The sequence below is a fragment of the Pleurocapsa minor HA4230-MV1 genome, from assembly GCA_019359095.1.
Lineage (GTDB): Bacteria > Cyanobacteriota > Cyanobacteriia > Cyanobacteriales > Xenococcaceae > Waterburya > Waterburya minor.
Genome location: JAHHHZ010000011.1, coordinates 57,672 through 115,342, shown reverse-complemented (window position 1 = coordinate 115,342; position 57,671 = coordinate 57,672). Strand labels below are relative to the sequence as shown.

Genomic DNA, 57,671 nt, shown 5'->3' with positions numbered 1-57,671 from the left:
CTTGAGGACGACGCAGCTTGCGCATGGCTTTACTTTGAATCTGACGCACTCTCTCGCGGGAAAGACTAAACATACCCCCCACTTCTTCTAGGGTGTAGGGTTGGCTGGTCGATAAGCCATAACGTAGACAAATTACGTCTTTTTCTCTTTGAGTTAAAACATCATCCAAAACATCAGTAATATCCTGACGCATCATTGTTTCACTCATCCGTTCTTCAGGAAGCTGGAGTTCACTGTCTTCTAGCAGATCGACTAACTCTGTATCTTCCGCCTTACCTACACGATGGTTTAAAGATAGAGATTGACGACGTAATTCTAATAATTGACGCAGTTGAGGAGGGGATATTTTTAACTCTTGAGCCAATTCATCTTCGCTGGGATTACGTTGCAGTCTTTGTTTTAGGTTGCGCTGGGCTTTTTTCAGCTTGTTTAACTTCTCGACAATATGAATCGGTAAGCGAATGGTACGAGCATCATTGGCAATTGTACGAGTAATCGCCTGACGAATCCACCAGTAAGCATAGGTAGAGAACTTATAGCCCTTATTGGGATCGAACTTTTCCGTGGCTCGATTTAGTCCAATTGCGCCTTCTTGAATTAAGTCTAAGAAAGGAACACCTCGGTTGAGATATCGTTTGGCGATGGAAACTACTAAACGCAAATTGGAGCGGATCATTTTACGTTTTGCTACTTTTCCTCGATACAGCAGCAGATCTAACTGTCTGGGGGACTCTAATCCCATCTCTGCCGACAATTCCTCTTTAGTAGGCTGTTCCTGATTTTTTTCCCGCAGCTTTTGCCTAACTTTTTCAACTCGTAACATTAATTTGACATCATTTGCCAAGATAATTTCTTCTTCTGCCGTCAAAAGAGGATAACGAGCCATCTCTTTGAAAAACGCGCCAATATTATCTTCTAAAGGGAGCTTACGCCGACTACCTGCACCAGAAACCTGATCCTCATCAGAGTATTCTGCTTCCACCAGCTTTAAGTCGTCGCTTAGATCATCAGTAGCTTCGTCTATGGTAATGTCTAAAATGTAGTCGTCTTTTTCTGTCAATTTGACTGTGTTCATGAACTTAATTTCCTCTTTTGCTAAAAAGATTTTTTAGTATTTAATGGAAAATTTATAATTGTTTTTAACTGAAAAAGCTAGTTTACATTTACTTTGCTTATATAGACCGAAGAAACCAATAGTTTGACGCTCAGAATTAAAATATAAAATGCCAAGCAATGTAAATTATTAACTAGAAAAATTATTTTTTCTAGATTCAAGCTTTACTTTGGTTATTAAGGTCTCACACTTCAGAGTTTTTATAGAAAAAGTATAGATTTTCTTAAGGTTTTTTTTCCTATAGATATAGTATTTTTGTAGATTGCTAAGACTGAAATGAATAGCTGTATTTAGCTTGTAATGTTGCTTAGAGCTTAGTTAGATGATTTAAACTGAATCCATTTATTAGTCTATTATTCGAGCAGAATTTCTTAATATACTGTCACAAAATCAGACAAAAAAATGTATTCCTCTTTACTTTGAATTGCTGTTTGTAATGGGGTGATGACCTCAAGGTACGTTTAATAATGTAATTTATTTGACATTTAGATTTTAGCTGCTGATTTATGACATTAATGTTATTTAACATACAAAAAAAAGCTGTTTTTACCAACATTTTATGGTCTGCAAGTCAATGAAACTATCTATCTACATAAAGTGGTTCTAAGATAGTATTCTTGTACGTATACTAAAATAAGGTTTCAATGCTAACTGGTACCGATCAGCATATGTCCTCAATCAATAGTAGCGATCGCCACGAACTTACTCTTAGTGGGAAACAAGACAAGGCGTGTCCTCATCTCTACGAAACAGCGATTTCAACCAACCTGTTAGTGGCTGAACCACAAGTAATTTATGAAATGAATCCTCAGCAGTGGGTTGAGGTTTTAGTCGATTCCCCAGGAGAAACCCAAGGATTATATACCTATAGTCTTCCCCCTGAGTTAATAGTACAGTCTGGCGATATTGTTAGCGTTCCTTTTGGTATGCAACTGATCGGGGGAATTGCGATCCGTCTTGTTACCTCACCTCCCGCAGATTTAGATCCCGCAAGAATTCGCCCTATAGAAGATGTAATTACTTCAGGGTTTTTTAAAGATAGCTATTGGCACCTGTTAGAAAAAATTGCTGACTACTATAGTACTGATTTAATGAGTGCGATTCGGGTAGCTCTACCTCCTGGTTTATTAGGGCGATCGCAAAGAAGAGTTAAATTAAGTTTCGATCTGCCTCCTGGTGCGGAAACTTTTTGTAGTGTAGTGGCAGGAAAAGTCCTCAGATTGTTACAAAGTCAAAAAGACGGCGATTATAGTGTTAATCATCTCAGAAATAAGGTAAAAGGGGCAAGTCGTGGTATTAGAGAACTTAGTAAAAGAGGTTGGGTAGAAAATTATCTTGAACCCCCCAAACGAGCCAAACCCAAGCTAAAAACTGCTGTTACCCTAGCAACCAGTATTTTATTGGAGGATCTAACCAGCAGACAGCAGGAAATATTACAGATGCTGAAAAACAGGGGTGGGGAATTATGGCTTAAAGACTTAATCGGTTTATGCAGTACCACTTCTAACACGGTTAAGAACTTAGAAGCCAAAGGTTATATTGTTCTGTCTGAACGAGAAATTTTGCGTCACGAACAGGGTGTTATGCAAGCAGCAGATCGACCCAAGGAACTTAGTCTGGCTCAAGCTAATGCTCTGGCTGTAATTAATGCTCAACAAGATTATGCTCAACTGCTTCTACACGGTGTAACGGGTTCGGGAAAAACCGAAGTTTATCTTCAGGCGATCGCACCTGTTTTAGCAGAAGGGAAATCGGCTTTAGTACTCGTACCTGAAATTGGTTTAACACCGCAGCTTACAGATCGCTTTCGCGCTCGATTTGGGACACAAGTGTGCGTTTATCACAGTAAATTATCGGCTAATGAACGCTACGATACTTGGCGACAAACAATTCAGGGAGAACCCCAGGTAATAATTGGCACGCGATCGGCAATCTTTGCTCCTCTGCCAAATCTGGGCTTAATTGTCCTGGATGAAGAACATGACTCCAGTTTTAAACAAGATCGTCCTGCTCCTACTTATCACGCCCGTAAGGTAGCTCAATGGCGAGCTGAGTTGGAAAATTGCCCTCTTGTTTTAGGTTCTGCCACTCCTTCATTAGAGAGTTTAACCGATGTTGTTGACGTAAGGGCGAACGGCGACGCGCTAGCTAATCCTTTAGGGCGTTCGCCCCTACAGAATGAAACTGGATTTTATTTATCCCTACCCGAAAGAATTGCTGCACGTCCATTACCGCAAGTATCAATTATCGATCTGCGTCAGGAATTGAGTCGCGGGAATAGATCTATTTTTAGCTTATCTCTGCAAAAAGCGATCGCCGAAATGAAATCCCAAGGACAACAGGGTATTTTATTTATCCCCAGGCGAGGACACAGTACTTTTGTTTCCTGTCGCAGTTGTGGCTATGTGATGGAATGCCCAGACTGTGATGTTTCTTTATCCTATCACCACACCCATGAAGGAGCAGCGAAACTCTTGCGCTGTCACTATTGCAATCATACTCAGATCCAGCCTAAAATCTGCCCAGAATGTAATTCTCCCTATCTCAAGTTTTTTGGTAGCGGGACACAGAAAGTTACTCAAGAATTAGCTAAATTATTTCCTGAACTCCGCACAATTCGCTATGATAGCGACACCACCAGGAACAAAGACGCACATCGTCAGTTAATCGATCGCTTTATTCACCAAGAAGCAGATATTTTAATCGGCACTCAAATGCTCACCAAAGGCTTAGATATTGCGGGGGTTACTCTTGTGGGTATTGTCGCAGCAGATGGCTTATTACATCGCAGTGATTATCGTGCAGCCGAAAGAGCTTTCCAGACTTTGACTCAGGTGGCAGGTAGAGCAGGCAGAGGAGATCTTCCAGGTAGAGTAATTCTGCAAACCTATTCCCCCGAACATCCTGTAATTCAAGCCGTTAAAACCCATAACTATGATGATTTCAGCAACACCGAGTTAGAGCAAAGAGCCGAACTAAACTATCCTCCCTATGGCAATCTCATCCTGATTAAACTGAGCAGTATTGATGAGAGAGAAGTAGAAAAAGCGGCTGAAACCTTGGCAGATATTCTAATTAACACCCTAAGCCCAGAATACGAGATTTTAGGCCCAGCACCAGCCAATATCATGCGGGTTGCTCGTCGTTATCGCTGGCAAATTTTACTCAAGTTTCCCGCCACGGCAAAAGATAATTTACCCGATCTCAATTTACTGCTGCGATCGCGTTTACCTAGAACCGTCAGCATGACTATCGATGTCGATCCCATTAATATTGAATAAAAAGTTGCGATAGATCTATTGAATTAGCGATCGCTTTTAATGCATTACCGAATATATAGAGAAAAGTTAATTAATTCTTCAATATTTATTTGAATAGTTTTACAAATATTTTCTAATGGTAAATCATTAGCATCGTGTCCAAAAGGATTTTCAATTTCAATCCCAATTTGTTCTATACCAAAAACCGTAAAGCTAATTACACTAACTATCGGTGCTGTCAACCATTGTAATTCAGTCACTAATTGAAATGGCAATGTTAGACAATAAATTAATAATAGTTGTTTGAGATGAATTGAATATGCAACTGGTATGGGCGTTTTTAAAATGCGTTCACATCCACCTAAAGTATCAACCATTGCATCTAATAATTGTAACATTGATGTTAGCTGATAGCTATTAATGCGCTCACGATAAAATTGTTGTTGAAGATAATCTTGAATTAAAAAGGCTACTTGTAATGGGGGATTATGGGCTTTTTGTAGCTTTTCATACCAAATAGTCGGTAGTAAATCTCTAGTTTTATCATTAATTGTTTGGTCTCTTAAATGTAATTTAGTTGCGATCGCAAAAACTATTAACAGATTTAATATCTCAATTTTTTCTTGTCTTTCCTCTACACTATTGTCCTGGACAGAAACTAAAATAGCACGAGCTAAATTACGAATAGCATTTACTAATGCTCCCCAAAGTTTACGACCTTCCCAAAAACGTTCGTAAGCAGTATTCGTCCGAAAGACTAATAATAAACCCAAAACAATACTCGGAACAACACTACTCAGAATTGGCAAACCAACATTTAAATAATAAAAGTGAAAAATAGATATAAATAAACCAAAAAATCCACAGAAAATAACCCTAGGGATAATCGCTGGAATGACGGAAGATTGCCATTGGAAAATAACTTTAAACCAATTTAATTCTTGCTGATGAACATTTTTATTTAAACTGGCTTTTTTAAACATTTTAAATTTTAGACAATTTTTTTCCCTATCTAAAATATTACTATCTGAATGTTACGTCTTGTTGAGTAGTTGCAATTCACCCATGGCTTGCTGTAGAGCTATAAAGTTGAAATGATTTACCCTAACTTTTATGTGTCAATTTCCAACACTTTAGTGGTAATGAGGCAGATTTCTTGAACCAATAAATTTTTATTACTGACTCTATTGTTCGCCGATCTTAGTTAGTTTATAAATAATTGCCAGCATTTTTAAGTAACAGTCGTTATGCGAGATTTAGCACAGATTCAACAGAGAGAATACGATGTAATTATTATCGGTGGTGGAATTAACGGAGCAGGTGTCGCCAGAGATGCTGCCATCAGGGGACTAAATACGATTCTGGTGGAGCAGAATGATTTTGCTAGCGGTAGCTCTAGCTGGTCTAGCCGTCTCATTCACGGTGGTTTGCGCTATTTAGAGTATTTTGAGTTTCCCTTGGTTAGAGAGTCTTTAAAAGAGCGAGAAGTGTTACTTCAGACCGCACCGCATTTGGTTGCTCCACTACAGCTTACTATTCCTATTTATCACGATCGCTCTCGTCCCTATAGTCAGATTTGGGCAGGAATGATCCTTTACGATCTTTTTAGCTACAATAAAACCCTCCCCACCCATCGGATGTTGCCCGAGAAGAAGTTTAAGCAGCTATTCCGCACCCTTGAGCCAGAAAACTTGGTAGGTGCTGCACAGTATTACGATGCTCAGGTAGCTTTAGCAGAGCGTCTTTGTTTAGAAAACATTATCTCGGCTCAAAATGCTGGAGCGATCGCCTTTAACTATCTGGAAGTAACGGAATTAGCGATCGCAGATGACCGCATTACTGATGTTGTTTGTCAAGACAAGCTCACGGGAGAAAATATTACCATCTCAGGTAGCAAAGATGCCATCATTATTAACACCGCAGGGCCCTGGATCGATCGGGTATGTCAGCGAGGTCGTAAAGGGGGAGATCGATTTTTTATTGGTAAGACAAATAAGAATGGTAGTACGAAAGGTAGTCATATTGTAGTTGATAAATTTCCTGGCGCACCCGAAACAACTCTCTACGTTGAGGCAAAATCTGATGGTCGTCCTTTCTTTATTATTCCTTGGCTGGGCAAGTATCTCATCGGCACTACCGATCTACCCTACAAAGATGATCTCGCTCAGATCAAAGCTGACAATGCTGAAATTGACTATTTATTGCAGGAAACTAATAATATCATTCCCAAGGCTAATTTAAGACGGGATGATGTTAAGTTCACCTATTCTGGTGTCCGTCCTTTACCTAACTCTGAGGGGAAAAAACCAGGGAGCATTACCCGTAAGCATATTATCTTCGATCACCGCCGAGAAGGCGTAGTTAATTTATGGTCGCTGATTGGTGGAAAATTAACTACCTATCGCCATGTTGGTGAACAAATAGTTGACAAGATTTTAAAGCGCCTGAAGCGATCGCCAATCTCCTGTCAAACTGCCTCTCTTCCTCTGCCTGGCTGCATTTTACCCAACGATCCACGAATTCAACAGACAATTGATGAATATCAATCTACTCTTGCAATTGAAACAATTTACTATTTATTTTCAGTTTATGGTGCGATCGCCATTGAGGTTTTGGCTTTAACTAAAGAAAATCCTGCTTTAAGAGAGTATATTAGCCCAGATTTACCCGATATTAAAGCTCAGATTGTTTATGCTGTAACTAATGAGTTCGCGCATACTCTAGTCGATATTTTGCGCCGTCGTACCACTTTAGCAATGAATGGTGATTACGGAATGAATCTGCTGCCTGTTGTTACTAAAACTCTGCAACAATACTGTGGCTGGGAGCAGTCACAATGCGATCGCGCCTGCGCTGATTATCGTTTTTATCTGGAACATAATTGCATCCCTGATTATCAGCTATAGCTCCAACCACCAGATTTTAACTTAAATCAATTAAATTAAACCAATTTAGGCTAATTCTTAAATCTACTTAAAAAAGATTGTCAACAAGTATTAATCACGATATATCTATAAGAAGGAAAAACTAAATAGTAATCACTCTCAATAAACTTTATTGTCCATGACTCACCCTGTAGATTTTCAACACCAGACAACACATAAGTTTAAAAGATTCCAAGAATTTGTTTTTGTGAGCGATTCGGCGCTGAAGCTAGCTCCAGATTTAAGCAATCAGTTGCAGTTAGATCCTGACAGTAGTTTTTTAGATCGAGTAAAAATAGGAGATTTTATTACTATCAAACAGATTCACGCGCCACAAAATATTATCCATCAGCTGCGGAATCTCAAGTTCAAGCCCGATCAAAAAGTGCAGCTAGTTAGCAAAACTAATACTGGTTCAGTAGTAGTAAATCTCAATAACACTCTAATTGGCATTGGCAAAGAAATTGCTCAAAGAGTTGTGGTGACTTTGGTGGGTGAAGCAAAGTAATGAATACAGCAATTAATATTCCCGAATTGTCGACTGGTTCAGTAGGTACTATTGTGGGCTATAGTCGCGTTTATGGTGGTTATGTGGGGAAACTAATATCTCAAGGATTAATCCCAGGAACTCCTTTTGTGGTGTTGAGCTTAAATCTGCCTCAAGGCGCAGTACAGATTATGATCGAGGAAAAAATTATCACTCTTTCTAAGCCAGAGGTAAATGCTCTAGTTGTGGAAACGTTAACAGAAGATGACAATGATGATCTCGATCCTATCTAAGTAAGTAGGAGGAATTAAATATAAAATCAAAACCAAGATATATTTTAGTGGTAATTAGTTATCTCTCCCTAATTCCCTAATTCCCTAATTCCCTACCAGACTATCTTCTAATTAATTTGACCCACCTACTTAATTAGAGGGATTGCTATACAGAAAGCCGAATTTTTTTGATTGCAGGAGCATTTACAGCAGTTTTTAATTGAGTAGACACATTAATTTATCGAAGTAATGGGTAATGGGTAATGGGTAATGGGTAATGGGTAATGGGTTCTATCCAACTGAATTTCGCTGTAAAAGATCAATTCAATCTAATTTCAAAGTTTCAGGTAAAGGTGTAACCGAACCGAGACTATATTTATTTTCCTTAATTAACCGATTAATTTGTTTAGCTCTTTTAGCTGGGGCGGGATGAGAAGCAAGAAAATCAAAATTACTTTTTTGCTCCTTACTTAGTCGATTAAAAAAGTCAGTTGACCCTGCTACTTGATTATAAGTTTTATCTAATAGCAGCAAGCCAAATTGGTCAGCTTGCTGTTCTTGTTTTTGTGAATATTGAGCTTGACTAATTGCCTTAATACTCGTGGCGATGATTGAATTAAAAATACTAGCATCACCCAAAAAATAAGAAATTGTTATTCTCAACACCAAAATATTACCTAAACCCCGCAGATGATCTCGATGAGCAAAGTGTCCCAATTCATGTCCTAAGATCATCATCAGTTCATTTTCCGAATCGACTTCTTTTAATAATCCTTGATAAATAATTACTTTGTTTCCAGGAATTGCGATCGCATTTACGGTATCTTCAGGTATATATAAAACTTGATATTGATTATTCTCCCGTTGTTGAGGTGGTAATTTACTCTCCAAGCGATCTAAAAGCTGATTAAGAGTTTTTTGTTGGGGAGAATCTACCGCTTGCTCTTCATACACAGGTGCGATTACTGAACCTAGTTTTTGTTCCAAACTTGGGGGAATAATACTAATCAAACTATTAACTAATAAATTGAATAATAAAATTCCCAAGATTACGGCAGCCAAAAACATACTAGCTATAACTAATATTTGACTATTGCTTTCTGATTCGTTTTTAGAACTTTGAGGAGAATGATAGGACACAATGTTTCTCGGATAAGTTTCTCTATTGATTAATTGTGTTTGAGGTAGCAGTGTAGGTTGGGTTGAGGCACGAAACCCAACGATTAAAAGATGTTGTTGGGTTTCACTATCGTTCTACCCAACCTACTAGCGCGTCCACTCTAACTTGTTGGGTTGAAATAATTAAAATCGGTAGTGAGAGGCACACCCTCCCCTACTTAAATGAACCCAGTGCTTTAGCCTAGACACGCTACTACCAAGTCTCTTATTACTTTTGAGAAATGATATTATTTAATCGCTCTTGGCAGGGCGGAAGGGATTTAAGAAATTAATTAAGGGAGATAAATTATGGGATTGAATCCATAAACGTCCTTCTCCTTTAAAGCGACAGACTAAACCTTCTCCACCAAAAATTCCTGTCTTTAAACTCTTAAAAGATAGTCCGCCGATGTTTTCCACGGAATACTTAAGAGTATCCTCAAAAGCCACAATATAACCAGTATCGACTACGTAATCGCCAGCGAGGGGGATTTCAATAATTGCGCCATAGGAACTAAACCAAAAATCACCTTCTCCTGTAGCTTTGAGCAGAAATAAAGACTCGCCACTAAAAAAACCTTTAAAACCTTGAAACTTAGTCTCAATTTGGACTTTGGGACTACAGGCAACAAAGCCAGAAGACTGAACCATCAGACTACAATGACTAGACACATAATAATGCTGAAGATCTCCAGGTACTCCAGGAGAAATATATAATTCTCCTTTTTTTCCTTCGGCAGTAAACTCATTAATAAATAAAGATTCACCTCCCAACATTCTGCCCACACCTTTCATCAATCCGCCCTTCATTTTCGACTTCATCTTTAAACAGGTGTCCATTGCTGCCATTGCCGAAGCTTCTACCATTACGGTTTCATTGGCTGGCACATCAAGTACTAAAGAAGCATAAGCAGGGTTATGTTCTATGCGATAAGAAATTTTATTACTCATGGATACTTAATCGTAATAGTTAAAATATATAGCGACACTTGCTTATCTGGGTGGAAGTTTAGAGCCAATAGTAGAACCAAATGACCCAGGATTATGAGTTTGACAGTAGACTTTACCTCTGCCTTTAAAACGACAGACAAATCCTTCCCCGCCTAAAAAAGAACCAATTAAACTGGAACTAGCTTTGGCAATACTAAAGTTTAAGCTTCTTTCAAACGCCACTATATGACCAGTATCGACAATATATTCACCATCAACATCAACTTCATAAATTGCGCCAAAAGAAGCCAGTAGAGCTAAGCCTCGACCAGAAAAAGTCAGCCAGAAAATAGACTCCCCCGAAAACAAAGACTTAAAACCCTGGAAACCCACATCCAGATCGACTTCAGAACTACAGGCTAAATAAGAAGTTGCTTGAACAACTAAATCCTGTCCCGTCAACTCGTAAATTAACAAGTCACCAATTAATTTAGGAGCTAACCAAATTGTATTCCCGTCTGTAGGCGAGCGAAAAACACTTAAAAAAAGAGATTCTCCAGCAACCATACGTTTCAAACCACCCATGACTCCGCCACCTTTTCCTTTACGGAGAGTGGTACTGGCATTAATACTGCCACTCATGGCAATCATCGCTCCAGCTTGGGCGACTAACTCTTCTCCTGAGTCTAATGATACGCGAGCGATCGCACTTTCGGGCTGATGTAATAATTCTATCTTCATGGTTTAACGCACCTTAGAACGTAAATAGCCGACTAACCCACCGATACTCCGAGACTGAAGGTAGATATTACCCCTGCCAGATAAACGATTGACAAAACCTTCTCCCGAAGTAAAAGAACCAACTAAACCATTGGCAAGTTTAATTCCCATTTCAATTCCTGGTTCGTATGCCACTAAATGACCCGTATCGACAATAAATTCGCCGTTAATTGCTTTTTTGGTAATACCACCATAAGCGCCAAAAAAGACTTTTCCTTTGCCACTTAATCTCAATTTAAATAGTCCTTCTCCAGCAAACCAACTGCTAAAACCAGCCCAGCGAACTCCCATTTTTACACCTGGAGTGCTAGCAATATATGCTCCTGGTTGAAAATACATATCTTTACCATGCAGCTCAATTTCTGCGATATCTCCCACCACAGATTGAGTCAAAACTAAGTTTACATATTGCTTAGTTTCATTGCTAAAAATATTAACAAATAGCGATTCGCCACCAAAAAACTTTTTCGCTAAAGCTGACAAAAAATCTCCAGAAAGCTCAGTTTTAATTGTGACTTGGCTGTCCATACTCGCCATTGCTCCTGCCTCGGCAATAATTTTTTCCCCTGGTTCAAGAGTCACAAAAATAGCTGAAAATGCTGGTTTATATTTTATTTCATATTTCATGATGTTTGCTTAGTGTATAAATGAACCTGATTAATTAAGCTCAAAGTTAGTTAACTTACACTACTAGCATTCCCCAATCTTGTTTAAAATCTTTATTTTTTTTTCGACTTAAATTAAGAATAAATATTAAGAATAAATAATTAAAATAATTGAAATTTAGTGAGCATTAGCAAGCAGATTAACTTTTAAAGATATCACTGTAAAATTACCAGGGCTATTTTATTCTCATATATCCAGAGAATAAATTCTCTGTCTAAGTACATTAAGTCCGTTTAAACGGACTTTAATTTTAAGCCAAGAAATTGATTTCTTGGTTCACTACAGTTAGAACGAAATAGCCCTGGTAAAATTACTTTAGTTTCCGTGCCTGTTTTTGCTTGTTGTAGACTTAGTTTACTCAATTGCGATCGCTTTAATTTTTAAATCACACTAAATCCGATTCTCAAAAATAACTTTGTGGTAAACAGTTTAATTTTGCTGAAACGTATATTACCCATTACCCATTACCTTTGCTCAACTTTTAAATGTTGTATACCAAAAGGATTTAGTATCATACCCAAATTCACCAACGCCCGAACTGCAAGTTTATCAGTTTTTACGAGCATCGCTGGCTTAGCCTATGACGAAAGTTAGAGGGAACTTATGTATTTAGTTGAGGTAGGAATCGAGACGTTTGTCAGATGTTTATTTCTGGTTAAATTTCTATTCTAAAAAAAGAAGGAAAGCAAACAAGCCTAACTTCACTTCAAACAAAAATTTATTAATTATGGAGAAAACAATGTCCAACATTAACAACAAAACCCAAGACCTATTTGCGCTTGACACTGTACAAGACCTTGATAATGAATCTGCTGCTGCCATTCAAGGTGGTGCTGCCGTGGAACTCTTCGCTGATTCCAATTTCAGAAAATCAATGGTGAAAACAGACGAAGGCAGTGCAAATGTCGGAGACGGTGTAAACGACCGTACAACCTCAATTATAATCAATAGTGGTAAATGGAGATTCTACACAGATTCTAATTTCAGGGGCGTTTCTACCACTTTGGGAGTAGGACGGCATGCAAATGTCGGTCTTGGTTCAATTCCTAACGATTCAATCACATCTTTCAGAAGGATCTCATAGTAAGGTATAGCTAGATAACGATAGTAGGGTGGTCATTACCCTACTTAACTTAACAAGGATTTACTGCTTAGGATGCAAAGGAACGATCGCGCTGATTAATTAAGGTGCGATCGCTTTGATACCTAGCTACTTACAGCCGTTTTTATTTGAAAAGAGAAATAAAAGATAAACTAAACCCTTGTCATGTCTTTGAAGCTAATTTTTAAATAATCATCTTCCATTTTTGCCCCTGATGGTTGCAATGCAGCCAATGCTTGAGGAAGAACTAAATTACGACGATGATTACCAATTCTCACATTTAGCTCATCGCCAGTTTTATTTAGCTGAATTTGCTCTTTGGGAATTCCTGGTAAATATAGCTGGAGACTATAATTTCCTTGCTCCTGAATAATCTTAATCGTGTTCTCTTTATAGTAAACCTGAGTTGGATCTTCATCTTGATAGAGGATCTCTTTAAGTTTTTCTAAAGCTTCCATACCGCACATTTCAGTCGGAAATAGAGGTGCTTCTTTTACAGGTAGGGGATGAAAATTATCATATATTTCTTGCTTATATATATCTTGATTAGCTTTCCAACGTTCAAAGAAGGGATCGTTGACTTCGTTGGGAATAACTCGATTTGCTACGACTAAATCGGTCGCCACGTTATATAAGCTGAGATAAGCATGAGCGCGTAAGGATTCTTTAATCACCATTTTTTCGGGGTTCATTACCAGACGAACCGAAGTTTTGGTATTATCAGTCAAAACCTTCTCCAAAGCTTCAATTTGCTCATAAAACTCATAAGGTGCATCCATTACCTCATTATCAGGCAAGGAAAACCCAGCCAGAGGTTTAAAGAATGGTTCAACCAAAGGTCTTAGAGCAGCAGACATCCCCTGTAATGGCTTATAAAAGCGTCTCATGTACCAGCCACCAACTTCGGGTAAGCTTAATAGTCTCAAAGCTGTTCCTGTAGGTGCAGAGTCAATAATCAGAATATCAAACTCGCCTTCATCATAGTGACGTTTCATTCTCACCAGACCAAAAATTTCATCCATCCCTGGCAAGATTGCTAATTCCTCTGCCTGCACTCCATCCAATCCTCTCGCCTGTAAAACTTGAGTAATGTATCGCTTGACAGCACCCCAATTTCCTTCTAATTCCCGCAGAGCATCAAGTTCAGCACCCCAAAGATTAGGTCGTACTTCTTGAGGATCGTGTCCTAGTTCGAGATCAAAACTATCAGCTAAAGAGTGTGCAGGATCGGTACTCAGCACCAAAGTTTTGTAGCCCAACTCAGCACATCGAAGACCAGTAGCAGCAGCAACAGAAGTTTTACCCACACCGCCTTTACCCGTCATTAAAATTACGCGCATATGAAATTTAGATCCCAAATTAAAATATATTTACATTACTTAACTTTATTGTGACGCTTTTTTGCCCGAAAAGAAATTCTGACGTAAAACTGACCAGCGAGAAATATGCCAATAATCAATGTGGGAGACAATCAAGTTATTTTGATTAACCTTAAGTTCGCTTTTGCCAGGAATAGCTAGACGTGGCTGCCAAGGTAGAGGAGGAGTCATCCGCAGCGTCCATTCTGTGTTAATTAATTCTCCTTCTCGCTCAACACTGTGAACTTCCATTTTGATGTTGTTGAAGAAAGTACCCAGAAAACTAATCATTAAGCGATATTTCTTAAGTCCTCTAAATTCATTTAAGGGATCTTTAAAATAAACATTATCTGCATAAATATCATAGGTCTGATTTTTAGGAAATCTGGCATAGTCTTCACGCAGAATTGAAATTAAATCCTTTTCCTGGAAATTGTCAGTAACAGATAATTGCTCGTTCATATAATTATTAAATTATTAGCTATTAGCCAGCCTAAACCTCAGACCACAAACGCTGTAGTTGAGCTTTCCACGCAGCCAAAAACTGTTCTCGTTGAGCGGGATCTTGATCCACACCACCCATAACTCCTTCTTGATAAAAGCGATCGATAGTTTGATAGGTCGATTCTAAACTTTGCCCTTGGGCTTTGGCTGCTTGAACAATTTGTCTAATTTGCCTTTCAATTACCTGGTTAAAAGGTTGAGACAGACCTTTTTCCGTTAGCGAGATCAAAGAAGCGATCGCACTTTCTAAATCTTCGGTAGTTAAGCTTTTTAAGCGATGCTGAAATACACCCCAAAGAACGTTTTGATTGAAGGCATAGCGAACTTCTTGAGTCGCATCAAAATTGTCCTCTAACAACTGAGGCAACAAAGATTGAGCTTCATCAGCACTAGCAATGGGAGAAAGCAATCTTAGCCAATTACGATCCTCTGACAGGATAACCAGTAAATGTATTTGCGAGTTTCTAATTTGCCAAGCTTCTTCTACATCATGTTTAATATCTTCGTGATTAAAAAGGCGTTCTAGAATAGGTGATATGGCAGTTATTTCCATGGGTAAATTATCTAAGAGCAGTATTTAATCAAGTTCGATTTAAGATCAGTCTAATATTTTTCTTTGACCAGACTATCTGCAATTTTATATATTCTGACTGGTTTTATTTAATGGCTAAAAAGGGGCAATCTTCAAGAAAATACGATGTAGGACAACTAGACTATAATATTTACCTAACTCACTGTCGCTGGATGGAATTTGCTTTCAAGCTAGCTCAAACCGCAGGAGATTTAGGAGAAGTCCCCGTTGGTGCAGTCATAATTGACCGCGAAGGTAATCTAATTGCTGAAGCTGCTAACCGTAAAGTTAGGGAGTATGATCCCACAGCTCATGCAGAAATTTTAGCAATTCGTGCTGCAACTAAAAAAAGACAGAGTTTTTATCTAGAAGACTGCACCCTTTACGTTACTCTAGAACCTTGTCCAATGTGTGCGGGGGCAATAATTCACTCTCGCTTAGGTTTGCTGGTTTATGGTGCTGATGACCCCAAAACTGGAGCAATACGTACTGTTACCAATTTACCTGATAGCTATTGTTCCAATCATCGTTTAGAAGTATTGGCAGGAATAAAAGAAACATCCTGTCGTCAACAATTACAAACTTGGTTTGGTTGTCGGAGATAAATTGGCAGCATTACTGGCATTACTTCAGGAAAAGCTTAGAGGATGTCTGAGAACTCAATTCTGTTATGCTTAGACCCTAGCAGATCCCCCCTAGCCCTCCTTAACAAGGGGGGAATCGGAATCAAAGTCCCCCTTAACAAGGGGGATTTAGGGGGATCTACCCACTGGAAACGTAGCAATTAGACTTTTCAGATATCCTCTTAAATCTTAACAGCTCAAAAACGTTTAACATTAACAAATCTATTTTATTTCCAGCATCATTAATAATGTGCCGATTATTAGGTTATCTTGGTTCTTCAATTCAACTAGACCGTATATTACTCAAACCCGAACATTCTTTAGTTGTTCAAAGTTATCAGCCTCAGCAAATGACCGCAGGGTTACTTAATGCCGATGGTTTTGGCATTGGTTGGTATGGCGAGCCAGAAAATCCGCCTTATGCCTACAAAAATGTGTTGCCCATTTGGAATGATGCTAATTTACCTCAGCTAGGACGCTACATTAAATCATCCTGTTATTTAGGATATGTACGCAGTGCGACTTCTAATTTATCGGTAGATATAATTAATTGTCAGCCATTTTTACATCAGAATCTGTTGTTTGTACATAACGGCTTTATTGATAATTTCCGCAAAACTCTTTACCGACCAATTCGCAATGAACTAGACGATTTTGCCTATCAACGTATTGAAGGTACTACGGATTCAGAACATATCTTTGCGCTAATCGTCAACGAATTCGAGACAAACCACGATATCAGTCTACAACAGGCTTTAGGTCATACAATCGCGCGCCTAATCAAGCTAGCACATACAGACAAAATTGCTTTTTCTGCCAATATTATTTTAAGCAATGGTAAAGAATTAGTAGCTTCTCGCTATTCCAATCGCGAAGCGAGTCCTACTTTATACTATATAAAAGATCATCATTTCTTAACTAATGGAGTTTTGATCGCCTCAGAACCCATGTTTAAAGGGGAGTGGATGAGCTGTCCCGAAGCAAGTATTATTGGTGTAGGAGAAAATCTTGAAGTCAGCGTCAATTCTATCTAGTAGACATTCTATTGCCACAGCTTTGATCCAAACGCGATCGCATACCTTAGACTTACTTACTCAGATTGATGAATCATTATTTTTTCAGCAGGTTCATCCAGAGTTTAGTCCGATAGGCTGGCACTTTGGTCATATTGCTTTTACTGAAGCTTATTGGATTTTAGAACAATTGGCTGATTTAGCCCTAAGCTTTCCCGCAGCATATCAGCGATTATTTGCTGCGGATGGATTACCCAAACAGGAGCGTCAAAACTTACCTGCCGTAGCGACTATTGAAGAGTATTTACAGACCATTAGAAGTCAAACTTTAGCTTATTTAGAAATTGCGCCTGTTGCTCAACAAGAGAGACTTTGGCGATGGCTAATTCAACATGAAAGCCAACACTGTGAAACTATTTCCTTTCTGTGGCAGTTACATCAGCAGCGCCATTTAGATATCGCCAATTTTAATCCTGCTCAATTAATTTCAGCTGAAAACACAGTTGCGACTGCGATCGATGTTACGGAAATGCTTAAGGTAGAAGGGGGAGAATTTACTCTCGGTAGTAATGCCGTAGACGCTCTAGACAATGAACGCCCTGCTCATCAAATCTATTTAGACTCCTATTGGATTGATCGCCATCCCGTTACCTGTAGACAATACGCTCAATTCATGACAGCAGGCGGTTATCAACAACGGAAATACTGGAGTGAAGCAGGTTGGCAATGGTTACAGCAATATCCTGTTAATCAGCCTTTATATTGGTCTAATCATGCTGATTGGCTAGATCATCCTGTATCTGGCGTAAGCTATTACGAAGCAGCAGCCTATGCAAATTTTGTCCAAAAAAGATTACCTACTGAAGCAGAATGGGAAAAAGCAGCTTTAGGAGCATCCCTCAACTCCAACCACTCTAACCACAGTCGTTTAATTGGGCATACAACTCCTGTGAATACATATTCTGAAGTTAGTCAATATGGCTGTCAGGATATGTTGGGTAACGTTTGGGAATGGACAGCTTCTTGGTTTGGTAGTTATCCAGAATTTACCGCCTATCCCTATCCAGGTTACTCCCAAGTATATTTTGATGATCGACATCGAGTGTTGCGGGGTGGTAGTTGGGCAACCAATAGCGTTAGTTTGAGGACTAGTTTTCGCAACTGGTATCATCCCGAAGTTAGACAAATATTTGCGGGATTTCGCTGTGCTAATCAGTAATTACTAATTAGCCTTCAGATTGAGCTGTCTTGATCACGGGTAAATGACTCAAAGGAATGGTAAATGTAACGGTTGAACCTAAACCATCTCCCATACTGTAAAAAGAAATTGTGCCTCCCATCGCCTCTACTAGTTTTTGCGAGATAGCTAAACCTAAACCCGTGCCACCATAGGATTTTGTCCGCGAACCATCTACTTGATAGAAGTTTTCAAACAGTTTATCCTGCTTTTCTAATGACACGCCAATCCCTGTATCGGCAACGCTGATTTTAACCATCCCAGGAAATTCAATCCCTTGGCACTCTATTTTCTTATTATTAACTTCCGCGCTAACTACGATACCCCCTTCCTTAGTAAATTTGATCCCATTACTAATCAGGTTCAACATTATTTGCAGCAATCGTTGATAGTTACCATAGAGAATAACGGGAGTCAGAGTTGCAGGGGATTTAATCTGGAAGTTAAGGTTTTTTTGTTTGGCTTGAGTATTAATTAAATTATCGACATCTTGAAACAGTTCGTCTAATTCAATCTCATTTAATTCTAGTTCCATCTTGCCAGCTTCAATCTTGGCAATATCGAGAATGTCATTGATTAAATTGAGGAGGTGAATTGAAGACTTATAAGCTTCTTCAATAAATTCTCGTTGTTCTTGCGGATCATCAGCCATGCCTTCTAAGAGTAATTTTAAAAAGCCAATGATGCCGTTGAGGGGAGTACGTAGTTCGTGAGAGGTATTAGCCAGAAAATCGCTTTTTAGACGGCTGGCTTCTTCTGCTTGAATACTAGCCTGTTCAACTTCACGATAGAGCTTGGCGAGGGAAATAGCTGCTTCTACCTGTTCGGCGATTTCGCGCAACATTTCCATTTCTGCCGTTGTCCAATGGCGATAGCGATCGCACTGTTGCAAATAAATTAAAACATTATCTTCACTGCTGCTATTAGTCGAGATTACTAGTGCAGATTTGCGCTGTAAAAGATCTTGTTCTAGAAAATCTACCGCCACGGGAGAACTCGATCCTAGCGCCTGTTGTAAATGAGTCTCGTTGTACCAATTAATCTGATATTTAGTGGTTGAATCATATGCATCACGGCAATATTCTGCTTCTACTGAAAGACGAGTAATATTATGGTGATTTGCCAAAATCAAACAGCGACTGGTGGCGAAAGTTGAACCAATATTCTGCACTGTCTGCTGATAAATAGTTGGTAAATCTAGACTACGGCGGATTTGTTGTACCACCTGACTAAGTAGTTTTTGATAGCTATAAATAGCTGCGGGGGCTTCATTTTCGGTGAAAGAAAACATCTCTGTTTCTGTCAACAAATGACCCATCACTATTACCGCTTGAGGCTCTCCTTGAGGAGGTAAAATTGGGCTAATGATCAGTTCAAAAGAATAAGAAATCTCTTGATACTTAAACAAACAGTAACATTGCTCTGGTAAACGGCGCTTAAGAACTCGACGAATTTTTTCTAAATAAGCAATAGTATCTACGGGGGCAAAAACTTCCCTCAGAGAAGCATAGATATTATTGCTGGCTGATTCGCAACTCGTGTTTTTTAGTTCTTCATAATTTAAGTCGTATTCTGCTGCCTTTGCCCACCAAAAAGAGAGATAATTGCCAGCAAGATCCTGAGTGAAAACCAATTCTGCTCCCAGATATTGCCATTCAATCTTGCTGGCTGACATAGTAATACTACTATTATTGTTTAAATTAAATTTAGGGAGCATTAGTAAATAGATAGTATTTTTGGAAACTTACCAAAAAAATAGATCACTACATCTGAAACTATAACCTATAGATATTTAAGCTAGAAACAATGAGCAACCTTTACAGTTTTGACAAAAGTTGTTCATGGGGTTTACCCTAAAGGATATGCGAAGCGGTATGCTTTAGCACTAACTTCGTGTCGCACCGCTTAGTTCGGTGCTTGTGCTATTTAGTTGGATAGAAACCCCCGCGACGCGAAGGTAGTCCTTTAAGGCAACGTAACTTATCGCCATGAATAATGAGCATCGTGAAGCTAAAGCAGGCTTTAAACGTTGTTTTAAAGAAAAAAGAAACGACAGAACTTTTGCGCCCGCCCAAAATCGTGCTAGTTCGTGTCGCCAACTTGGTCAGAGCTTAGCAATAACTACCTTTGAGACACCCAGGCAATTATCAATTATCCTTACTTAATCTTCATCCCGTTAATCGTTCCATTCTCCTTGAGGTGGCACAGGAGGATTACGCTGGAAAGTTCTAGTTAAGTCAGTATTGTCGTTTCTCTCTCCTCGCAACCACTGTTTAATCGCCGCTTCAATTACCCGACTAGGTTCGTTGGTTAGATGCTTGATCTGTTCTAAAACTTCTAAGTCCAGATCGACAGAAACTTTAACCTTATCTTTAATTCTGGCTTCATTGTCCAATTTATTTTCGCTGAGAAGATCGTCATTCATAAATATTTTCCTGATTCTTTTTACATTTTACCTATTTAAACTGAAACCTTGGCTCATAAAAACTTAACTTATGCAAAATCTATTACAGATTGGAAAATAAGTAAAAATGAACATTACAATATATCAGATAGTAACTTTTAAAGATTATTAATTCTAATTAATTTTTATGACTGACGTTCCTGTATCTCGCATTCGCAACTTTTCAATTATTGCTCATATCGATCATGGTAAATCTACCCTGGCGGATCGAATGTTGCAAGATACTGGTACTGTTGCCCAAAGACAGATGAAAGAGCAGTTTCTTGACAATATGGATTTGGAGCGAGAGCGGGGAATTACCATCAAGCTACAGGCAGCAAGGATGAATTACACTGCTAAAGATGGACAAAAATATGTCTTAAATTTAATTGATACTCCTGGTCACGTAGATTTTTCCTATGAGGTATCTCGTTCTCTAGCAGCCTGTGAAGGAGCATTGTTAGTAGTAGATGCTTCTCAAGGAGTTGAGGCGCAGACTTTGGCTAATGTATATTTAGCCTTGGAAAACGATTTAGAAATTATTCCCGTACTCAACAAGATCGATTTACCAGGAGCAGAACCAGAGCGAGTTGCTCAAGAGATTGAAGACGTTGTGGGTTTAGACTGTAGTAATGTCATTCAAGCCTCAGCTAAAGCTGGTATAGGGATTAATGATATTTTAGAGGCGATCGTGCAGCAAGTACCACCACCAGCAGATACAGTGGCTGAACCTCTACGAGCTTTGATCTTTGATAGTTATTACGATGCCTATCGTGGTGTAGTGGTTTACTTCCGCGTGATGGATGGTACGGTTAAAAGAGGCGATAACGTACGTCTGATGGCATCAGGGAAAGAATATGTGATCGATGAACTGGGTATTCTTTCTCCCACTCAAGTAGAAGTAGATGAACTTCATGCAGGAGAAGTAGGCTATTTTGCTGCGGCGATTAAAGCAGTTGAAGATGCTCGGGTTGGAGATACTATTACTCAAGTAGACGCTCCTGCACCCCAACCTTTGCCTGGCTACACAGAAGCAAAACCGATGGTTTTCTGTGGTTTATTTCCTACTGATTCTGACCAATATCCCGATTTGCGAGATGCTTTAGATAAACTCAAACTCAACGATGCAGCTTTATCTTATGAACCAGAGACATCAAGTGCGATGGGTTTTGGCTTCCGCTGCGGTTTTCTCGGATTGTTACACATGGAAATTGTCCAAGAGAGATTAGAGCGGGAATATGACCTCGAATTAATTACCACTGCACCTTCGGTAATTTATCGCGTCACGACGATAGATGGTCAGGTAATGGAAATTGATAACCCTAGTTTGTTACCCGATCCCCAAAAAAGAGAAAAAATTGAAGAGCCTTTTATTAAGGTAGAAATAATTACTCCAGAAACCTATGTCGGTACTCTCATGGACTTATGCCAAACCAGACGAGGCATCTTTAAGGACATGAAGTACTTTACGCAAAGTCGTACTTGCTTAATCTATGAACTTCCTTTAGCAGAAGTAGTTACAGACTTTTTCGATCAGATGAAATCTCGGACTAAAGGCTATGCCAGCATGGAATATCAAATGTTAGGCTATCGCTCGGATCATCTGGTTAAGCTAGATATTTTAGTAAATAAAGATCCTGTAGATGCTCTATCAACGATCGTACATCGTGATAAGGCTTATTATGTTGGGCGTGCTTTAACCGAAAAGCTGAAAGAATTAATTCCCCGTCATCAGTTTAAAGTTCCCATCCAGGCTGCGATTGGCGCAAAAATAATTGCCAGTGAACATATTCCTGCTCTGCGTAAGGATGTACTCGCAAAATGTTATGGCGGGGATATTTCTCGTAAGAAGAAATTATTACAGAAACAAGCTAAGGGTAAAAAGCGGATGAAATCTATTGGTACTGTAGATGTACCACAAGAAGCGTTTATGGCGGTGTTGAAAATAGGCAAGGAATAATTTGATTACTGATTACTGATTACTGACATTGTCCTAAAGGATACACCTTCGGATATACCCTTGTGGTATTACTGATACTGATCGGTATGAATTTGATGACAGTTGGATTTTGCGATCGCTTTATTTTTAAAATTGAGAAGGCGATCGCTTTTTTTTGTATAAATAAATTAATTACTAGAATTACTAATACTTACTCACATAACAGATTAATTAACCACAATATAATGACTATTGAAAATGTTTCTAAATCTCATCATGTTTACCCAAGACGTTCCATAGGAATAATAACTATCTTTCGTTTGGGCTTATTTAATCTGGGACTTGGTTTAATGGCGGTGTTAACACTTGCTGTCTTAAATCGAGTGATGATTAGTGAACTTGGTATTCCTGCAACCATTACAGGAGCAATTTTAGCTACCTCGTTATTTATTGCCCCTGCCAGAGTCTGGTTTGGGCAATTATCCGATCGTAAACCACTGTTGGGCAAGCATCGGACTAATTATGTTTTACTCGGAACAGCGATCTTGGGTTTAGCGGTATTTCTGGCGGTGCAGGTGGTATGGCAGTTAGGGGATGTAGTAGAAGCTAGTGGTGGTTGGCAATGGAATAGTCAAACTATCGGCTGGAGTGCATTATTGGGCTTAATTATGGCTATCTATGGTTTGGGGGTTAGCTGTAGCTCAACACCCTTTACTGCTTTACTAGTGGATATTACCGAAGAATCGAGACGTTCTAAATTAATTGCGATCGTTTGGTCGATGTTAATGGTGGGAATTGTAGTGGGAGGAGTTACGGGTAGTATTGTCTTTAAAAAAATTGAAGCAGCAGGAATCTCGGCGGGGAATATTCCGATGGAAATTCTACAGCCACCAATTAATTCTGTGTTTAGCTTTGTTCCTTTTTTAGTTTTAAGTTTGGCGATTATTGCCACTTGGGGAGTAGAAAAAAGATATTCGCGATTTAATAATAGTACTACTGGCGATCGCGATGATAGTATCAATCTTAGTCGGGCGCTGCAAATCTTAACTACTAGTCGTCAAACAGGCATTTTTTTCGCTTTCTTGTCTGTACTGACTATTGGCTTGTTTATGCAGGAAGCAGTACTTGAACCCTATGGCGGTGAAGTGTTTGGGATGAGTATTGGCGAAACTACTCAGCTTAATGCTTTTTGGGGGATAGGAATTTTACTCGGTTATAGTTTTACAGGTTTTTTAATTATCCCAGGGCTGGGTAAAAAACCAACTACTAAAATTGGCTGTATTCTAGTTGCCTTGTGTTTTGGTTTAATTGTGGCTGCTGGCTTCACTCAACAACCAAAAATGCTGCAATTAGCAGTTATGTTATTTGGAATTGCTGCGGGGATAGCTACCGTTGGCGGCATTAGCTTGATGTTGGACTTAACCGCTGCCAAAACCGCAGGGACTTTTATTGGTGCTTGGGGATTAGCTCAAGCTATGTCTAGGGGATTAGCTACCTTGATTGGAGGCGTAATTTTAGATATTGGCAAAGGCATCTTTGATGTTGCTTTGATCTCCTATGGGTTGGTATTTGTAATCCAAGCATTAATGATGATTTTGGCAATTATTATCTTAGAGCAAGTTAATGTTCAAGAGTTTAAAGATAATACCAGCAAGGCACTTGCTACCGTAATGGAAGGAGATTTAGATGGATAAATTAGATATCTTTGCTTAAGTAGGTGGGTGTAATTAAATTGGAAATGAGGTTAGGGAGTAACAAGTAACAAGTAACGAGTAACAAGTAACGAGTAACGAGTAATATGCGGAGCGGTGACGCGATATGCGGAGCGGTATCCTTTAGGACGAAGGAGCTAATCCTTTAGGAATCCTTTAGGACAAATAGCTCTAAGGGTAGGGGTTTGATCAATTATTTTGCCTACCTACTTAAATAATCTTAAAATAATGAATAACCTTGGTGCAGATTAATAAAAGGTGATATTTCAGATTCTTCAGGGAATAAATTAGCTAAGAAGAAATCTAAGGTAGTTGATTTGATAAATCCTTGAAATACGGCAACTGTACCAAAACGAATTCCAGAAGCTCTCTGTTCGGCTAAAATTATCTCAATTTGTTCGCGATCGAGAATTGCAGCTTGTTGGAGATAATAGCCCAGGGTATTCTTTTCTGCTTCAACAATTGCTTTTGTCCAATCTTGAACGAAAAAGTTGGCAGTTTCAGGCTTAATTAAGTCTTTTTGTGCCAGAATTTCGCCGATTCTCAACTCAGGATGCTGCATTTTATCCTGTAATGCTGACTCAATTTGCCAGGGCGAGACTAAATCTGCCTCTCGTAAAATTTCGCCTAAAGTTTTGGTTTGCATTGCCACCAGACGGCTAAGATCGGCGCGATCTTTTGCAGTTAAACGATAAGATTTCATGCTAATACTAAATCCTCTTGAGCTATGTCATTTGAAAATTGTGTAAAACATATTTTAATAGCTCTTGTTGCCTCATCTTTGTGATCTAAAACATACTCCCACCAGTCAATAAATAAATATTTTTCGCCTAAACTACTACTGTTGCTGGATCACAACCAGGTTTGAAGCTCTTAAGTTAGATAATTAAACCAATATTATTTGAAATCTTTCTTCATTGCGTTTGATGATTCCATTATGATTGAGTGGAAAAATCAATAGCGGAATTCGCAATAATTATCTGATGGATCAACAAAAAAACCAAATTAGGGGAGAAGAAAATGGTTGAATGGCGAGTAAGAGGCATTCGTGGGGCAACAACCGTAACTGAGAATACAGAGGCTGCTATGAGTGATGCAGTCCATGAGCTAATCGCTGAAATTGAGGCTCACAACTTGTTTCGGCCAGAAGATATAGTCTGTGTATTTTTTACCGTCACAGCCGATCTTGATGTTATATTTCCTGCTGCTGTTGCCAGAAAACGCCCTGGTTGGAATCATGTTCCGCTAATCGATCTTCAACAGATGCATGTCAAAGGTAGTCTTAAACGTTGCATCAGAATCCTAATTCAGGTTAATACTTCTGTCGCTCAATCAGCTATTGTTCATCGTTATCTACATCAGGCTCACGCTTTACGCCCAGATTTAGATATTCAGATGTTTAGTTAAGATTGGCAATACTTTAAGGCGTGCTAGTTTTTAAGTAAACATTTGCTGTCTAGTACATTGAGGTTGGAGGTTGAGAAAATACTGCACTGGTCAATTTTTTGGGCGATCGCTAATGGTTTTTTCAGATTGGCGATCGCCTGTCGGGTTTGTGGCTGAAACTGCCTGAGCCAGTCGTTTTGCTGGAGATATTCGGCGGTAAAAGCTGTAGGATCTATGAGCCAGAGATCGACTTGATACTGATGGATAAACTGTTGAACATCTGCTTGGTTCGAGCTATATTGAGCCTGGATTAAATCCTGGGTACGCTGGCGAATTTGCTGGTAGTAATCCCAATGATAAGGAATACTGTATTCTCTGGCGGTTAACACGCTACGTTGGGCAAAGCTGGGAATAAAGTCTCCTGACTCACTCAAAGTAGCAATAATGATGTTTTTAGGCTGCTGTCGGAGAAATTGATAGAGTTCTGGGTTTTTGGCTGTCACATAACCTAGTCGATGGGGATAGGCTTGAACAGCGTAGGTGGGATAGAGTAATGCGCTAAGAGCGATCGCTATTATGATTAACTGACGAGTAGGTGAATTAGCTGCAAATCTCTGTATTAGTTTATGTAGCAGGATCGCCAGCGTGATTCCTGAAAGTAAAGCGATCGCCAGGCGATTGGTATGTTGTGAATAACGACTAGGAAGATGAAGACGAAATAACATCAAATGTGATAGGGCATACCAGACAAAAGAAGTGATGATAATTTGCCAAATTATTCTGGCTTGCTGGTTGAGTTGTTTAACCAGAGGAAATTGTCGGGGAAACTTAGTAATGATCGGCAGCAATAAACCAAAAGAACACATTAAAAAATATTGCCATTCAAACGGGAAGAAACCGCTCTGTTTACCCACCAGCCAAAAATACCAGGGGTTATCGTTAAAAAACGCACTTCTACCTGCGGGATAAAATTCGGGCAGTTGTTTAGCTTGGGCTAAAGTAATTACTTGGCTAAATTCGGCAGTCTGAAATTTGTAGATGCCGACAGTAATCACAGCAGCAATTAAGCCAGTTAAATATAAATATCGACCCTGTTTTTGAGTAATTAAGTTGAGGCAGAGGATACCAGCAGAGATTAATAATACTTGAGGATAAAATAATCCTTGCAAGACGAGCAACAGGATACAGGGCAATAGTTGTTGGCGTAGCAGATGATAAATAAAACCCAAGAATAAGATATACAAAAAAGATCTGGGAGTTCCCGAAACCAGATCATCCAGTAACCAAAGATTTTGATTTAATAACAAGCTGGCAAAGAAACCTGCTAAGGGAACAGGAAAAATTTCTAAAGTAACTAGAAAAACATAGATACTCGTACCAACTCCCAACAATAAAGGCAGGATCTTGTTAAAAACAAATGGCTCAAGTCCAAATAAGTTTGCTAGCCAATAGATAAATTTATAGCCAGCGGGAGCAACCGAACTAAAATAATCGGCGATTAAGTCATCAGGGAACAGTTCAGGATCGTTTAATCGCTGTAGCCAAAAAACATGCTGTCTAGCATCATCTTGAATTGTATATTCCTGTAAAGATAACCCAAACCCCGACAGGCTGAACAATAGAGCCACAAAAATACTAGCAGCCAAGCAAAGCCTGTATTGATTAAACACATTGATTAATTCTGAATAGCTACTGTAAATTACATGTTCAAATTACCAAAAAAGCTAAGAAGCTCACAGCTAAGAGCTAATAGCCAGGGCATAGCCCTTTACATTATTGACTAAGAGCATTCAGAAACTTTTGTAAATTACTTAATAAACTCGTCTTTTTCTGAGACGGCTTACCATCACCGTCTGCTGCTTGAGGATTAGTTAAGCCGATCATTAATCGCTCTAAATCTTCCCCCATGGGCTTAGTAGTTAATTCTGTCGCCAGTTCATAGCCAGATTCTTGCTCCAGCCAAATTTGCCAAGGTGAAGGATGACAGCGGAGAATTGCCCCTTCTTCAAGAGGGCGCAGATAGTAGCAGGAATAGATATTCTTAATAAAGCGATCGCGTAACTGTCTTGCTGCTAAACCAATCCCCACCACTGCAACATCTTCTAGTTGGGGAATCAGAAAAAGTACAGGGCGATCGCCTGCCAATTGACTTAGTTTCTCGACTCGTTCCACTTCTACCGCCGAAGGACAAGCCACAATAAAGATTTCATCTTCTTCAGCAATCTGGGTTTCAATCGAGGTAAAGCGACTCCCCAGATCTGTCACAGCAAAAGGCTGTTCACCCCAATTACGTTTGGCTAGAGCAGATGCACCTGTATCGGGAAACATCACCTTTACCCGTGAACCAGTCGTGGCAAACAGTTGGGCAAACTCCAAGGCTAATGCCTCAGATTGTAAGGCAATTTCAGGCACGACTAACTCTACCTGAACCAGTTTGTAACCATCGGCGATCGCTCTTTGGGCAGCTGCTTTTGCCTGTTCTACTGCTGCGTCTAAAGTTTCGGGAAAAGTATTCATCAATAATTATGTCAGAAGTTAATTTTATTTTAGCGATCGATGTTCTCTTTAATTGCTAAGTATTTTTACTTCTAACGTAAACTATTAGCTACAGTCGGCTTGGAATTTATGACAAAATCGAATTTAATCACTTTAACGGGAATAGTTACGCCAGGACATCAGGTGGCTTCAGGACAAGCCTTAAATAGTCCTTATGACAGGGGAACTTTAGAGATGCAGTTACCTTTGTTTCGGGAACTGGGATTGGATCTTAGTGGCTACTATCTCGGTACAGTCAATGTCTCTATTGCACCCTATACCTTTAAAGTATTCCAGCCCCAATATACTTTCCCCCTAGTGAAATGGCATCCCAAATATCCAGCCGAAACTTTTTCTTTTTCGCCCTGTGTAGTTACCCATCAAGATATTAACTACGAAGGATTAGTTTACTATCCTCACCCCGAAACCAAAATCGGCCATTTTCAAGACGCTTCAATTATAGAAATAATTGCGCCTCCTATACCTCAGCTCAATTATGGCGATCGCCTAAGTTTAAAACTCAATCCCCAAGAAATCAAGCTGGTGCTAGACGCTTAAAATATTTAGGCTGGTACTAAATTTTGCTCAGAAAATAGTATCTCTTTATGAACGCAGCTAATTCACATCAGGCTTACGCTAATATAGCTCTACGTAAAAACGTTAGGACATCTTTGAAATACTACTTCCTATTTCCTATTTCCTATTTCCTACTTACGAGCCGATTACTATTAATGTCCTAATCTAATTTTGTACGATTATACTTACCAACCATCTAGTTCTAAATCTGGTTCGTGCCAAATTTCGATGTCTAATTCTGAAAGATAAATCAAAGCATTATTAATTTGTTGAATAGTGCCTAAGATTTTAAGTCCAAACCAGCCGTCTCCCTGACCATCTTTGCCTAAAATGGCTGACAAAAAAATAACTTTGAGCTGATATTCCGAGATTAGCTGAGAAATAATCGGTTCTTGATGATAGCTTTGAGGCACTCTGAGTTTAAGCTCAATTTCTGTCTGTCGATTGTTTTGAAATGGTCTTTGTTCCAATAAATAAGGATTATTCATGGATCATCTCCTAGGTTATTTCTTGAAGAGGCTAATTAATTTTTCAGTTTTTGTTCTAGGATTCAATCCTAAATCATATGCAAAAAAATTGCAATTCATTTGAAAATTATAAATTTGCCTCGAATTAAAACACAACCGATTGCCTAAGTTGGAAACTCGATCTCCAAGAAATTAACTAGATAATAGACCATCAAAAGTACCGCAACTATCTTTTTATATAGGTTTGAGCAAGTTCTTTCAATTTATCTTGACGTTTTTTTATACCTGGAGTGAGTGACATACCCAATTTCCTCAACACTTGTTCCCATCGGTATACCCAATCATGTCTAAGCAAAGAATTTACCACGTTATCAGTCTGGATCTGCTTTAAAAGTTCTGGCTGCGAATCGAGTTCAGCAATGATTTTAGCAATATTGCGTTCATCAAAGTCAATGGGAATTATGGCATTATCCCAATCGAAATAATGTTTAAAAGCTAGATTATCGGGAGGACAGCCAAGCAAAACACTCCCTGCTGCTGCTCCTTCAAAAAAACGGTAGCCAATTTCTTGCTGTCCATGAGTTTCTTGCAGCTTATTGACCTTGGCATAATTGGTAATAAAATAACGGCTACTCTTAAGCAGATTAGAAATTAAAGTTCGATGTTCTTGATGGCGATCGCTACGCTGTCCAGCACCGCTAATATAGTCATAGTAGTAGAAAAAATCTGTCTGCTCGGCTAATTCTAATAAAGCTTGATGAACTACATCCGAACGTCTGCCTAAATTAAGTAAATCGATTGAGCGATGCGCTCCGCGCTGGCTTCGCCAATCGCTTGTTTGACAATCTGGGCAAAACTTGACTGCGTTAACTCCAGGAGGGAGATAGATGCAAGGACGATTGATAATTTTCTGAACATCATCTACTATTTCAGAGTGACCGAGACAAATTAAATCAAAGTTTTGAAAGAATTGAAGAAAGTTTTTTAACTTTGGGAGATCTTTGTGCCAAATTTCCATGAGATAACACACGGAAAAATGGCACTTTTCACGCCAATTTTTTAATAAATTGATTGAAGATAAATTCTGAGGAAAGTCTAAAATTGTAAAGAAAATATCATACTCTTGTTCTAAATAAATAGACTGAAAATATGGATTCAGATTAGCTAGAGATTTAAAATATTGCGTATTGTTTTTGACTAACTTTTTGACGATTTTACCACCGCAACTATATTGTGGAGGTGAAATAATATTAGCTAAGTCAACTTCATTAATAATATCTTCAAATTCAAATAAACAAGAGTTGAAAATAAAATTTTCTATATTACGCTGTGACCAAACTAAAATACGAGATTCTTGATGACTAAGCTCATTTATATTGAAAGACATACAACTTCTTTTAAAGTCTATGATAAAAATCATAGCTAAATCTAATAGTTAAGCCTAGCATTATAGTTTTAATAGTAATTTTAATAACAATTATTAACCCAATAATATATATTAAATCTGTAAAATCTGTCAAGATCCCGTCATAGCTTAAAATAGAACATCGAGTCCCTCAAATATTGCTAAATGCAAATCCCTAGAAACAACAATGAAAAGACCTCTTCTATTTATATTACTCAAAAATTGCTCCAGAATTTAAACTCATCATCAATAAAATGAATAAATATGACTTGATTCAACAACTATCTCTCAGCGAACATACAGAAGGGGGGTATTTTGTGGCAAGCTATCATTCAGCCAAAACTTTACCTACAAATCGAGAAGGAAGCGATCGCAGCCTTCTGACTTTAATTTATCAATTACTTACCGACGATCGCCCAATTGACCATCTTCATCGTAATCAATCAGATACAATACAGTATTACCATAAAAATAATCACATATTCTAAAATATTTTAAAATTTTTCCAAAATTAGTTTAAATTGCTAATCAGCAAAAAATTCTACCAGACAATATCTAAAATAATACTTATGAGCAAAATTTCTCCATTTATTACTCGAAGAAAATTTAATCGTATTTGCCTAGCCACAGCAGGTTTAAGCTTGGCGATCGCCATGAATAGCTGTGGAACAAGTGAATCTGGTGCAGGGGAATATGAGGCAACTGCTAAAGCCACCTACACTTGGAAAGTAAACTACTCTAACGCTCCCACAGACGATAAAAGAGGTCATTATCAGGAGTTCGAGTCAACTTCTTTAACTACCGTCAACGGAGTAGAGCCAGAGGGAGCAGTGAGGAAAGAAAATGAAAAAGATGTTTGGTGGCCTAAATTACCCCCTAAACCATCTGTCGATGAGATCGAAGCTGGCAAAAAAAGCCCTGGTGAAAAGATTGGTAAGCTCGAATTAGGGCAAAATATAGAATACCGAGTCAAGTTCGATCGCGATGGCGAAAGATTAAACCTGCCGACCAACTACAGTGTTTATCGACAGGTTTCTCAAAGCTATCCTGATACACCTTTGAACTTTACGATGGGTGTCAATAATGGTTCGGTAACCAAAGCCACTCCAATTAATAATTAAAAACTATAACGATTTTAGGTTAGATGAGATGCGATCGCTCTTTTGCAGCTTCAAAGATTTCGGGATCTTCTGCATCCCTCAATTTAAGATCACGTAAGGCTACTGCGGTAAATCCAAATTTGTCTGTAATCCAAGTTGCGATCGCAGGCGACAAATGCGCATCAATCCAAATCGTTGTCATGCGACTAACACAGGATGATTGAGTTTACGTGAAGCATAATAAGTAAGCGATGCTTTTAAGTCATCCATTTTCAGTATGTCTCACTATGATGAGAAAACTCCTCGCCATAAAACGGATAAGGAATGCCGAAGATATCTATATAGTAGCCCTCGTCTTTGAATCCAGATACTATTACGCCCTCACCTTTTATCTCTACCCCAGCTTCATTAAACACTTTGAGTCCTTTAATAGATTGTGTGAATATGGCCTCGCATTCTGGGTCATGCTCATTAATGGTCACATTATTATTCTCGCAATAATTGTGAATGAGATGATAAGGAGAAGCCACTCCTTCAAATTCTATTAGCCCCATAACAACACCCATAGGTGCATCAGCCTTCTCGAATTGAGTGGTTCCGATGCGTTGATTATCAAGGAAAACTATATATTTCTTGTTCATTACAATTTATGTATAACTACCTTGTATAGGCTTATTAACTGCAAATTTTCAGTATAAATGTCGGAGCCATCTAAAATTTTTCTGGAATAACATCCAAATTAGAAAATGATTCAGAAGCTTATTTCAATGGTTCGGACAATTTAAACAACGATGATTTACACCCATGTACTAAATCGTGGTACGAGAGGTGTTAAAAGTCCACTCGATCCATGAAAAAACGTGGATTATTTTAATACAAGAGAGCGATCGCACTTGACAAAAAACCGTAACTTATTTTAAGGAGACTGCACCGATCGCACAAATCGCTGTAGCTGACGACTCTCTAATTCCAAAACTCGCCGTGCAAAATCAGGATCATTGTCTAGTAAATCGTCAAAGGCATCAACGGGAATTGCTAAAATACGTGTCTTTTCGCTGTCTGCAATGATTGTATTTTCCGAGGTACTATGTGCCAAAACTTCTAGTTCATCCAGCGTTTGCCCAGGCTGAAGCTGTTCAACACGAATCTGGGCCCCAGTTTGATTTTGATAGTGAATATTAGCATTGCCTTCGAGTAAAAGTAATAATTCTCGGCAGGTGTCTCCTGCTTCTGTGATCACCTCCCCGCTAGAGTAAATTCTCACTTCTGCCAGATGAGCTAGGGAGATTAACGTTTCACTCTGCATTCGGTGAAAGAAATCGCTGTTGAATAAATAAACCAGCTTCTCTAAGGTAGAAAATTCGGTCAGGGATGGCTTGGGTGTTGGCAAAGACAGTAGCCGTTCGGCTGTTTCCTGCATAAGCTGAGGACTGAACTCATGATGTCGATCGCGGGCGATTAGGCTCCGCCTACGCTTCGCGATCGCCTGAGCGCGTTCTGTATCCAATTGAGCAATCATATAGAGCGCAGCAGCCTGAATTAGGGGATTTTGTTCCTGTACCAGAGCTTCTAAATGACCTAAAATCTCTGCCGAAGATGCTTCTAGAGAACAAGTTACGGGAGTTTCTCCAGGTTGAGTCAAAAATTGCAGTATCTCTCGTGGTAGGCGATCGCTCCAGTCTTCCTGTTCTAGAATTTCGATTAAAACCGCAGGTGAAGCCTGTTGTAAGGACTGTGCCAAAGTTGGAGTAGCTGGATCATTTTGTAGGATTGTCAGTGTTTCTAGGATTGAGCGCACGATCAGTTCTTTTTTGTGCTTAAGATTTTCTCGAAGCAGCGTTAACACCGCTTGATGCTCTTGAAGTATGGGTTGATTTAAGGCGCGATAACCATCAATCAATTCGGGCAATTGAGCCAGGAGAAACTCTGCCTTTTTGACACTACCGTTATTAGCCGCAAACCCACTTAAGATCCATTCTTCTTCTTGTGGTGTGATCGAATATTCACGGCGCAGAGAACGAATCTCAGCTGAATCTTGAGCTGATAATTGCTCCAATGTCTGGAAATCTGGTTGTTTGCTTTGTAGCAATATTAGCCGTTCTAAGGATTTGCGGTAACCACTCAAGCGAATCTGATTTTCTAAACTACGTTGACGGTTGGGATTGAGCAATTCTGGATCTTCAATACCCAATTCGTCCAACACGATACGGTGTTCATCATCGGTAATATTTAATTCTCGACGCATTTGCTGCAAGATTTCCAAACTGCTGGAGTAGTTTACATAGCCTTCTTCCAATGCTTCTCGTACCACCTCTTTATAGGCTTGGTGTCGTTTCTCGCGGGTAAAGCCAGGCAGAACCTTGGCTAAGACATAGACTTCGTGAGTATTAAGGTCACTAAGCGCACGCCCTTCTAAAAACTGTGAAACATTAAGCTGTAATTTCTCTAATTGTTTACGGAATCGACTAGCAAGATTTTCACGAGCATAGAAATCGGGACTGCGCCTCCAAGTTTTGTAGAGCCAGAGAGTACTGAGGGAGACCAAACCCAGATCATAGATATACTGCACCGACCAGGGTAGAAGCTGCACTAAGGGACGACCCCCAAATATAAAGAAGAAGTTAAAAATACCAAAGGTGCAAAGGGTAAAAATGCGATGTCGAATTGTATCGCTTGTCAGCTTGCTATGATGTCGCCGACTGTAAGATTTGGCACGTTTTTCGATCCACCGTCCAACCCCATAGCTGAGCGCAGTGCATCCTCCCAGTACAAGCGGAACAGCAACTAGTTTGGGAATATTAATCGCCTGCCCAAATAAGTAAAGTCCAGGGCTAAACAGAGAAGCTAGCTGATCGGTTTGTCGTAGCCAAGCACCAGAAAAGTAGTAGTTCCAGTTGCCTGCATATAAATAGTAATAACAAAAATAGCCAATCACTAAACCCACATACCCATAGCGCAAAAAGGTGGTTTCAGGCTTATTTAAGCTATTCCAATAGGTGCGTTCAGCATCAATGTCAATGCAAGGATTTTGGCAGGCTACACAAGCACTCTGCTCTTGACCATCAGGTTGTACCGTACGGCACATCGATTGGGTGATGGACTGAGTACTCATATGAGCTTTGCTACTCAACAAGCCACCAGGCTCACTATAAATACTTTGCACAGGTGCCATGGGACAAAAGTATTGACACCAGGACTTCCCACCGTAAAAATAACCGACAGCGATCGCTGCTGCGATCGTGAACAGCATCCAACCAGCTAGTATAAGGCGATCGGCGTTAAAAAATAAAATTCGCCCACACAATCCTACAAACAGCCAAGCAAATTGTACATAAAGATAGTTGCGACCTAGCCACGAATCGGCGTTAACCTTTGCCAACTCGTAGCGCACTTTCCCAGTCTTTTTATTTTCCCGTTTAAATTGTCGTTGCCAGCCTAAAGCGCGAGGAATCTGAGATAAAAAAGATAGAGGACAAATCCGCCTCCATAGCTCATGTCCAAACACCAACAAAATAAAGATTGCCGCTGGGACAATAGCTCCCCAAAAGATAGTCGTTCCTAGAGGGTAGGGTTGCTCAACTAAACATACCCCTTGCACCTGTATACAATCACTGGGTAGCCGTAATGGACTCCAGGGATGATTGGGTTCGGTTAATGCTGATGTCCAGGGATCAAAAAATAGGGAAGCAATGACAAGAAGCCATGCAATGGTCAGTATCCACCGAATCCAGTGCATTCGAGACTCTGGAAGTTGAGCAAACATAGACAAACCCTTGCTTTATTTGAATTAAACGTTATGTCTTAATTTTGATCTAAAAAAGAGATCGCACTTAACTAAAAAATATCATAACGTCTAGACGCGATCGTTATTTGATAAATACAAATTAAATATGTACACAAAGATAATCTGGTAAGACATTATAACCAAGTCCAGAAGCGATTCCCTAAAATTACAAACCTTTGCTCGCAAACTTGGGTCTTATTTACAGAGACAACAAGAAATTCGAGATGACCCAAAAACTGAAGCAGGAAGAGATAACTCATTTAGTCAACAAAGCGCAGGCTGGTGAGCGACGCGCCCATAACCAAATTATTCAACAATTTCAAAATCTAGCAGTAGGTTATGCTTACTCGATCTTGGGTAATGTGCAACTAGCAGAAGATGCAGCACAGGAAGCTTTTGTTGAGGCTTATCTGAATTTGTCAAAACTTCAAAAGCCACAAGCGTTTTCTGGTTGGCTGAAAAAAATTGTTTTCAAACAATGCGATCGCTCTTTTAGATCGAGGTGCTAATGTTAACGCATTTAGTTCTGGAGAATTAGTCTGCACTCCTCTACATGCAGCTGCTGCGGATAACAATGTAGAACTTATTAAATTGTTAGTGGAAAGGGGAGCAGACTTAGGGCTTAAAGATAGCATATACCACAAAACGTCTTTGAATTGGGCAGAAGGATTTGAGGCTAAAGAGGCGATCGCGCTTTTAAAACAACTCGAACAATCTTAATTAAATAGGCATTGCTAGATTGAGGTAGTAGATGAGCAAAATTTTCTTCTACTACTTTTTTGTTATTGAAATAATATTACTTAACTAAAATTTTACGACTTCAAGAAGTAAAGCTGTTTGCTGAGATTGCCTTTCAGATTTACGATATGCTAACCAAATTTGATTAGTTACAGCTTTAGTAGGTTTAAGAATAAGTGCTAATTTTTCCTCAGTAATCCATTGCTGACAAAGATAATCAGGCAAGACACTATAACCAAGTCCAGAAGCGATCGCGCTACGAATACCGCGTAAATCGGGAATGATATATTGCGCTTGCATTTGCGATCGCCTGCCAAAAACTACACGCCAAAAACGCCTAATAATTGGTAATTCTTCAGCATAAGAAATTAACGGTTGTTTGGTTAACCATTCTTCAAGGGGAGTTAAATCGATTTGTAAAATTTCTCTTTGGATGGGAATTTCGGTTTTGGGAGGGGCAACTAACCAAAAGTTTTCTTGATAAATTGGTTGATATTCTATTTCTGAGCGCGCAATTTTTTGAGTGGCAATTACATAATCTAAGTCGTCTGCTACTAATTGTTCGATTAATTCGTCAGCCAAACCAAACTGGATCGTAAATCTGATTTTGTCATCTTCAGGGAGACGTTTAACTAACCATTCGCTAAAAAATTCCTGTGGTGTACCCAAACGAATTAGAGATTGTGTATCAGCAAAAGTATTTCGAGTGGCGATCGCTTCTAAAGTTTCAATTGCTGCGATCGCTTGATTGTATAAACGCTTTCCTGCTTCTGTCGGTAACATTCGACGGGGCATTCTTTCAAATAGTTTAATCCCCAATACCGATTCTAAAGATGCAATATGTTGACTGACGGCTGGCTGTGTTAAATATAAAACCTGTGCTGCACCCGATACTGTGCCTACTTGATAGACAGCGATAAAGCTACGATACCATTCCAAATTAACCATAAATATGTTTATGGATCTTTCTATTTTTTATTGTTTGTATTTTAGATAAATATTATTAAAGCAGTATTTAAACGCATAGTAATTCAACGAAATCTAGCTTCAGCAATAAGTGTAGCCAAAGGTCGCGCTCGCTTCCTCAGAAACAAAGCGATCGTCCTTTATTGTTATGATATCCAGAAAGTTTTCTCGATCTCACCGAAGAATATACCGATCCAATTCCAGGCTTATGATTCAAACAATGATTAAAAGAAAAGTATGGCTTTGCATATTTTGCTTGTCTTTATTAACGGTTAGCTATACAGGCAGTAATGCCAATACCATCAAGAGCGATCGAGACAGCCAAACTAATGTACCGAAGGAAGTCGTAACATCTAACACTGGTAACGAAAACGAATTACGCAGTCGTATTGAGCAAATCGCTCAGACTGCTCAAGGGCGTGTTGGGGCTACAGCTACAGTACTAGAAACTGGACAGTCGGTATTATTCCTTAACGAAAAGCAGCGATTTCCGATGCAAAGCGTTTATAAGTTTCCCATTGCAATGGCTGTGCTAGCTCAGGTCGATCGAGGAAAATTAAAACTAGATCAAAAAGTTCGTATTGAGGAAAGTGATGCTAACCCAGATAGTACAGTTCTTGAGCAGAATTCCCAAGGGAAAGAGTTTAGTCTAACTGAACTCTTGAAGTACGCGGTTTCTGAAAGTGACAACACATCTTCTGATGCGCTGTTACGACTCATTGGTGGGGGCAAGGTTGTGACACAGTATTTGCAAAGTCTTGGGGTAAATGAAATGGTTGTTGCAAATCCAGAGAAGGAGATACAGCAAGACAAAACATTGCAATTGCAGTATCGTAACTATGCAACACCTGATGCAGCTATCGTTTTATTACGCGCCTTACATGAAGGACAAGGGCTTTCAAAATCTAGTCAAGCCTTATTGCTGCAATTGATGACAGAAAGTTCTACAGGCCCAAAGCGGATTAAAGGATTGTTACCCGAAGGAACAGTTGTAGCGCATAAGACTGGTACATCAAGCACTGTTAATGGAGTGACGGCTGCAACCAATGATGCAGGACTCGTGACGCTACCGAATGGTCACCATTTAGCGATCGCAGTGTTTGTATCAGATGCTCAGGCTGATGAGGCAACCCGCGAAGCAGTAATCGCCAAGGTGTCTAAAGTGGCGTGGGATGAATTGAACAAATAGGCTTTGGTGAATGCCTAATGCTAAAAAGTTTAGAGACTGTTCGTAAAGTTAAGTTAGATGAAAAATAATAAGCGATCGTGTTTCTGGTGGTGCGATCGCTTTTTTTTAAAATTATCCATAAATATATTTATAAATAACTCTAATTTTCATTATTTGTATTTTAGATAAATGCGGTTTAGGATAAATTTATCGGGACAAAAAAAGATTTAACCCGAACCTAAAAAGCTTACCCTTACTTAAATACGAGGTTATTATGTCTCAGAAAGTTTTGCTGATATTAACCAGTCACGACACTCTTGGTAATACAAAAAAAGAAACAGGTTTTTATCTTCCAGAAGTTACTCACCCTGAAGCAGTATTCGATCGCGCAGGTTTAGAGGTTGTATATGTCAGTCCTCAAGGTGGTAAAGCACCTATGATTGGAATCGATCGCGAAGATCCAATTAATAAGGCATTTTTGGAAGATGTCCATAAAGTTACCAAAATCGAAAATACATTGCATCCCAGTCAAATAAATCCATCGGAATACGATGCCATCTTCTATGCTGGCGGACACGGTACGATGTGGGATTTTCCAGATAACCCAGAATTGGCTGAAATTACCACAGCAATTTACGATCGCGGTGGTATTGTCGGTGCTGTCTGTCACGGATCGGCAGGTTTAGTTAATCTTCAGCTTAGTAATGGTAGTTATCTAGTTGCAGGGAAAAAAATATCTTGTTTCACTAATGAAGAAGAAGCAGCAGTAGGTTTAACCGATGTTGTTCCCTTTTTACTCGAATCAAAGCTAATTGAGCGTGGTGCAACTATCGAAAAAGCAGCCAATTTTCAGAAAAAGGTAGTAACTAGCGATCGCCTGGTAACAGGACAAAATCCAGTCTCAGCAGCAGGTGTCGGCGAAGGAATGGTGAAGTTACTGAAAAAACTTTCAGCAAAAGTTGCTGCCTAAATTAAGCTCAATGAGACGATCGAACAGATGTGCCAAGCAAATTGGGTGAAAACTCAGTTTGATGCCAAAGACTTAATTTGGAATCATTAAGCTTATTGAGGCAGAAAGTTTTCATCTAAAACTTGTTCGAGACTATATAAGTTTTCTAGCATCTCCAAACCAGTTTTTAAACGAGCAATTTTGCTAGCTCTTTGATTAATAATTCCCCATCGGGCAATCAAATGATTTTTAAGATTGGTGCTAAGTTTGTTCAGAAGCTGATAGCGAAAAGAAGTTATTTCTGCCTGCCAATGGTTAATAGATTTATGTTCTGCTTTCCAGTACTGGCAATAAAATAAATGGGTCAATATATTTATTGCTAAACTTTCAACCGCGCTTTTTTCTCCCCTGACCAAACTTTCTAATTCCTCGATTAAGTTCTCAATATCTAGCTTCTCGAAAGTGCGATCGCGTAGTAATTGGGATTGTTCGATCAACCAGGCATCATATTCAGTATCGATATCTGAACTACTCATTTCCCAAATCCAATTACATCTTTCTAACTATTTTATCAGCATCGTTAGCTTTCACACAGAAGTTAAGAAATACATCACATCTAAGATACTTAATCAATCATTCAAACCATAACTAACAAAAGGAAAAATAAACATGAAACGTTCTATTTTCACTGGAATTTCACTGCTGGTAGTTGCGATCGCTAGTCCTTTAATGGATGAATTTGTAGGCTAGTATGCATTGATTTTGAGCGAATTCCAGTACCATAACCAATAACACCTTAAATTGGAGAATATTGAGTTATGAGTAACACTACAATCCCTCAAACAACCATTCGCCAAGCAACAGAATCAGATTTTGAGACAATGTTGCCCGTCTTTCTCTCAGCCATTACACCCGAAGAGAATTACGTTTTTACTACTAACGCCAGTCGTGAAGATATCTTTGCTTATTGGTTTGCACCGAATATTACCAGTTATGTTATCGAGGTAGAGCAAACTATTGCAGGTATGGCAAAACTAACTCCTAATTTTCGAGAACTTGGTTCTCACGTAGCCAACCTCTGCATGGTAATCGATTCTACTTATCAACATCAAGGTATCGGTAAAACTCTTGCTCAATATTGTTTAGAACAAGCAAAGCAACAAGGCTATCAAGCAGTGCAATTAAATTTAGTTGTCAGTACTAACAAAAGTGCGATCGCGATGTGGCAAAAATTGGGTTTCTCGATTATTGGCACTAGCCCCAAAGCTTTTAAACATAAACAATTCGGCTATGTAGATATCAACATAATGCATCGATTTCTAAGGGACTAAATTCTTCGGGTAGGTAGAGGAAAGGCGATCGATAAAAACAATTTTTTCAAACTTAAATTATTGGAGAAAGATTATGGATCGTCGCACTTTTATCGCAACTGCCCTAGTATCGGGGGCTTCCGTATCAGCTTACGGGTTATTTAATCAAAAGTTTCCTGCTAATGCTAAACAACCAACATTTATCAGTGCGCAAGCATCTGAACAACCAGTCGTTTTAATTACAGGTACGAGTTCGGGTATTGGTAAAGCTAGTGCGATCGCTTTTGCTCGTCAAGGCTATCATGTTATTGCAACCATGAGACGACTTAAGGCGTTGCTGAATCAAGGTATGATTTTTAACTTTTTCAGTTGATGATCAAAATTTAAAAAAGCTAATAGCTAATAGCTGATAGCTAAAAGCTACGAACAGATTACTTTTCGGTTTCATACTTCAAATCAGCAACGCCAGATTATCGTTTCACTGTTCCACCTCAAACCTTAGAAAGATTGCAACAAGATGAATCACTCGTCGATTCGGCTGATATTAGCAAATTTTTCCGTAATTTTGTCGCCAAGTGGACTCCAGAGCGAGATTTAACCTTTGTACAACTTCGTTCTCGTCTTGCCCAAAGTGCCGAATATCCTCGCTGGACTCGTGTGATGGCGCGAACTTGGCAAATGATTTATCGAGAACCAATTCGCTATGAATTATCTTCACTAACTCAACCAACGTTATTAGTAATTGGCTTAGAAGATCGAATTGCCCTCGGACGAATCTATGTTAGTCCAGAAGTGGGAAAAACAATCGGCAATTTCCCTGAATTAGGGCGTTTTGCAGCCAAAACTATTCCCAATACCACGTTAGTAGAGTTGTCGGGAATTGGTCATATTCCCCATCATGAAGTCCCAGAACAGTTTGAACAAGCTGTCCTCAACTTTCTCACTCAATAAAAACCTCGAAATAATATCTAATAAAACAATGTTAAAACAAAAATGGTTCTTAAAAAGTTCAGTCGCTTTGTTACTGTTTGTAACACCCCTTACCCTCACTGCTCAAAAGCTAATAGCATCGACTGATAATACTCAAACCCAATCTGTCTCAGCATCCCAAACCCCACAAGTAGGACAACTGGAAGTAGTCTCACAATTGAATATTACCCCAGGAAACGTTACTGCATCAAAAGATGGACGAATATTTGCTAGTGTTCACGGAATGCGACGCGGATCGGCACAATTAATTGAAATTCAACCAGGTAGTAATAATTGGCAACCATTTCCTAATGCTGCATGGAATGGCAAGCCTGGAAGTAGTAATAATGTTCTAAATTCGGCTCATGGTGTGGCGATCGATTCACAAGATAGACTTTGGGTAATCGATCATGGTAATTGGATGCCTAACGGTGTTGAACCCACAAGACCTAAGTTAGTTGCTTTCGATATTAACACTCGCGAAATGGTCTATCGTTATGATTTTCCCGAATCTGCAAAAGGGACTATCATGCAAGACTTAGCTGTAGATGGAGAACGAGGTTTTGTATATATTGCCGATTGTGGTAGCAATCCTGCCATCGTCGTAGTCGATACCAATAACAATACCTCAAGACGTTTTGAAAATCATCCTTCATTACAAGCAGAAAATATAGACGCGATCGTTGAAGGACAACAATTATTATTTCCCAACTCCGAAGGCAAAATGCAACCAGCTAGAGTACCTGTCAATCCCATTACTTTATCAGCAGACGGGGAAACTCTTTATTTCGGGGCAATGAATGGAGAAACTTGGTATTCTGCCTCGGCTGGATTATTTAGAGAAGGGGCAAGCGATCGCACTATTGGTGCAGCAATTAAAGAAGTAGGACAAAAACCCGTTTCTGATGGTGTTAGTACCGATGCCCAAGGAAATCACTTTATTACCAATTTAAAAGATAATGCGATCGATAAACTTTCTGCTAGTGGTAAATTAACCCGTTTAGTACAAGATGATCGCCTCTTGTGGGCAGATAATGTTAGATTTGGTAACGATTCTTGGCTGTATATTGCTGTCAATCAATTACATCGCAATCCTATTTTTACAGGTAAACCCGACGCTGGCAAACCTCCCTACTATATTATGAGGGTTTGGACGGGTACTCAAGGACAGCCAGGAAGATAAAGTTCATTAAACACAGACACGGCATACTGCCTCAATGCATCATAGAAAAAGATCTATGTACCTGCGATCGCACTTAACTAAAAACTATTTGAAATGCGATCGCTAGAGCTTAAAACTCGATCGCCGAAAAATTAGACTTAAAAATTAATTCCTATAGATCCAAGCAAACTTTTTAATATATGAGGGGCTTGCCAGAATAAATAGCCGATTGCGCCGAAAAGTAGGACATTGATAGCAGTCAAAGCGTAACCAATTCCTAGTAGTAATCCGTCAGCTTCTAGAGTGGCTACGGCTAAAGTTAGAATTGCTATTGCTGGAATTGTATTGGTAAAAGGAATAAAAGAAATAGGCAAAGATAAGAACATAGCAAGGCAGGCAATACAAAGTCCGTTAAGTCTCCAAACGTAAGGATTGTCAGTAATTTTGGGAATGCGAGGGCGAACAAATTTTGTTAGTAAATTAGTAATTTTTTTGAGGCTTTTTAATAATTGCGAACTAAACTTAGGAGGAAACTTAAATAGATAAATTTTTCTGGGCAACCAAAGTTTACGTATTCCCAAAGCCATTTGCAACCCGATTAAAATGCAGCCAAATCCTGAAATAGTTGACAATCCAGGTGGCATGACAGGAGACAAAAACGGTAGCGCTAATAAAACAATCAGCACACTAAAACCGCGTTCGGAAGTTTGAGCTAAAATATCGCCAATGGTTAAAGGCTGATTGGCTAGACGTTTAAGAAGCGTTTCAATGTCCTGGGAAAATCTAAGCTGCATAAAGTAAGTACTAGAGATAATTTATTAAAACTAATTAACTATAGTTTAAACTTTGAATAATCACCAAAAAACTGTTCCGTATATAAAAAAAGCGATCGCACTACTGCACACTGAAGGCGATTGATCGCAGCCCACAAATGTGCGTCCATTCAAATTATTCATAAACTAAATGCTTATCGAAAAGTACGCTACAGTTCTGATCCTTGAATGTAATGTTTAAGCACGTTATGGAATAAAGATTTGCTTCGCACCTCGAAAATTATTAATATCAAGTACAATTTCAACCAGACTTTCTACACACCGATCTCGATATTGGGAGTCGTTTATTAGGCGATCGGCATTAGCGATCGTGATTATAGGCAAAGATGTTGAGGTGTTTTCTTCACGCATAACCTGTTCAAGTGAATCTGCTCCTTTCATGCTGCGATTGGCTGTGAGCAGAATCATTTGATTTTTTTGAGCTAATCGCCAAACAACCCTGTCATCGCTGTCAATCGGTAACTCTATTTGCGCAAAATTAACAAACCGAATCGGAACAATATCAAGCCACCCTTGGCTAGCAATAGCACCAAAGAAAACTAGAGCATGACCTTGAAGATTGTGGTCGGTCAAAAAAATCATACTTTGGATTTGCGCTTTGCCTTAGCTGACCGAAGTTTCTCCCAAGCGACTTCGGTTCCAGGTTTGGGAGGTTGTGCTGCAATTCGAGCAAACAGTTCGCGATTTTGTTCTTCATAGTATTTTTGAAGTTCCTCAGATTCTTTGAGAACTTGCTGATACTCAGCCTCTACCTCTACACGATTAGTTTCAATATAAGCTAAAGCAGTATTAATTTGAGCTTCTGTAAGATCGAATAATCCTTGAATAAATTTGGGCGGATATTGAGCCGTTACATAATCCATGACATCGTAGAGGGTAATACGTGTACCTGAGATTGTCAGCCCTCGTTCTGTACGAATGATTATCGCCTGTCCATTTGATGCTAAAGTCATACCCATAGCTCCTTAAACTCTATCTTTAATAATACTTCGGTACAAAATAAATTAAGCAGGGCGATCGCGAAGCGTAGGCTAAGCCTAATCGCACTAATCCACTCTGAAGGCGATAAATGTGCCTCAATCTAATTTGCTGTAGATAATTGAGAGAAAATAAACTGCTGTTGATAGTTTCTCAAAATGGAAACGTCATAATCTGATTAATCCATTCCTCAGCCACAGATGCTTCCCAAACTAAGATAATTGCATCAATTGCTTCACCAATCGGCAGATTCTGAGAAAGAATTAGAACGCCAGAACTACTATAAGAGGTGATGAATTGACCAAACATGGTCGGCATAGTTCTGCGATCATGGGTAACCAATACTCTGCCATCCTGTGCTGCAAGTGCTAAAACTTCTAAATCTTTTACTCCCTCTAATCCTGCGTCATTAGCCGAGCGAAAGTCCAGATTTGGCTCTCTACGAATTACCGTCGCTTTGGGTTTAAAGCCTTGTCCTTCTAGGACAACTTCTCGATAGCTTTTAGCCGTTAGCTATTAGCTATTAGCTTCAATCAATTCTCAAGTCTCAAGATTAGTCTAATTGCGTATTGTGAACAGACTTCTTCAAGCTAAAAGCTAAGAGCTAAAAGCTAAGAGCTTGAATCACCGACCGTTCACGGCGGTGAGCAGTCAATCCCCTCACAATTGCTTGCCTGAGATCAGCATCAGCCTGAAATCGAATTACTGTCATACTGAACTCTGTTTTTGAGCTTGAGCCACTTTTAATTTTTGATATAGTAAAGAATTTTTCTCCTTACAAGATTCTTTCAATCGTTGAAACTCAGCTTCTCCTGCTTCTAAATAGGCATCTACAAACTCTCGATTAGCAAGGTAAAACGCGATCGCACCATAAACTTGCTCCAGGGAAAGCAATGGAAAATTTTGGGCAATACTTTCAGGAGACTCTCCATCTAAGAATGAATAAACAACTGAATCTAACGAAATACGGGTTCCTGCGACCCAATACCCTCCCTCTCGTTGCTCAATATATGACTTTGCTGGTATAGGAGTTAATGCCATAAATATGCCCTTCTGTTACTCATCGTAAAATTCTAGACCAAACCACCGATAGTCTGCTAGCGTCTTCGGTAAAATTTAAGTCTTTACTTTTTGTTCATCGATGAACAGCACTTATATTTTAATAATTTGATGCAAGAAAGCGATCGCACTTAACTAAAAACTATAAATGCGATCGCTTTTGTTTAACTTAAGCAGCGTCATTATCGTGGGCAAAGCGATTATAGAGAAAATCTAGGGCATGGTTGCGTAAGTCATAATATTCTGGTTGTTCCATAATTTGATCTCGACTGCGAGGACGAGGAAAATCAATGTTCATCACTTCCCCAATCCCAGCAGCAGGGCCATTAGTCATCATGACTAGCTTATCTGCTAAAAACAGGGCTTCATCAATATCGTGAGTGATCATCAAGACTGTGCAGCGATGATCGTTCCAGATTTTGAGTAGTTCTTCTTGTAATTCTTCTTTGGTGATGGCATCTAATGCCCCAAAAGGTTCGTCTAAAATAAGGACTTCGGGACGAATAGCTAAGGCACGAGCAATGGAAACCCGTTGTTTCATCCCCCCAGAAATTTGGGTAGGTGTTTTATCCTCTGCTTCGCTTAAACCTACCATTGCCAGATGTTCTCGGACAATAGCGCGTTTTTCCCGTTCGGGTTTGTTGGGATGGACAGCATCTACTGCTAGATAGACATTATTAAATACAGATTCCCAAGGCAAAAGAGCATAGTTTTGAAATACTACCATGCGATCGGGGCCAGGTTCGGTAATTCTTTTTCCTCCTACTGTGACTAAACCATCAGTAGGTGTGGCAAAACCAGACACCATATTTAATAGAGTAGATTTCCCGCAACCAGAGTGACCAATGACGCAGATAAATTCTCCTTGGTTAACGCTTAAGTTAACATTTTCTAAAACGGTATAAGAGCCTGTTGGAGTAGGATAGACTTTCGAGACACCTTCGATGCTGACAAAAGAAGATTTGGGGATCGAATGGGTTTGTAATTCTAAAACTTGTTGATTAGAAGCTTGCATAAGTAAAAAGGGGTGAAGTTTGAATGATTAAGGATGAAAGATGAATGAAAAAATTACGTTCTTCGGTATTCTTAATTCTTAATTCCTCGTTGAAGATATCGCTCCGCACTTTTAATTATTATTAAATCATTAAATTGGAACTAGTTAAACTAAATGGTAAGGTGGGGTGTGCCTCGCCCTACTTAGGCTGCAACGAAACTTGGCGAAGCTAAATGAACTTCGGCGATGGTAAAGTTGCGTTCGATACCTAAATGATTGAGATAGCCAATAGGATCTTCAGCATCAAAGGCAACATCATCAAATAGCTGAATGGGACTACGACGATATTTAAGATCGCCTAATTCTAGTTCTCTGCTAGCAGTACTAAAAGTACCGACGCGACAGACTCGCTCAAGGATTTCCACCCAGTTACGAGGAAAAGGAATATGTCCCCAACGCGCCATCTGGGTCATCATCCAGAGGTGTTCGGTACGACTGGGGCGATTCAAACCATCACCAAAAAACATATGGTGAGCATATTCGACGTGTTTATCTAAATTACAACTGTAATTACTCGGTTCTCCCAGTTGGATGTATTCCTCTTTGGTGGCTAAATAATTACGGCTCGCTAGAATCTCTCTAATTTCTTGGTGATTCTTGGTATCAGCACAATAACGACCAGCTTCTAATAAGGCTTTAACTAGTGCCACATGGGTATTCGGATAACGATTTGCCCAATCTTCTCTAACACCTAAAACCTTACCTGGATGTCCCTGCCAAATTTCCATGTCTGTGGCAACGGTAAAGCCATGTCCTTCCATAGCTGCACGGAGGTTCCAAGGTTCTCCTACGCAATAGCCGTCAATTGTGCCTGCTTTTAAATCGGCTACCATTTGCGCTGGCGGAATGGTTTTTAGTTCGACATCCTTATCAGGATCGATGCCCCCTGCTGCTAACCAATAGCGTAATAAGATATTGTGCATTGAGGAAGGATGAACCATACCCAGAGTATGTTTTTCCCCATCTAAAGCTAGTAACTTCTGTTTGTATTGGGCAGCCGTAATTACCCCCTGTTCATAAAATTTCTGTGCCAAAGTAATCCCGTTTCCATTACGAGTCATGGTTAAAGCGGTGACTGTGGGTACAGGTCGGTCTTGATTTCCCCCTGCGGTTAACCAGGTGGGCATTCCTGCGGGCATTTGAGCAGCATCGAGATAGCCACCTTCAATACCATCAACAATACCGCGCCAGCTAGTTTCTCTCGCTAAACTAACTTCGTCCAAACCGTGTTTAGCAAAAAAGCCTTTTTCCATAGCTACAGCTACAGGTGCGCAAGCAGTTAAAGGAACAAAACCTAGCTCTAAGTTGACTTTTTCTAAGCCATGACGGGCAATAACAGCCGTTTTTTTGGCGCGGATTTTTTTGATTCGTTTTTGTTGATTGAGGAAATAAATAATTTCACTGCGCAGACTGTAGTAACTGGGATGGTTGACTACTTGCATCCGTTTGCGAGGACGAGGAATATCTACATCTAAAATACCGCCGATTTTTGAGCTAGGACCATTAGTCAGCATGACAATTTTATCGGATAACAACACGGCTTCATCCACATCGTGAGTTACCATCACCGAAGTAATCTGATACTGTTCACATATCTGCATTAACTGTTCTTGCAGATTACCTCTGGTTAAGGCATCTAATGCTCCAAAAGGTTCGTCTAAAAGCAAGAGTTTGGGACGAATCGCTAAAGCACGGGCGATCGCAACTCGTTGTTTCATACCTCCTGATAGTTGTCCTGGCAGTTTATCTTTGGCATGGCTTAAGCCTACTAGGTTAATATGTTCTTCGACTATTGATTTGCGTTCTGATTTGGAGCTATTGCCCATCACTTCATCTACCGCCAAACCAATATTTTGTTTTACCGTTAGCCAGGGTAGAAGGGAGTAGTTTTGGAAAATCACCATGCGATCGGGGCCTGGTTCTTGAATGCGTTGTCCTTCTAGGGTGACAATGCCCTCAGTGGGTAAATCTAAACCCGCAATCATATTTAACAGTGTGGATTTACCACAACCAGAGTGACCGATTAAGGAGATAAAATCACCTTTTTTAATCTGTAAATCGATACCTTTAAGGGCGATGTATTCTCCACCACCGGTTAAGGGGAATACTTTGTCTATTTGATCTACTGCAACAAATACGCTCATTTTTTTTAAGTAGTAGGTAGTGGGTAGTGGGTAATGGGTAATGGGTAATGGGTAATTTGAACCTCTCAACCTAAAACCCAGAACCTTCTGACTTTTGACTTTTGACTTTTGCCTTCTTGATGCAGTCCTAAAGGATACACCTTCGGATATCGCTCATGGGGCTTGCACCGCTTAGTTGGGTGGAAACCCCCAAGACCGCGCTGCATCGCTTTTGACTTTAATTAGATTGTGGTGCGATTAATTTTTGGATATAGGCGATCGCCCGATCTAAAATTAAACCAACTGCACCGATATAGATAACTGCCAAGATGATTTCACTGATATAGTTCTGTTGGTAAGCATCCCAGATGAAGAAACCGATACCGACAATACCTGACATCACGATTTCGGCGGCGATAATTGCTAACCAAGCTAGACCAATCCCAATTCTCAAGCCAGTGAAGATGTAGGGTAAGGCAGAAGGAAAGAGGATTTTGAAGAAGAATTTTTGATTGGATAGTTTTAAAACTCGTTTGACGTTGAGATAATCTTGAGGGATTTGTTTAACGCCTTCAGTAGTATTAATCAGAATAGGCCAAACTGAAGTAATAAAGATGACGAAAATCGCTGCTGGTTGGTTTTGTTGTAGGGCTACTAAGGCAATAGGAACCCAAGCTAGCGGTGCAACCATCCGTAAGAATTGGAAAATCGGGTCTAGGGCTTTGTCCAAGAGCGGATTTAGTCCGACTAAAATACCTACGCCGATACCAACAATTGCAGCCAGAGAATAACCTTGGGCGACTCGACCTAAACTTGCCATTGTCTGCCAAAACAAACCTTTATCTAAACCACCGCGATCGTAAAAAGGATAGAGCAATAAGTTTCTAGTTCTTTCATCTGTCCATAAGCTGCTAGGTCCTGGTAATCTCATTCCTGGTAACGTAGCTGCCACTTCCCAGACAATTAAAAAGCCCAAAATACCTATTATAGGTGGCAAAATATTGTGTTTATTTTTCTGCCAAAAACTGGCGATCTCATTACTGTTTTTTCTTTTATTTATTCTCGGTGTACTTACTGCCATGATGTTTATTGCTCCTTTAATATTTATGTAGGCTGTGTAATATATAGGTGCAGGGGTTGCGCCTTGACTAAACCTTTTTAATGTCTAAGCTATTTAAATAAGCTTCTGGATTTTCGGGGTCAAACTTTTTACCATCAAAAAATGTTTCGATACCTCTTGATGTACTCTGAGGAATAGCATCGGTAAATCCTGCCTCTTTAGCTGCTTCTTTCCATAAATCTTCTCGATTGACGCGATCTATAATCTGTCTAGCTGTATCGATATCGTCGAGCTTACCTTTATGAAAACCCCAACGAATGCCTTCGGTTAAGAACCAAAGATCGTGACTTTTATAGGGATAAGAAACACTACCAATCCCATCTTTCCAAAACAACGGACCCATCATTTTATCTTTGATATCTGGTTTGCCATCGCCCATTTTGTATTCCCCTAAGTAGGGAGGTCGAATGATATCAGGAGGAACATTCAAGTAGTTTCTACCCGATACAATAGCAATTACCGCTTCGATATTAGCAGGGTCATCGATCCATTGTTGCGCTTCCATCACTCCTTTTAACAAAGCTTTGGTAGCTTTGGGATTCTTATCAACCCAATCTGCCCGAATTGCTAAATATTCTTCGGGGTGAAATTTCCAAATCTGGGCGGTTAAAGCTGACATGAACCCGATATCGTCAGTGACGATGCGATAGGGCCAAGGATCGCCTGTACTAAACGCATCCATCGATCCGTTCCGCATCCCCTGTACTGTTTCCGCTGACGGTACTGCCAAAAGATCGATATCCTTATCTGGGTCGACACCCCCAGCAGCAAACCAATAACGAATCCAAAAATCTTGGTTAACTTGAGGGAAAGTATGGGCAGCTTTAAATTTTCTGCCTTGGCTTTGGGCATAACCTTTAACATAGTCCGCTGCACTAGAAATATCTAAACCCAGTCCCTTGCCTTGGTTTTTACTAGAGGTCGCAATCCCATTACCATGAGTACTTAGTTGCGCCAATAAATACATCGGCAGTTTATTACCATTGGTAATAATTCCTTCACTAATTAGATGAGGCATGGGCATTTGCCATTGACCCCCATCAATACCACCACCTTCAGAACCAATGATGACGTTATCCCTGGCTGATGCCCAGCTTGCCTGTTTGGATACATTGACTTCGGTCATACCATACTTAGCAAAGAAGCCTTTTTCCTGGGCAATAATTAAAGCTGTAGACTCGAGGATCGGAATATAACCTAAAACTACTTTAGTAGTTTCAGGGGTTGTTTCAGGACTAAGATCGACTGGTTTAGCTTGTTCTGTAGCTGCCTCTCCCCCTGGTTCAGGAGGATTGCCCAAACAACCATTAAGTAGTACAGCACCAGCAGCCGAGGCTCCTGCGGTATATAAAAATTTTCTTCGAGAAAATCGATCCATAAAATCTCCTAGCAGTTGATACGTATTCTTTCGCTGCCACTTAAGTTCAATTGCGATAGAGAAAACAAAGGTTATAAATAGCTTTTAATTTAAACTATAGATAAAAATAAATTCTGATTTGAAAACCATTGCCTTTAATCTATAAAAGTAATAATACTAGAAAGTTGACTAAGAGTACAGGATTTATAATTAGAATTTATAATTAGAATCTCCACAATTTCTTATTAATTAGATTTATAGTAGTCTTCAACAACTCGATAAGGCATGTTCAGCTGGGCTTGTACGCCTCTTAGAAACGCGATCGCTTCTCTGGTTCAATTCGATAGACTACGCTTATGATTAGCTAGTTCTTAACTTTTAAAGTTTCCTGTCAAGCAGAATATCCGAAGGTGTATACCACAGGCGTATATCTAAAGATGTATCCTTTAGGATGGGGTATATCCAAAAATGTATTTTTTAGGACAAAGGTATATCCGAAAGTGTATGGGAAACCGTTTGCTCCAAAAGACAACGTGCTTTTGCGCAATGTGAGCTGCATGTTCTACTCAACCGAACGCTGTAAGCAATAAATAAAATCATTGCTCATTGTTTTATGTCTATCTTGCTAATTGAAAAAGTTCTATATAACTATATTTGAATAGATAAAAAAAATTTACTTGTATTCAAAACTAAAGCAAAATATTCAATCAAGTATTTAACTGAGTATTTGTACTTAAAAAAAATCTTAATTCAGCTTAATTAAGCTAAGAATAAAACTATTTTTCAGATTCTTAGCCATAATGCAAGCTAATAATCTGGCGAATTGCTTACTGTTGTAGTTCTAAATATTGATGTTGATCTATGAATTACTTATGTTTTTGTCAATTTATACAGCTGTAAAGGCTTTAAGATAAATTTATAAGTTTAGCTAATCAATGTTGTAAAAAATAAATATTTTACAAAATAGTAAATTACGCGTAAACATAAAGAAAGAAAGCAAAAAGCATTTTTCAAATTAAAAAGAATAAATTAATTAATTCAGATAAGTGAATAGATAACGAGGTAAAAAATCTATCCTTCTGAAAATAATTGAGCTTAAAAGATTGAAATCTATCTATCAAAAATAAACCTAATTAATCAGGAGTAACTGACTGATGGTTGCACTCACACACACCAATAAAACAACTCAATCAACAACAAGATTAACTCTACAAACTGTAGAAATTGCTGCAAATACTACTGCTATTCGCTGTCTTGACTGGGATCGCGATCGCTTTGATATTGAATTTGGCTTACAAAACGGCACAACCTATAATTCTTTTATCATTCAGGGTGAGAAACTAGCTTTAGTTGATACTGCTCACGCTAAGTTTCGTCAGCTTTATCTAAAGTTATTAACAGGCTTAATCGATCCAGCCCAACTTGATTATTTAATTATTAGCCATACCGAACCCGATCATAGTGGTTTAGTCAAAGATATTTTGGCATTAGCACCCCAGGTTACAGTAGTTGGAGCAAAGGTGGCGATTAAGTTCTTAACTGACATGGTGCATCAATCTTTTGAACACATAATTGTCAAAAATGGCGATCGCCTGGATTTAGGCAATGGACATGAACTAGAATTTGTTTCCGCCCCTAATTTACACTGGCCCGATACGATTTTTACCTACGATTACAAAACCCAAGTTCTTTATACTTGCGATGCCTTTGGTCTGCACTATTGCGATGAACCGACTTTTGATGAAGATTTAGAACTGATTGAGGCAGACTTTGAATACTACTACGACTGTTTGATGAAACCTAATGCCCGTTCGGTTTTAGCCGCGATCAAACGAATGGAAAAACTGGAACTAGAGACAATCGCCACAGGACATGGCCCTTTACTACAACACCATCGCGCCGAATTAGTTAATCGCTATCAGCAATGGAGTCAAGCACAAACCAAAACGGAAACTTTGGTAGCAGTATTTTACTCGGAAGACTATGGTTACAGTGAAGATTTAGCTAGAGCGATCGCTCAGGGAATTCTCAAAACAGGAGTAGCAGTCGAATTAATCGACTGGAATAATACCGAACCCCAAGAAGTAAGGGAATTAGTCACCCAAGCAGCAGGACTAGTTATAGGTATGCCATCTCAAGGCGATCGAGAAGCCCATACTATACTCAGTACGATCCTAGCAGCAGCCCACAGTAAACAATCAATTGGCTTATTTGAAGCTGGTGGGGGCGAAGATGAACCGATTTATCCTCTACGTAATAAATTTCAGGAAACTGGTCTAATCGAAGCTTTTGAGCCAATTATTATCAAACGCTCCCCCTCTCAAAAAACTAAACAACTTTGTGATGAAGCGGGTACAGATTTAGGACAGTGGTTAACTCGCGATCGCACTGTTAAACAGATCAAAGCCATCGATAGCAGTCTAGAAAAAGCCTTGGGCAGAATCAGCAATGGTTTATATATTATTACCGCTACTAAAGGAGAGATCCAGAGTGCAATGGTAGCATCTTGGGTCACACAGGCTAGTTTAACTCCCTTGGGAATTGCGATCGCTGTAGCCAAAGATCGGGCGATCGAGTCTTTTATGCAGATTGGCGATCGCTTTGTGTTAAATGTTTTAGCAGAAGGAAATTACCAACATCTAATTAGACATTTTCTCAAGCGTTTCCCCCCTGGTGCAGATCGATTTGAAGACATCCCAACCGTACCTGCTAATAATGGTTCGCCGATTCTTGCCGAATCCTTAGCTTACATTGAATGCGAAGTTAGTAACCGCTTGGAATGTAGCGATCACTGGATTATTTATAGCACCGTGCAAGCGGGCAGAGTAGCCAAGCTAGATGTTTTGACTGCCGTTCATCATCGCAAGGTGGGGAATCATTATTGATTACTGATTACTGATTACTGATTACTAATGACTGATAACCGATTACTAATTAAAAAATTCCTTTTGTAATGCAAAAACTTAGTAACACACCTTCAACTCCCTGGTACAAATGGCTAAATCATGGCGGAGTGATTAAAATTTTGGAATTTATCCAAGACTTTATTGTTATCTCTCTTTGTATTGGGTTATTCAGCTTCATGACGCTTCAGTTACGAGAGATGTTTGTGTCTCTGCTACCGCCTTTAAACTTTACGGAAGTTACGGCTGATATTCTGTTTTTGCTGATTTTAGTGGAATTATTCCGCTTACTAATCATTTACCTGCAAGAACGTCGAGTTTCTATTGGCGTTGCCGTGGAAGTCTGCATTGTTTCAGTTTTGCGTGAAATTATTGTTAAGGGAATTTTAGACATTCCCTGGACTCAGATATTAGCCACGGGTTCTTTTTTGTTAGTTTTATCAGTTTTGTTAGTAGTAAGAGTTTGGCTACCTCCCACCTTTGAAGGTGTCGATCCTGAACAAAAAATATCCGAACGATATAAACAAAAACTAACAAACCACAACTAACAAACCATCTGTGTTCATCTGCGGACAAACAATTACCCATTACCCATTACCCATTACCCATTAACCATTACCCACTACCCACTACCCACTACCCATTAACCATTACCCACTACCCACTACCCATTAACCATCATGAAACAAGCAAACATCAAACCAACCCCCGCAAAACAAAGAGACGTTCAAATAGCAGATATTGCCCCAAATACACAGGTATTGCGATCGCGTACTTGGGAAAGATTAAAATTTGAAGTGGAATATTCTCGTCAAAAAGGTACGACTTCCAATTCTTATCTAATTCAAGCTGATAAAACGGCGTTGATCGATCCGCCAGGACAATCTTTTACGCAAATTTATCTGGAAACTTTAGCACAGCACCTAGACTGGCAAAAATTAGATTATATTATCTTGCAGCATGTCAATCCCAATCGTTTGGCAACAGTGCAACTACTAGCAGGATACGCACCCCAGGCGCAAATCATCTGTGCTAAACCAGCGGTTAACGCCCTCAAGGGGGCTTTGATTTTTCCTCAACGACAAGCTCAAATTCGAGTAGTCAGGGATAATGATGTTTTAGATTTGGGACAAGGGCATCAATTACAGTTTCTCAGTACCACTACTCCCCGTTGGGTAGATGGATTATGTACCTACGATCCTCAAAGCAAAATTCTTTATACCGATAAATTTTTTGGGGCGCATTTTTGCGATGAATCCATCTTTGACGATAACTGGAAACAATTAGATTTAGACCGTCGTTTCTATTTTGACTGTCTCCATGCTACCCAAACCAAACAATTAGAAGCTGCTTTAGCTAAATTTGCGCCTTTGCCCAGCAAAATCTATGCGCCTGCTCACGGTTCGTTGATTAAATATAGCCTTAGTCGTTTTAGCTATGATTATCAGCAGTGGTGTCAACAACAAACTAGCAAAAAATTTCAGGTAGTTCTACTGTACGCTTCGGCTTATGGTAACACCGCCACCATTGCTAGTGCGATCGCTCATGGTTTGGTACAGTCGGGAGTAGCGGTAGAATCAATTAACTGCGAACTGGCATCAACGGAAGAAATTACCACAGCGATTCAAGCCTGTGATGGTTTTATCATTGGTTCGCCGACATTGGGTGGTCATGCCCCAACTCAAATTCAAACAGCATTAGGCATCGTCTTAGCCAGCGCAGCCAAAACTAAACTAGCAGGGGTATTTGGTTCATATGGTTGGAGTGGTGAAGCGATCGACGTATTAGCCAATAAACTAAAAGATGCCCACTATAATTTCGGGTTTGAACCAATTCGGGTTCGTTTTACGCCCACCGCTGCTGTGTTAAAAGAATGTATTCAAGCAGGCAAAGAATTTACGCAAAAATTGCAGAAAACTAAAAGATTGCGTACTCCTCGTCAGGCAGTGACAGAAACTCAAATCGATCGCACTGAACAAGCAGTTGGTAGAATTGTTGGTTCCCTCTGTGTTCTAACTACCCATACTGATAATGTTCATCGTGGTTTCCTCACTTCTTGGGTATCCCAAGCCACTTTTAATCCTCCTGGGGTAATGATTGCCATCCCTCAAGAACAAAATGGCGAACATAGCGATTTAATTAGTCATCCTGGGGATAAATTTGTTCTGAATATCCTCAATGAAGGTAGAACTGTCAGGAGAAACTTTGACGCGCGCCCCCGTGTCGCCGAAAAGAGCAAGACAACAGGCGAATTTGACGAGCAAAGTACCGATTCCTTTGGTAATTTGACTACTAAACCTGCTAGTAATGGTTGTTTAATTATTGAAGATGCCTTGGCTCATCTTGAATGTACTGTCCAGAGTTACTTAGAAACTGGCGATCGCACTTTGATTTATGCGGTAGCTGAGCAAGGGGAAATACAAGAGAGTAATGGGATTACAGCAATTCAACATCGTAAATCAGGAAGTCATTATTAACCATGAGAAAATAATACAAGTAGGGGCGATTCGCGAATCGCCCCTACTACTAGGCATTGTAGCTTTGAATTATTTCTGGTGTTAACTTACGTAAAATCGGAATAGCGCGATCGCCAAATCCACCAATATTATCAACTAGTAATAGATATTTATTAGCATCCAGGTATTCTCGGTAGGAAAAAGTATCTCCTGCCGTACTAGTAGCCCAACCAGCACCACCACCGACAAAAACGCTACCCATAGCACCACCAATCGCCCCTAAGATTCCGCCGACGATATGATTACCAGGATCTCCCGCCCAATCGAGGTTATGTAATCCTGTAATTAAATTAAAAATATACCCGCCAATAAAACCAAATGGGATCAGCCAGTACGCCATAAAAATTGCTTTTTTTCGCGCCTGCTCCTTAGAATCATATAGTCCCACTTCGTCAGCGCTTTTGTAGCCTCGTCCAGCGATCTTCATTTTACTCAGGGGAATACCAGCTTTTTCTAACGCTGTGTAAGCTTCTTCCGCCTGAAAGCGATCGGGTAATACAGCAATTAGATAATTCATTGATTAACTCGCAACTAAACCAAACAGATTACATTGTTTAAGATCCTATCGTAGAGAAACATTTGATTTTCGTTACTTAACAAGAATTGACGATGACACTGATTACATTTAAACCTTTAAGATCAAGTCCGCTTAATTACTTTTAATAAAATCTCGCATTGCTGGATCGATGTATAATTCAACTATTTTCGCTATGCAAGCAAATCAACTAAAAAGCTTAGAGCTTAGAGCTACGTACAGATTACTCTGCGGTTTCACGTTGTACCCTTGTGGTATACTTCAAATCAGCAACGCCTAAAATCTTAGCGTCTTAGCGTCTTTGCGACGCGAAGCTAGTGCTAAAGCACTTGTCTCGCATAGTTGGAGATACCGCTTCGCATATCCTTTAGGGCGCGAGTTTTAATTGGATATGATTAGACCTTTTAACTAGCCACAAAATTAGCAGGATTTTGATCATAACGGTGTCTAACTGGCAGAGGTTCGGGTTGAGCATCGCCTACCAAAGCAGCCGTCTGTTCTAATGCTGTACGTAATCGTTTAGCAGCATAAATTGACATATCTCTCGGCACATTAATTCTGTCTCTGAGATAGCGCAAAGCTACA

At 39.5% G+C, this 57,671-nt stretch carries 57 protein-coding genes (2 of these 57 cut by a window edge); 25 read left to right on the top strand and 32 right to left on the bottom strand.

Translation table 11 applies throughout. The features are described 5' to 3' along the window. Positions 1-1,075, bottom strand: the 5' portion of a protein-coding gene (locus tag KME09_02955; GenBank protein ID MBW4532873.1) for an RNA polymerase sigma factor, RpoD/SigA family. It extends 32 nt beyond the left edge of the window; only the first 1,075 of its 1,107 coding nucleotides appear in the window; it begins with the start codon at positions 1,073-1,075; its stop codon lies beyond the left edge, outside the window. Positions 1,076-1,758: 683 nt separating this feature from the next. On the opposite strand from KME09_02955, the gene priA reads away from it, so the two are divergent. Then, a complete protein-coding gene (priA, locus tag KME09_02950; protein ID MBW4532872.1) occupies positions 1,759-4,395 on the top strand; it encodes a primosomal protein N' in 2,637 nt (878 codons plus the stop codon). Positions 4,396-4,439: 44 nt separating this feature from the next. On the opposite strand, the gene KME09_02945 is transcribed toward priA, so the two are convergent. Then, positions 4,440-5,357: a hypothetical protein gene (locus KME09_02945; GenBank protein ID MBW4532871.1), complete on the bottom strand. Its 918-nt coding sequence runs from the start codon at positions 5,355-5,357 to the stop codon at positions 4,440-4,442. Positions 5,358-5,621: 264 nt separating this feature from the next. On the opposite strand from KME09_02945, the gene glpD reads away from it, so the two are divergent. The 3 genes from glpD to KME09_02930 all read left to right on the top strand — a co-directional run bounded on the left by glpD (position 5,622) and on the right by KME09_02930 (position 8,078). Next, positions 5,622-7,280, top strand: coding sequence for a glycerol-3-phosphate dehydrogenase (gene glpD / locus KME09_02940; protein MBW4532870.1), 1,659 nt, complete (start codon positions 5,622-5,624; stop codon positions 7,278-7,280). A 157-nt stretch (positions 7,281-7,437) separates the two neighbouring features. Then, positions 7,438-7,806, top strand: coding sequence for a ferrous iron transport protein A (locus KME09_02935; protein MBW4532869.1), 369 nt, complete (start codon positions 7,438-7,440; stop codon positions 7,804-7,806). Beyond that, positions 7,806-8,078, top strand: a complete 273-nt coding sequence (locus KME09_02930) for a ferrous iron transport protein A (protein MBW4532868.1) — start codon at positions 7,806-7,808, stop codon at positions 8,076-8,078. Before KME09_02935 ends, KME09_02930 begins: the two co-directional genes overlap by 1 nt. Before the next feature lie 303 nt (positions 8,079-8,381). Here KME09_02930 and KME09_02925 read toward each other — a convergent pair whose 3' ends face one another. From KME09_02925 to KME09_02910, 4 genes are all read right to left on the bottom strand, one after another. Next, positions 8,382-9,197, bottom strand: coding sequence for a M48 family metallopeptidase (locus KME09_02925; protein MBW4532867.1), 816 nt, complete (start codon positions 9,195-9,197; stop codon positions 8,382-8,384). A 270-nt stretch (positions 9,198-9,467) separates the two neighbouring features. Next, a complete protein-coding gene (locus tag KME09_02920) occupies positions 9,468-10,166 on the bottom strand; it encodes a TIGR00266 family protein (GenBank protein MBW4532866.1) in 699 nt (232 codons plus the stop codon). Positions 10,167-10,208: 42 nt separating this feature from the next. Further along, the gene (locus KME09_02915; GenBank protein ID MBW4532865.1) at positions 10,209-10,886 is read right to left on the bottom strand and encodes a TIGR00266 family protein; all 678 of its coding nucleotides are present in this window, start codon (positions 10,884-10,886) and stop codon (positions 10,209-10,211) included. Between the two features lie 3 nt (positions 10,887-10,889). Then, positions 10,890-11,552: a TIGR00266 family protein gene (locus KME09_02910; GenBank protein MBW4532864.1), complete on the bottom strand. Its 663-nt coding sequence runs from the start codon at positions 11,550-11,552 to the stop codon at positions 10,890-10,892. A gap of 673 nt (positions 11,553-12,225) precedes the next feature. Here KME09_02910 and KME09_02905 point away from each other — a divergent pair. Next, entirely contained in the window at positions 12,226-12,675 is a 450-nt protein-coding gene (locus KME09_02905; GenBank protein ID MBW4532863.1) for a beta/gamma crystallin family protein, read from the top strand. A 170-nt stretch (positions 12,676-12,845) separates the two neighbouring features. On the opposite strand, the gene KME09_02900 is transcribed toward KME09_02905, so the two are convergent. Genes KME09_02900 through KME09_02890 form a run of 3 tightly spaced genes read right to left on the bottom strand, consistent with a single transcriptional unit; the run spans position 12,846 to position 15,108 of the window. Further along, on the bottom strand, positions 12,846-14,033 hold the full coding sequence (locus tag KME09_02900; GenBank protein ID MBW4532862.1) for a TRC40/GET3/ArsA family transport-energizing ATPase: 1,188 nt from the start codon (positions 14,031-14,033) through the stop codon (positions 12,846-12,848). 45 nt (positions 14,034-14,078) lie between these two features. Continuing rightward, positions 14,079-14,513 carry a DUF2358 domain-containing protein gene (locus KME09_02895; GenBank protein ID MBW4532861.1) on the bottom strand — a complete coding sequence of 145 codons (435 nt, stop codon included), beginning with the start codon at positions 14,511-14,513 and terminating at the stop codon, positions 14,079-14,081. A 31-nt stretch (positions 14,514-14,544) separates the two neighbouring features. Continuing rightward, positions 14,545-15,108: a CesT family type III secretion system chaperone gene (locus KME09_02890; protein ID MBW4532860.1), complete on the bottom strand. Its 564-nt coding sequence runs from the start codon at positions 15,106-15,108 to the stop codon at positions 14,545-14,547. Between the two features lie 191 nt (positions 15,109-15,299). Here KME09_02890 and KME09_02885 point away from each other — a divergent pair, with 191 nt between their 5' ends. The 3 genes from KME09_02885 to KME09_02875 all read left to right on the top strand — a co-directional run bounded on the left by KME09_02885 (position 15,300) and on the right by KME09_02875 (position 17,981). After that, positions 15,300-15,731: a nucleoside deaminase gene (locus KME09_02885; protein ID MBW4532859.1), complete on the top strand. Its 432-nt coding sequence runs from the start codon at positions 15,300-15,302 to the stop codon at positions 15,729-15,731. Positions 15,732-15,997: 266 nt separating this feature from the next. Beyond that, the gene (gene egtC / locus KME09_02880) at positions 15,998-16,783 is read left to right on the top strand and encodes an ergothioneine biosynthesis protein EgtC (protein ID MBW4532858.1); all 786 of its coding nucleotides are present in this window, start codon (positions 15,998-16,000) and stop codon (positions 16,781-16,783) included. Continuing rightward, a complete protein-coding gene (locus tag KME09_02875; protein ID MBW4532857.1) occupies positions 16,758-17,981 on the top strand; it encodes an SUMF1/EgtB/PvdO family nonheme iron enzyme in 1,224 nt (407 codons plus the stop codon). The genes egtC and KME09_02875 overlap by 26 nt, the downstream gene beginning before the upstream one ends. 7 nt (positions 17,982-17,988) lie before the next feature. Here the strand turns inward: KME09_02875 and KME09_02870 are convergent, their stop codons facing one another. Together KME09_02870 and KME09_02865 are read right to left on the bottom strand one after the other, a co-directional pair. After that, positions 17,989-19,716: a histidine kinase gene (locus KME09_02870; GenBank protein MBW4532856.1), complete on the bottom strand. Its 1,728-nt coding sequence runs from the start codon at positions 19,714-19,716 to the stop codon at positions 17,989-17,991. 459 nt (positions 19,717-20,175) lie between these two features. Beyond that, positions 20,176-20,424, bottom strand: a complete 249-nt coding sequence (locus KME09_02865) for a hypothetical protein (GenBank protein ID MBW4532855.1) — start codon at positions 20,422-20,424, stop codon at positions 20,176-20,178. Positions 20,425-20,590: 166 nt separating this feature from the next. Between KME09_02865 and lepA the strand changes: the two genes are divergently transcribed. Further along, complete coding sequence (gene lepA / locus KME09_02860) at positions 20,591-22,402, top strand: translation elongation factor 4 (GenBank protein MBW4532854.1); 1,812 nt, start codon at positions 20,591-20,593, stop codon at positions 22,400-22,402. Positions 22,403-22,626: 224 nt separating this feature from the next. After that, complete coding sequence (locus KME09_02855; protein ID MBW4532853.1) at positions 22,627-24,075, top strand: BCD family MFS transporter; 1,449 nt, start codon at positions 22,627-22,629, stop codon at positions 24,073-24,075. Between the two features lie 238 nt (positions 24,076-24,313). On the opposite strand, the gene KME09_02850 is transcribed toward KME09_02855, so the two are convergent. After that, positions 24,314-24,796: a hypothetical protein gene (locus tag KME09_02850; protein ID MBW4532852.1), complete on the bottom strand. Its 483-nt coding sequence runs from the start codon at positions 24,794-24,796 to the stop codon at positions 24,314-24,316. Between the two features lie 317 nt (positions 24,797-25,113). Between KME09_02850 and aroH the strand changes: the two genes are divergently transcribed. Further along, entirely contained in the window at positions 25,114-25,500 is a 387-nt protein-coding gene (gene aroH, locus KME09_02845) for a chorismate mutase (protein MBW4532851.1), read from the top strand. Between the two features lie 23 nt (positions 25,501-25,523). Here the strand turns inward: aroH and KME09_02840 are convergent, their stop codons facing one another. Next, entirely contained in the window at positions 25,524-27,149 is a 1,626-nt protein-coding gene (locus KME09_02840; GenBank protein MBW4532850.1) for a hypothetical protein, read from the bottom strand. Between the two features lie 103 nt (positions 27,150-27,252). Next, positions 27,253-27,996, bottom strand: a complete 744-nt coding sequence (locus tag KME09_02835; protein MBW4532849.1) for a DUF1995 family protein — start codon at positions 27,994-27,996, stop codon at positions 27,253-27,255. Positions 27,997-28,104: 108 nt separating this feature from the next. Here KME09_02835 and KME09_02830 point away from each other — a divergent pair, with 108 nt between their 5' ends. Beyond that, the gene (locus tag KME09_02830) at positions 28,105-28,572 is read left to right on the top strand and encodes a hypothetical protein (GenBank protein ID MBW4532848.1); all 468 of its coding nucleotides are present in this window, start codon (positions 28,105-28,107) and stop codon (positions 28,570-28,572) included. Between the two features lie 203 nt (positions 28,573-28,775). On the opposite strand, the gene KME09_02825 is transcribed toward KME09_02830, so the two are convergent. Together KME09_02825 and KME09_02820 are read right to left on the bottom strand one after the other, a co-directional pair. Continuing rightward, on the bottom strand, positions 28,776-29,078 hold the full coding sequence (locus KME09_02825; protein ID MBW4532847.1) for an NIL domain-containing protein: 303 nt from the start codon (positions 29,076-29,078) through the stop codon (positions 28,776-28,778). 205 nt (positions 29,079-29,283) lie between these two features. Further along, on the bottom strand, positions 29,284-30,444 hold the full coding sequence (locus tag KME09_02820) for a glycosyltransferase (GenBank protein ID MBW4532846.1): 1,161 nt from the start codon (positions 30,442-30,444) through the stop codon (positions 29,284-29,286). Between the two features lie 272 nt (positions 30,445-30,716). Here KME09_02820 and KME09_02815 point away from each other — a divergent pair, with 272 nt between their 5' ends. Together KME09_02815 and KME09_02810 are read left to right on the top strand one after the other, a co-directional pair. After that, a complete protein-coding gene (locus tag KME09_02815; protein MBW4532845.1) occupies positions 30,717-30,950 on the top strand; it encodes a cupin domain-containing protein in 234 nt (77 codons plus the stop codon). 81 nt (positions 30,951-31,031) lie between these two features. Further along, entirely contained in the window at positions 31,032-31,583 is a 552-nt protein-coding gene (locus KME09_02810; GenBank protein ID MBW4532844.1) for a hypothetical protein, read from the top strand. Between the two features lie 19 nt (positions 31,584-31,602). Here the strand turns inward: KME09_02810 and KME09_02805 are convergent, their stop codons facing one another. The 3 genes from KME09_02805 to KME09_02795 all read right to left on the bottom strand — a co-directional run bounded on the left by KME09_02805 (position 31,603) and on the right by KME09_02795 (position 35,325). Beyond that, positions 31,603-31,764 (bottom strand): DUF5615 family PIN-like protein, encoded by a 162-nt coding sequence (locus tag KME09_02805; GenBank protein MBW4532843.1) that lies wholly within the window; start codon positions 31,762-31,764, stop codon positions 31,603-31,605. A gap of 70 nt (positions 31,765-31,834) precedes the next feature. Next, positions 31,835-32,203 (bottom strand): hypothetical protein, encoded by a 369-nt coding sequence (locus tag KME09_02800; GenBank protein ID MBW4532842.1) that lies wholly within the window; start codon positions 32,201-32,203, stop codon positions 31,835-31,837. A gap of 275 nt (positions 32,204-32,478) precedes the next feature. Beyond that, positions 32,479-35,325, bottom strand: a complete 2,847-nt coding sequence (locus KME09_02795) for a cyclic nucleotide-binding domain-containing protein (GenBank protein MBW4532841.1) — start codon at positions 35,323-35,325, stop codon at positions 32,479-32,481. A 245-nt stretch (positions 35,326-35,570) separates the two neighbouring features. On the opposite strand from KME09_02795, the gene KME09_02790 reads away from it, so the two are divergent. Continuing rightward, a complete protein-coding gene (locus tag KME09_02790; protein ID MBW4532840.1) occupies positions 35,571-35,855 on the top strand; it encodes a hypothetical protein in 285 nt (94 codons plus the stop codon). After that, on the top strand, positions 35,812-36,066 hold the full coding sequence (locus KME09_02785; protein ID MBW4532839.1) for an ankyrin repeat domain-containing protein: 255 nt from the start codon (positions 35,812-35,814) through the stop codon (positions 36,064-36,066). The genes KME09_02790 and KME09_02785 overlap by 44 nt, the downstream gene beginning before the upstream one ends. An 84-nt stretch (positions 36,067-36,150) precedes the next feature. Here KME09_02785 and KME09_02780 read toward each other — a convergent pair whose 3' ends face one another. After that, positions 36,151-37,032, bottom strand: coding sequence for a LysR family transcriptional regulator (locus KME09_02780; protein ID MBW4532838.1), 882 nt, complete (start codon positions 37,030-37,032; stop codon positions 36,151-36,153). A 238-nt stretch (positions 37,033-37,270) separates the two neighbouring features. Here KME09_02780 and bla point away from each other — a divergent pair, with 238 nt between their 5' ends. After that, on the top strand, positions 37,271-38,239 hold the full coding sequence (gene bla, locus KME09_02775; protein ID MBW4532837.1) for a class A beta-lactamase: 969 nt from the start codon (positions 37,271-37,273) through the stop codon (positions 38,237-38,239). A gap of 253 nt (positions 38,240-38,492) precedes the next feature. Next, the gene (locus KME09_02770; protein ID MBW4532836.1) at positions 38,493-39,188 is read left to right on the top strand and encodes a type 1 glutamine amidotransferase domain-containing protein; all 696 of its coding nucleotides are present in this window, start codon (positions 38,493-38,495) and stop codon (positions 39,186-39,188) included. A gap of 92 nt (positions 39,189-39,280) precedes the next feature. Here the strand turns inward: KME09_02770 and KME09_02765 are convergent, their stop codons facing one another. Next, complete coding sequence (locus KME09_02765) at positions 39,281-39,703, bottom strand: DUF29 domain-containing protein (protein MBW4532835.1); 423 nt, start codon at positions 39,701-39,703, stop codon at positions 39,281-39,283. A gap of 282 nt (positions 39,704-39,985) precedes the next feature. Here KME09_02765 and KME09_02760 point away from each other — a divergent pair, with 282 nt between their 5' ends. From KME09_02760 to KME09_02745, 4 genes are all read left to right on the top strand, one after another. After that, complete coding sequence (locus KME09_02760; GenBank protein ID MBW4532834.1) at positions 39,986-40,498, top strand: GNAT family N-acetyltransferase; 513 nt, start codon at positions 39,986-39,988, stop codon at positions 40,496-40,498. A gap of 73 nt (positions 40,499-40,571) precedes the next feature. Next, on the top strand, positions 40,572-40,850 hold the full coding sequence (locus tag KME09_02755; protein MBW4532833.1) for an SDR family NAD(P)-dependent oxidoreductase: 279 nt from the start codon (positions 40,572-40,574) through the stop codon (positions 40,848-40,850). 134 nt (positions 40,851-40,984) lie between these two features. Then, positions 40,985-41,428: an alpha/beta hydrolase gene (locus tag KME09_02750; protein ID MBW4532832.1), complete on the top strand. Its 444-nt coding sequence runs from the start codon at positions 40,985-40,987 to the stop codon at positions 41,426-41,428. 28 nt (positions 41,429-41,456) lie between these two features. Further along, positions 41,457-42,629 (top strand): hypothetical protein, encoded by a 1,173-nt coding sequence (locus KME09_02745; GenBank protein MBW4532831.1) that lies wholly within the window; start codon positions 41,457-41,459, stop codon positions 42,627-42,629. A 137-nt stretch (positions 42,630-42,766) separates the two neighbouring features. On the opposite strand, the gene KME09_02740 is transcribed toward KME09_02745, so the two are convergent. From KME09_02740 to KME09_02700, 9 genes are all read right to left on the bottom strand, one after another. Continuing rightward, positions 42,767-43,402, bottom strand: coding sequence for an exopolysaccharide biosynthesis protein (locus tag KME09_02740; GenBank protein MBW4532830.1), 636 nt, complete (start codon positions 43,400-43,402; stop codon positions 42,767-42,769). 225 nt (positions 43,403-43,627) lie between these two features. Next, a complete protein-coding gene (locus KME09_02735; GenBank protein ID MBW4532829.1) occupies positions 43,628-44,023 on the bottom strand; it encodes an ACP S-malonyltransferase in 396 nt (131 codons plus the stop codon). Then, the gene (locus KME09_02730; GenBank protein ID MBW4532828.1) at positions 44,020-44,394 is read right to left on the bottom strand and encodes a DUF433 domain-containing protein; all 375 of its coding nucleotides are present in this window, start codon (positions 44,392-44,394) and stop codon (positions 44,020-44,022) included. The genes KME09_02735 and KME09_02730 overlap by 4 nt, the downstream gene beginning before the upstream one ends. 178 nt (positions 44,395-44,572) lie before the next feature. Next, complete coding sequence (locus tag KME09_02725) at positions 44,573-44,866, bottom strand: DUF5615 family PIN-like protein (GenBank protein MBW4532827.1); 294 nt, start codon at positions 44,864-44,866, stop codon at positions 44,573-44,575. Between the two features lie 261 nt (positions 44,867-45,127). Further along, positions 45,128-45,460: a DUF433 domain-containing protein gene (locus KME09_02720; GenBank protein ID MBW4532826.1), complete on the bottom strand. Its 333-nt coding sequence runs from the start codon at positions 45,458-45,460 to the stop codon at positions 45,128-45,130. A 187-nt stretch (positions 45,461-45,647) separates the two neighbouring features. After that, positions 45,648-46,493 (bottom strand): nitrate ABC transporter ATP-binding protein, encoded by an 846-nt coding sequence (locus KME09_02715; GenBank protein ID MBW4532825.1) that lies wholly within the window; start codon positions 46,491-46,493, stop codon positions 45,648-45,650. Between the two features lie 182 nt (positions 46,494-46,675). Then, positions 46,676-48,676, bottom strand: coding sequence for a nitrate ABC transporter ATP-binding protein (locus KME09_02710; protein MBW4532824.1), 2,001 nt, complete (start codon positions 48,674-48,676; stop codon positions 46,676-46,678). A gap of 217 nt (positions 48,677-48,893) precedes the next feature. After that, the gene (ntrB, locus tag KME09_02705; protein MBW4532823.1) at positions 48,894-49,736 is read right to left on the bottom strand and encodes a nitrate ABC transporter permease; all 843 of its coding nucleotides are present in this window, start codon (positions 49,734-49,736) and stop codon (positions 48,894-48,896) included. 67 nt (positions 49,737-49,803) lie between these two features. After that, positions 49,804-51,153: an ABC transporter substrate-binding protein gene (locus KME09_02700; GenBank protein MBW4532822.1), complete on the bottom strand. Its 1,350-nt coding sequence runs from the start codon at positions 51,151-51,153 to the stop codon at positions 49,804-49,806. A gap of 1,133 nt (positions 51,154-52,286) precedes the next feature. Between KME09_02700 and KME09_02695 the strand changes: the two genes are divergently transcribed. The 3 genes from KME09_02695 (at position 52,287) to KME09_02685 (ending at position 56,512) form a co-directional block, all read left to right on the top strand. Then, positions 52,287-54,017, top strand: coding sequence for a diflavin flavoprotein (locus tag KME09_02695; GenBank protein ID MBW4532821.1), 1,731 nt, complete (start codon positions 52,287-52,289; stop codon positions 54,015-54,017). A gap of 68 nt (positions 54,018-54,085) precedes the next feature. Next, complete coding sequence (locus tag KME09_02690; GenBank protein ID MBW4532820.1) at positions 54,086-54,583, top strand: phosphate-starvation-inducible PsiE family protein; 498 nt, start codon at positions 54,086-54,088, stop codon at positions 54,581-54,583. Positions 54,584-54,715: 132 nt separating this feature from the next. After that, positions 54,716-56,512, top strand: a complete 1,797-nt coding sequence (locus tag KME09_02685; protein ID MBW4532819.1) for a diflavin flavoprotein — start codon at positions 54,716-54,718, stop codon at positions 56,510-56,512. A 49-nt stretch (positions 56,513-56,561) separates the two neighbouring features. Here KME09_02685 and KME09_02680 read toward each other — a convergent pair whose 3' ends face one another. Next, on the bottom strand, positions 56,562-57,068 hold the full coding sequence (locus tag KME09_02680) for a hypothetical protein (protein ID MBW4532818.1): 507 nt from the start codon (positions 57,066-57,068) through the stop codon (positions 56,562-56,564). Between the two features lie 422 nt (positions 57,069-57,490). After that, positions 57,491-57,671: the final stretch of a glutathione S-transferase gene (locus KME09_02675; protein MBW4532817.1), read on the bottom strand. 1,025 nt of this gene lie beyond the right edge of the window; only the last 181 of its 1,206 coding nucleotides appear in the window; its start codon lies beyond the right edge, outside the window; it ends in the stop codon at positions 57,491-57,493.

Coding starts and splice junctions, on each gene's coding strand:
- priA (MBW4532872.1), top strand. CDS start 1,759: ATGCTAACTGGTACCGATCAGCATATGTCCTCAATCAATAGTAGCGAT.
- KME09_02945 (MBW4532871.1), bottom strand. CDS start 5,357: ATGTTTAAAAAAGCCAGTTTAAATAAAAATGTTCATCAGCAAGAATTA.
- glpD (MBW4532870.1), top strand. CDS start 5,622: ATGCGAGATTTAGCACAGATTCAACAGAGAGAATACGATGTAATTATT.
- KME09_02935 (MBW4532869.1), top strand. CDS start 7,438: ATGACTCACCCTGTAGATTTTCAACACCAGACAACACATAAGTTTAAA.
- KME09_02930 (MBW4532868.1), top strand. CDS start 7,806: ATGAATACAGCAATTAATATTCCCGAATTGTCGACTGGTTCAGTAGGT.
- KME09_02920 (MBW4532866.1), bottom strand. CDS start 10,166: ATGAGTAATAAAATTTCTTATCGCATAGAACATAACCCTGCTTATGCT.
- KME09_02915 (MBW4532865.1), bottom strand. CDS start 10,886: ATGAAGATAGAATTATTACATCAGCCCGAAAGTGCGATCGCTCGCGTA.
- KME09_02910 (MBW4532864.1), bottom strand. CDS start 11,552: ATGAAATATGAAATAAAATATAAACCAGCATTTTCAGCTATTTTTGTG.
- KME09_02900 (MBW4532862.1), bottom strand. CDS start 14,033: ATGCGCGTAATTTTAATGACGGGTAAAGGCGGTGTGGGTAAAACTTCT.
- KME09_02895 (MBW4532861.1), bottom strand. CDS start 14,513: ATGAACGAGCAATTATCTGTTACTGACAATTTCCAGGAAAAGGATTTA.
- KME09_02890 (MBW4532860.1), bottom strand. CDS start 15,108: ATGGAAATAACTGCCATATCACCTATTCTAGAACGCCTTTTTAATCAC.
- KME09_02885 (MBW4532859.1), top strand. CDS start 15,300: ATGGAATTTGCTTTCAAGCTAGCTCAAACCGCAGGAGATTTAGGAGAA.
- egtC (MBW4532858.1), top strand. CDS start 15,998: ATGTGCCGATTATTAGGTTATCTTGGTTCTTCAATTCAACTAGACCGT.
- KME09_02870 (MBW4532856.1), bottom strand. CDS start 19,716: ATGCTCCCTAAATTTAATTTAAACAATAATAGTAGTATTACTATGTCA.
- KME09_02865 (MBW4532855.1), bottom strand. CDS start 20,424: ATGAATGACGATCTTCTCAGCGAAAATAAATTGGACAATGAAGCCAGA.
- lepA (MBW4532854.1), top strand. CDS start 20,591: ATGACTGACGTTCCTGTATCTCGCATTCGCAACTTTTCAATTATTGCT.
- KME09_02855 (MBW4532853.1), top strand. CDS start 22,627: ATGACTATTGAAAATGTTTCTAAATCTCATCATGTTTACCCAAGACGT.
- KME09_02850 (MBW4532852.1), bottom strand. CDS start 24,796: ATGAAATCTTATCGTTTAACTGCAAAAGATCGCGCCGATCTTAGCCGT.
- aroH (MBW4532851.1), top strand. CDS start 25,114: ATGGTTGAATGGCGAGTAAGAGGCATTCGTGGGGCAACAACCGTAACT.
- KME09_02835 (MBW4532849.1), bottom strand. CDS start 27,996: ATGAATACTTTTCCCGAAACTTTAGACGCAGCAGTAGAACAGGCAAAA.
- KME09_02830 (MBW4532848.1), top strand. CDS start 28,105: ATGACAAAATCGAATTTAATCACTTTAACGGGAATAGTTACGCCAGGA.
- KME09_02825 (MBW4532847.1), bottom strand. CDS start 29,078: ATGAATAATCCTTATTTATTGGAACAAAGACCATTTCAAAACAATCGA.
- KME09_02820 (MBW4532846.1), bottom strand. CDS start 30,444: ATGTCTTTCAATATAAATGAGCTTAGTCATCAAGAATCTCGTATTTTA.
- KME09_02815 (MBW4532845.1), top strand. CDS start 30,717: ATGAATAAATATGACTTGATTCAACAACTATCTCTCAGCGAACATACA.
- KME09_02810 (MBW4532844.1), top strand. CDS start 31,032: ATGAGCAAAATTTCTCCATTTATTACTCGAAGAAAATTTAATCGTATT.
- KME09_02805 (MBW4532843.1), bottom strand. CDS start 31,764: ATGACAACGATTTGGATTGATGCGCATTTGTCGCCTGCGATCGCAACT.
- KME09_02800 (MBW4532842.1), bottom strand. CDS start 32,203: ATGAACAAGAAATATATAGTTTTCCTTGATAATCAACGCATCGGAACC.
- KME09_02795 (MBW4532841.1), bottom strand. CDS start 35,325: ATGTTTGCTCAACTTCCAGAGTCTCGAATGCACTGGATTCGGTGGATA.
- KME09_02790 (MBW4532840.1), top strand. CDS start 35,571: ATGACCCAAAAACTGAAGCAGGAAGAGATAACTCATTTAGTCAACAAA.
- KME09_02780 (MBW4532838.1), bottom strand. CDS start 37,032: ATGGTTAATTTGGAATGGTATCGTAGCTTTATCGCTGTCTATCAAGTA.
- bla (MBW4532837.1), top strand. CDS start 37,271: ATGATTAAAAGAAAAGTATGGCTTTGCATATTTTGCTTGTCTTTATTA.
- KME09_02770 (MBW4532836.1), top strand. CDS start 38,493: ATGTCTCAGAAAGTTTTGCTGATATTAACCAGTCACGACACTCTTGGT.
- KME09_02765 (MBW4532835.1), bottom strand. CDS start 39,703: ATGAGTAGTTCAGATATCGATACTGAATATGATGCCTGGTTGATCGAA.
- KME09_02760 (MBW4532834.1), top strand. CDS start 39,986: ATGAGTAACACTACAATCCCTCAAACAACCATTCGCCAAGCAACAGAA.
- KME09_02755 (MBW4532833.1), top strand. CDS start 40,572: ATGGATCGTCGCACTTTTATCGCAACTGCCCTAGTATCGGGGGCTTCC.
- KME09_02745 (MBW4532831.1), top strand. CDS start 41,457: ATGTTAAAACAAAAATGGTTCTTAAAAAGTTCAGTCGCTTTGTTACTG.
- KME09_02740 (MBW4532830.1), bottom strand. CDS start 43,402: ATGCAGCTTAGATTTTCCCAGGACATTGAAACGCTTCTTAAACGTCTA.
- KME09_02735 (MBW4532829.1), bottom strand. CDS start 44,023: ATGATTTTTTTGACCGACCACAATCTTCAAGGTCATGCTCTAGTTTTC.
- KME09_02730 (MBW4532828.1), bottom strand. CDS start 44,394: ATGACTTTAGCATCAAATGGACAGGCGATAATCATTCGTACAGAACGA.
- KME09_02720 (MBW4532826.1), bottom strand. CDS start 45,460: ATGGCATTAACTCCTATACCAGCAAAGTCATATATTGAGCAACGAGAG.
- KME09_02715 (MBW4532825.1), bottom strand. CDS start 46,493: ATGCAAGCTTCTAATCAACAAGTTTTAGAATTACAAACCCATTCGATC.
- KME09_02710 (MBW4532824.1), bottom strand. CDS start 48,676: ATGAGCGTATTTGTTGCAGTAGATCAAATAGACAAAGTATTCCCCTTA.
- ntrB (MBW4532823.1), bottom strand. CDS start 49,736: ATGGCAGTAAGTACACCGAGAATAAATAAAAGAAAAAACAGTAATGAG.
- KME09_02700 (MBW4532822.1), bottom strand. CDS start 51,153: ATGGATCGATTTTCTCGAAGAAAATTTTTATATACCGCAGGAGCCTCG.
- KME09_02695 (MBW4532821.1), top strand. CDS start 52,287: ATGGTTGCACTCACACACACCAATAAAACAACTCAATCAACAACAAGA.
- KME09_02690 (MBW4532820.1), top strand. CDS start 54,086: ATGCAAAAACTTAGTAACACACCTTCAACTCCCTGGTACAAATGGCTA.
- KME09_02685 (MBW4532819.1), top strand. CDS start 54,716: ATGAAACAAGCAAACATCAAACCAACCCCCGCAAAACAAAGAGACGTT.
- KME09_02680 (MBW4532818.1), bottom strand. CDS start 57,068: ATGAATTATCTAATTGCTGTATTACCCGATCGCTTTCAGGCGGAAGAA.